Below are 55,544 nucleotides of genomic sequence, written 5' to 3'. Positions count from 1 at the left end.
CAGTCCGAGGTGGGAGGAGGCCAGGAAAGCCGGCCCGGCGGTTCCGAGCAGCCACAGGGCCCGGCCGCCAGTGGCCCTGCGCAGCAACAGCCACCCGGCGAGGATGACGACCCCCGCGGCGAGGGTCGCGCCGAAGGTCTCGGGCAGCCAGCTGGGTTCGACGAACGGCAGCGCGTCGACTCCAGCGAACGTGAGGGCACCGACCACGGCCGCGACCAGGAGGGCGGCGAGGAGTTCGCCGCCCCGGCGGGCGAGCAGACGGACGTCGGTCATGCGTCGGTTTCCGGGCGGCGCGCGGTCACGGCCAGGCCGGTGACGTGGACCGCGACCCCGATGCCGGGGCCGGCGAGGAGCGCGATCGCGGCGCGCACGTCGAGTGGTCCGGGCACGGCGACGAGGAGGGCCGCCGCGGCGACGACCGCGACCCACCACCCGGCGTTGTAGAGGAGGTGGCGGTCGAAGGCCAGCGCCGCGTTGCCTGTCACCATCAGGGCGGCGGTGCCCACCGACGCGGCGGTCAGGGCGGCCAGCACCGCACCGGGCAGTTCGAAGTCGCCGCCGAACAACACGCGGATCAGCCACGGGCCGACCAGCCACGCGGCCCCTGCTCCCACGATTCCCACCGCCGTCACCAGGCCGAGGGGGGCGGCCAGCGACCGCGGTCCGCGGGCGCGGCGCTGGACGAAGTAGACGATGATCGCGCTCTGGAAACTGGTGAGCGGCACGAGCAACGGCGCGCGGGTCAGGGTGATGGCGAGGATCACCGCGCCGACGAGTGGGGCCGGATCGTCCGCGCGGACGGTGGCGGTGACGAACAGCGGGAACCCGGTCACCAAGGCCGAGGTGCCGGCGGAGGCGAGCATGGCTGCCCCGGTGTTGCGCCAGAAGCGCCGGCGGCCGGCGTCGACGGCGGAGGCCAGCGCGTCGCGGGTGGCGGGGGACAGGGCGATGAGCAGCGCCCACGTGACGGCGCCTGCGACCGTGGCCACGGCGAATCCGAGACCGGCGTCGCCGAGCCACCACGCGACGCCCGCCACGGCCAGGCGCAGCGCCGCGTCGACGGTGAGCAGGACCGCGTACAGGCCCCAGCGTTCGGTTCCCGACAGGGCGCCCGCGGTGGCGGCCTGGAGGGTGAAGCCGAGGATGCCGAACGCCATGATGGCGACGCCGACGCCGGAGAACGTGGGCAGGCCCAGCGCGGGCCAGGCCGGTGCGCTCACGGCCACCGCGGCCGCAAGGACCAGGCCCAGCGTGAGCCCGGCCGACAGCAACCGGACGGCCGACCGCGGCGGCCGCGCGCCGACCGTGCCGGTCCCACCCCCGCGGGCCGAGCGGACGGCGCGGGTGACCTCCTGCATCAGCCCGTTGGCGACGCCGCCGAGGGCGAAGAACGCTCCCCAGTAGGTGGCGAACAACGGATAGTCTGCCGGGCCGAGTGCGCGGCCGGCCACCAGCATCACCAGGTACCCGGAGGCCGCGGCGAACACGGTCGCCAGCGTCAGTGCCCGCATCCCGCCCGCGGCCGACCGGCCGGTGGTGGGTGTCGGTTCAGTGGCTGCCGGTGGCGTCATCGGGCATACCGAGGGTCGGCGGCAGGGGCTCGGAGAACAGCCAGGCGTTCCACAGCGGCCGCAGGTCGACGGGGGAGTGGTCGGCGGCCAGGTGGAGGAAGTCGTCGGTGGTGACGGTCCTGCCGGAGTACGTCGCGACCCACGCGCGGAGGAGATCGAAGAAGCGGTCGTCGCCGATCGTCAGGCGCAGCGCGTGCAGGGTCAGGGCGCCGCGCTTGTAGACACGGTCGTCGAACATGTCCTCGGGTCCGGGGTCCGACAGGAGGAGGTCCTGCGGGGAGTTCTGCAGCTTGGAGTAGTAGCGCAGTGCGTGACTGCCGGCGTCGGCGCCGCCGGAGAATTCGGTCCACAGCCACTCGGCGTAGCAGGCGAACCCCTCGTGCAGCCAGATGTGCTTCCACTCGGCGATGGTGACGGCGTTGCCGAACCACTGGTGGGCCAGCTCGTGGGCGATGAGTCGCTCGTCCGAGTCCGGCCGGCCCGCGGCCTCACACGTGTTGCGTCCGAACGTCGACATGCCCATCGCCTCGAGCGGGATCTCGAGTTCGTCGTCGGTCACCACGACTTTGTAGCTGTCGAACGGGTACGGGCCGAAGAGATCGGAGAACACGGTGATCATCTCGAGTTGCCGGGCGAAGGCCTGCCGGAATCCCCGCTTGAGGTCGGCGGGGACGAAGGCGTGGAACGGCACCGGCCCGTCGGTGGACTCGAGGTGGTCGTACTGACCGAGGTTGACGGTGACCAGGTAAGGGGAGGTGGGGTGCGGGAGGTCGAAGTCCCATGCGGTCGTGCTGCCACTGCGCTTCTTGCCGACCAGCGTGCCGGTGACGACGGCGCGGTACGGCGAGTCGGTGGTGAGCCTGATGCGGAACGGGGCCTTCGCCGAGGGGTGGTCGTCGCAGGGGAACCAGCTGGCGGCGCCGTTGGGCTGGCCCGCGACCAGGACTCCGTCGGTCAGTTCCTCCCAGCCCACCTCGCCCCACGGCCCACGGATCGGCTTCGGGTTGCCGGAGTAGCGGATGGTCAGGGTGAACGCTGATCCGACGGCGAGCGGTTCGGCGGGGGTGATCGAGAGCTTGCCGCGGGGCCGGGTGAAGCGGGTGACGCGGCCCCCGTCGAGGAGCACCTTGGACACGGTCAGGTGTGGGGAGAGGTCGAGCCGGATCGTCTCCAGCGGCTCGGTGGCGGTCGCGGTGATCACCGCCTCGCCACGGAGGTTGTTGGGGCTCACCTTGTAGCTCAGGTCCAGCTCGTAGCGCGTGACGCGATATCCGTGGTTGCCCGCGCCGGGCAGGTAGGGGTCGACCGGATCGGCGCCCGACGGCGTGCGTGGGGACGCGATCCTGGCGACGAGGTCTGACTTCACTGCCTTCAATTCCATGACCTGCGCGAGTCTAGAGGACCCGCGTCCGGCGACGCCCTTCTCGACGCGAGACGTGGCCGATCCCGAGAAAGTAGTTGCCAAACTGGAAAGTACTTGCTTACTATCAAGACCACTCCGCGGCGGAAACTCCCCCGGGGCACCGACGGAAGGCAGACCCATGGACCCGCAGAACTCCAGCACCGGCGAGGTCGATCGAGCGGAGGCCGCCCGCATGCTCGCCGAGGCCGAGGGTCGCCCACCGGTCAGCTCCCGGCACGACGCCCGCCTGTTCGCGGCGTTCGCCGCGGCCATCTCGCTTCTGATGGGGATCGGGACAGTCGCGATCATGTTCTCCAACTGGGCGCTCGTGCCGTACGTGCTGTTGCTCTTCGTGGCGATCTTCTGGCAGCGACGCGCGATCAAGGCGGGCCCCCGCGGATCGGGACGGACCTACACGTGGGGCGTCGCGGGATCGGGCGTGATGATCCTCGTCGTCGTCACCGGCCTGAACGTCATCCGCACCACGATCGGGCTCACCGCCTGGTGGTACCTCCTCGGGGTTCTGTTGGTCGCCCTGCCCGGCCTGGTGGCCGCCGCGATCATCGACCGGCGGGGATCCGAGCGGTGAGCGGAGAGAAGATGGGCGGCGAGACGACGGGCGGTCATATGACGGGCGACGAGACGACGACGAGCACCCCGGCTGCATCGGGGGGCTCCGCCCCGGGGGCGGGCGGCGGATCGGGAGGGCACGCCCGCCACCGGTTGGACGAGGTCATCCACGCGCCCGTCCGCTTCTCCATCGTCGCGGCCCTGGCTGGCGTCGACTACGCGGATTTCGCCACCATCCGCGACGCGGTCGAGGTCACCGACTCGACACTGTCCAAGCAGGCATCGGTGCTGGAGAAGGCCGGATACGTCAAGGTCAGCAAGGGGTACGTCGGCAAGCGACCGCGGACGTGGTTGTCGCTCACCCGCGACGGACGCAAGGCCTACGCGTCCCACCTGGCGGCGCTGCGGGCCATCGCCGGCGGCTGACCCGCCCACCGGCTCAGCCCCGCCAGGGTGCGATCGGATTGCCCTGCCAGCGGGTGCCGGGCGGGATGCGGTCGCCGCGCATCACCAGTGAGGCCGGGCCGACGGTTGAGCCGTCACCGATCGACGACGCCGGCAGCGCGACGCAGTGGCACCCCAGCGTGGCGCCGGCCTCGATCGTCACCCGGTCGATCTGCATGATGCGGTCGTGGAACAGGTGGGTCTGGACCACGCACCCGCGGTTGATGGTGGCGCCGTCCCCGAGGGTGATCAGGTCCGCCTCGGGCAGCCAGTACGACTCGCACCACACGCCACGGCCGATCCGTGAGCCCAGCAGGCGCAGCATCGCGTTCATCACCGGGGTGCCCGACGCGGGCCGGGCCATCCACGGCGCGGCGAGCAACTCGATGAACGAGTCGGCGACTTCGTTGCGCCACACGAACGACGACCACAGCGGCTGCTCGCCCGCGCGGATCCGGCCCACGAGGATCCACTTGGCCAGGGCGGCGACCACCAGGGCGACCAGGCCCGCGTAGGCGAGCGTCAGCCCGGAGGTCAGTGCCGCCACGCCGAAGCCCCACTCCAGGTGGATCTCCTGCATCACCACCAGGACGCTCACCAGCAGCAGGAACGACATCCAGACGGGGACCAGTCGCAGGGTCTCCCACGCCGCCCGGGCGACCTTGAGGCGTCGCGGCGGCTGGTAGGTGCGGACGTCGTCGGTGTCGGCGACGGCGCGAGGGAGTTTCTGCGGCGGCGACCCCAGCCACGAGGTGCCCTTCTTGGCCTTCTGCGGGGCGGACGAGAGCACGGCGACCAGGCCGCGCGCGGGCACCTTCCGCCCGGCGGAGGCGATCCCGGAGTTGCCGAGGAAGGCGCGCTTGCCGACCTGGGCGTGCTCCAGACGCATCCATCCGGAGCCCAGTTCGTACGGCGCGACCATGGTGTCGTCGGCGAGGAACGCCCCGTCGCGGACGGTGGTGAGCGCGGGGATGAGCAGCACGGTCGAGGCCTCGACGTCCTTGCCGATCCTGGCTCCCAGCATGCGCAGCCAGACCGGGGTGAGCATGGAGGCGTAGAGCGGGTAGAGCCAGTTCCGGGCGGCGTCCATGAGGCGTTCGCTGCACCAGGCCTGCCAGGCGATCCGCGAGTGGACCGGGTGGAAGCCGGGGTCCAGGCCGATCGACAGCAGCCTCACCGCCCCGAGGGTGGCCGCGGCGAAGAGTGCGAGCGCGAGGAGGGTGGCGGGGACCGACCACAGTGCGGCGAGTAGGACCATCTCGCTCGGGCTGCCCGCGCCGCGGGCTCCCCAGGCCACCAGCGCGAGGCCGGCGAGCAGGGCCGCCAGCGGCATCGCACCGAGCGCGACGGCGGAGAACTGGTAGACCAGGCTCCAGAGCCGGTTGTGGGGCGCGGGCTCGGCCGGCCAACTCGATCCACGCTTGCCGCGCTTGAGCGCGGGCGAGCCTGCGTAGCGCTTACCGGCCTTGACCGTGCCGACCACCGCGGACCCGATCTCCACGTGGGCCCCGCGGCCCACCACCGCGCCGGGCAGCAGGGTGGACCGGGCGCCCACCACCGCGTTCTCGCCGATCTCCACGGAGCCCACGTGCACGAGGTCGCCGTCGATCCAGTACCCGGCCAGGTCCACCTCGGGTTCGATCGAGGCCCCGTCGCCCACCCGGAGCAGGCCGGTGACCGGTGGGAGGGTGTGCATGTCCACACCGTGTCCGATCTGCGCCCCCAGCAACCGGGCGAAGGGGGTGAGCCACCCGGCACCCTCGAGGTTGGCGGCCCCGGAGACCTCGACCAACCGCTCGGCGGCCCAGATCCGCAGGTGCACCGACCCCGCCCGTGGGTACGTCCCCGGCGCCACGCCGGCGGTGAGCACCCGGCACAGGCCGGCGGTGACCAGCATGCGGCCGGCGGGCAGCAGGAGCAGAGCCACCATGATCCCGAGCACCCACCACGACACCGGCCGCGCCCAGGGCAGCCCGAGGCCGACGGCGACGTTGTTGGCGATACCCACCCAGGTGAGCCACTGCAAGCCGGTCAGGGTGAGCAGCGGGATCGTGGCGAGCATCTGCAGGAGCTGCGCGCCGCGGCCGACGGGTCGGACGTGTCGCGGTTCGACCTCGGCCTCGGGCTCGAGCTCGTCCAGGAACCCGGCGAAGTCGCCCAGGCGTGAGCGGTCGTAGATGTCGCCGACGGTTACCGCGGGGAAGCGCTCCCGGACGCGGGCCACCACGTGCGCGGCGGCGAGCGAGCCGCCCCCGAGGGCGAAGAAGTCCTCGTCGACCCCGGAGACGTCGGCTCCGAGGGCGGCCGACCACAGTTCGGCGACCCACGCCTCGATACCGTCGAGTTCGGACTCGGCGGCCGACGTCTGGGCCAGCGGCCACGGCAGGGCGGCGCGGTCGACCTTGCCGGAGGTGCGGGTCGGCAGCTCGTCGACCAGGGCCAGGCGCGGGACCACGCCGGCGGGCAGGTGCTCGCGCAGGCGCCCGGCCGCGTCGGCGAGGTCGAAGCGGCCGGGGTCCTCGGCGACGAGGTAGGCCACGAGCACGGGCTGGCCGGCGTCGGTCTTCTTCACCGCGGCGGCGCCGGCGCTGACCCCGGGCAGGGCGGACACGGCGGTGTCGACCTCCCCCAGCTCGAGGCGGCGGCCGCCGATCTTGACCTGGTCGTCGACGCGGCCGTTGAAGTACAGGCCGTCGGCCTCGAGTCGGACCACGTCGCCGGAGCGGTACGCGCGCTCCCAGCCCAGGGTCTGCATGGGCGCGTACTTCTCGGCGTCCTTCTCGGGGTCCAGGTACCGCGCCAGGCCGACCCCGCCGATCACCAGCTCGCCGGACTCCCCGTAGCCCACCGGATCGCCCGCCGCATCGACCACCGCGAGGTCCCAGCCGTCCAGCGGCAGCCCGATCGACACCTCACCGACGCCGTCCAGCCGGACCGCGCAGGCGACGACGGTCGCCTCGGTGGGGCCGTAGGTGTTCCACACCTCGCGACCGTCACCGACCAGGCGTTCGGCCAGTTCCGGAGGGCAGGCCTCGCCGCCGAGGATCACCATCCGGATACCGGCGAGCATCGAATCGGGCCACATCGAGGCGAGGGTCGGCACCGTGGAGATGACGGTGATCCGCCGATCCCGCAACCACGGGCCGAGGTCGAGGCCCGACTTGACGACCGAGCGCGGCGCGGGCACGAGGCATGCCCCGTGGGCCCAGGCGAGCCACATCTCCTCGCAGGAGGCGTCGAACGCCACGGACAGCCCCGCCAGCACGCGGTCGCCGGGGCCCAGCGGCGCGCCGGTGAGGAAGAGCCGGGACTCGGCGTCGACGAACGCCGCCGCGCTGCGGTGCGTCACGGCCACACCCTTGGGCAGGCCCGTGGTCCCGGAGGTGAAGATGATCCAGCAGTCGTCGTCCACCGTCGGGCCGCGGTGTCGCGAGGGTGAGGTGGTCCGGTCGGGGTCGGTGACGAGCATGCCGTCGGCGGTGTAGACGGCCGCGACCTGCGCCTGACCGAACACCAGCTCGGCGCGCTCGGCGGGGTCGTCCACGTCGACGGGAACGTACGCGGCGCCGGCGGCGAGGGTGCTGAGGATGGCCAGGTAGAGGTCCGCCGAGCCCGAGGGCATGTGGATGCCGACCCGGTCGCCGGCGACGACGCCCTGGTCGTGCATCCATCGGGCGGAGGCGTGGATCGTCCGCGCCACCTCGTCGTAGGTCAGGACCCGGGTGCCGTCGTCGATGCACGGCGCGTCCGGGTGGCGGGTCGCCGCGGCGTCGAACACGTCGAGGAGTGTCCGGGGTTCCGCGGCGTGTGAACTGCGAAGATACTGCGCGGGAATGGTGGCCACCCGCGGATCGTATCCCGCGTAGGTGAACTGCCCGCCGCGGTCACCCGGGGCTGGTTAAGTGAGGCGGATGACAGAGAACCTCAGCAACAAGACCATCGTGATCGTGGGAGCGGGTCCGGGATTCGGCCGCACGCTCGCCCTGCAGGCCGCCGCACAGGGGGCGACGGTGGTCGTCGCCGCCCGCACGGAGTCGCGGGTCGTCGAGATCGCCGAGGAGGTCCGGGCGGGCGGAGGGAACGCGATCGCGGCGGCCGTGGACGCCACCGACCCGGAGTCGGTGCGCGCACTGCGGGAGACGGTGGAGGGTCACACCGATGCGGTGCACGGTCTGGTCTACAGCGCGTTCGCGGTGCCCAGCATGAAGCCGCTCGCGCAGACCGACCACGACCAGATCTCCCGCGGGATCGATCTGTCGGTGCTCGGCGCCCTGCGCACCACGCAGGAGTTCACCGCGCTGCTCGAGGCCGGCGCCGCTCCCGCCACCGGCACCGCAGCCGCCGCCGCCGACTCCGCCGCCGACTCCGCCACAGACCCGGCCCCCGCCAGCGCGTCCGTCGTCATGATGGCCTCCGCGGTGATCCACCACTCCCGCGAGCGCTACGCGGGTTACAAGATCGCCAAGACCGCCCTCGTCGCGCTGGGCCATTCTCTGGCCACCGAGCTCGGCTCGCGGGGCATCCGCGTCAACACCGTGGCGCCCGGGTACATCTACGGCGAGACCCTCAAGGCGTACTTCGAGCACCTGGCCACCAAGTACGGCGGCACGGTCGACGACGTCTACGCCCACACCGCCGAGAAGATGGATCTGCGGCGCCTGCCCTCCGAGCGCGAGATCGTCGACCCGGTGCTGTTCCTGCTCTCCGACGCCGCCTCCGCGGTCACGGGCCAGACCCTCACGGTGGACTGCGGCGAGTTCCACACCTGAACCGGGCGGACCGCACCCCGACGCCGGATCAGGGTCTCAGAATCGGGTCTTTCCCCGATGTGGAGCGGGTGCTCGGGGAGGAGAGTGGAGGTCACCGGGGAGAGGTCCCCGATCCCCCTTTCCCGACGACGACGAGGTGTGACGTCATGACCTATTCCCCAGATTCCGGGCCCAAGCGACTGATGCGGTCGGAGGACCGCTGGATCGGCGGCGTGTGCGGTGGGCTCGCCGACTACTTCGGGCTGGACCCGGCGTTGGTCCGCCTCCTGTTCGTTGCCTCGATCCTGCTGCCGGGTCCGCAGCTGCTCATCTACGTGATCCTGTGGTTCGTCATGCCCGATTCCCGTGCCTCGCGAGTCCGCGCCTGAGGGGCCCGTGGCAGGCTGGGGCCATGAGCACTCCAGACACCTCAGCCGCTCCCGGCGAGTACGCCTCCGTCCGTATCGAGAAGGGTGCCCGTCACCCGCACGTCGCCCAGGTGACGCTGATCGGCCCGGGGCGCAACAACGCGATGGGCCCGGACTTCTGGGCCGAGATGCCCCGCGTGATGGCCGAGCTCGACGCCGACCCCGGGGTCCGCGCCGTCGTGCTCGCCGGCGAGGGCCGCAACTTCACGTACGGCCTGGACCTGATGGCGATGATGCCGCAGTTCATGGAGTTCCTGCCCGAGGACACGACCCCGGACGCCTCGCGTAACGAGCGCATCCTGGACTTCGTGGAGAACATGCGCCGCGCCGTCGACGCCGTCGCGTCGGCCAGGACGCCCACCGTCGCCGCGATCCAGGGCCGCTGCATCGGCGGCGGCATGGACCTCATCTCGGCCTGCGACGTCCGCCACGGTTCGGCGGACTCGAGCTACTCGGTCCGCGAGGTCAAGGTGGGCATCGTCGCCGACATGGGCTCGCTCGGGCGCCTGCCGTACATCATCGGCTCCGGGCTGACCCGCGAGCTGGCGCTGACCGGGCGCGACATCGACGCGGAGACCGCGCTGCGCTACGGCCTGGTCACGCACGTCGCCGACGACGCCGCCGGGGTGCTGGACTCGGCCCACGCCACGGCCGCCGAGATCGCGGACAACCCGCCACTGGTGGTCCGCGGTACCCGCGAGGTCCTCAACCGGGCGATCGAGGGGCCGATCTACGAGTCCAACCGTTACGTCGCGACGTGGAACGCCGGCTTCCTGGCCTCGGCGGACATGATGGAGGCCATCGGCTCGACGCTGGAGAAGCGCGAGGCGCGGTACACCGGCCGCTGACCGCGCCCCACAGAGGAGCGCCCCACAAAGGAGCGCCCCACAGAGGAGCCAGCCCCGCCGAGAAGAGTGTTTCGCACATCGCTACTCGGGCGACACGAGCGAAATGCTCTTCTCGGCGTCCCGGCACGGCACGGCACGGCACGGCACGGCACGGCACGGCACGGCACGGCACGGCACGGCCCGGCACGGCCCGGCACGCGTCCGGTGCCGGGCCAGACGGCGTCAGCCGCGGAAGGGCTCGGCCTTCTCCTCGGGGTGCTCGGTGAAGTTCTCGAGGCCCTCGGCGATGAGCTTCTCGCCATGGGCCTTGTCCCGCCACTCGCCCGGGGTGACGTGCTTGCCCGGCTCGAGGTCCTTGTAGTGCAGGAAGAAGTGCTCGATCGCCTTGAGCTCGAAGTCCGGGACATCGTCGACGTCCTGGATGTGCTCCCAGCGCGGATCCAGGGCGGGGACGCACAGCAGCTTGTCGTCGCCACCGGCCTCGTCGGACATGGTGTAGACGCCCACGACGCGCGACTTGACGATCACGCCGGGGAAGACGGACTCGTCGAGCAGGACCAGGGCGTCACAGGGGTCACCGTCGTCGGCGAGGGTCTTGTCGATGTAGCCGTAGTCGGCCGGGTAGCCCATCGAGGTGAAGAGGAAACGGTCGAGATAGATCTTGCCGGTCTCGTGGTGGATCTCGTACTTGTTACGCGAACCCTTGGGGATCTCGATGGTCACTTCGACGGTCACGGGCTACCTCACAAATCGTCATTCTCCGGACCCGGGACGGCTCTCCCGGACAATCCGGGCCGATTCTAGTAGGCGGCCCCGGCGCCGGGGGTGGCCGCCGTCACGCGGGCCGCTAGCGTGGGTCCGACGCACGGCAGGCGAGGGTAGCGTCGGCAGCCGCCGGTGGCGACCGGTGGCGGTGACAGTGGAGGCGACAGCGTCCGGGAGGGTGGGCACGAGTGACCGAGCGCGGAGTGTGGCGCGGGCGTGGGCTCGTGTGGCGGGCGGGGGTCGTGTTCGTCGTCGTCGTACTCCTGGTCGCCGGGCTCGTCGCGGCGGCGCTGTTCACCGACGTGGAGGACGACGTCCGCGCGGTCGTCGGCGCCCCCGCGCAGACCACGGCGGAGCTGAACCCCGGACTGCACGCGGCGGACGACTCGGCGCCCCTGCCGGACCCCGCCGCCCTCGAGGAGATCCTCGGCCCCCTCGCGGCGTCCCCGGCGGTCGGCGACCTCACCGCCAGCGTGGTCGACGACGCGACCGGACAGGTCCTGTGGGAGCGCCGCCCTCGCGACGCCAAGGTCCCCGCGTCCACGACCAAGCTGCTCACCGCGGTCGCCGCGCTGAGCAGACTGCCCGGCGACACCCGCGTCGACACGGTCCTCGCCCGCGGCGCCGAACCGGACACGCTCGTCGTGGTCCCCGGCGGCGACCCCACCATGTCCGGCGGCGCCGAGCCCGGTCCGCTCTTCCCCGGCGCGGCCACGCTCACACAGGCCGCCGACGTCGTCCGCGACGCCGGGCTCGCCCCGGCGCGCATCGTCGTGGACCCGGGCCCGTACACCGGGCCGCGGCTGGGCCCCGGCTGGCCCCCGTCGGAGATCCCGGCCGGCAACATCGCGCCCATCGAGGCGTGGATGCTCGACTCCGGCCGCCTCGATCCGGCCGACGAGTACTCGCCCCGCACGACCGAACCCGCCCTCGCGGCCGGGAGGGCCCTGGCCCGCGAACTGGGCGTGGACCCGGAGCGCGTGCGGGTCGCCTCCGACCCGGTGGAGACGACCGATGAGCTGGGCAGGGTGTCGTCGGCGGAGCTCACCGATCGCCTCCGCTCGATGCTCGTGCACTCCGACAACGTGCTGGCCGAGGCGATCTGCCGCGAGGTGGCGCTGGACCGCGACCCGGACGATCCGGTCGACTTCGCCGCCGGGACCGCCGCCGTGCTCGACACGCTCACCGACCGTGGCCTCGACATGTCCGGGGTGCGCCTGGACGACTGCTCCGGCATGAGCAACGGCAACCGCATCTCGGCGGCCGTGCTCACCGACGTCCTGCGCACCGCCTCCGCACCCGACGCGACCCGCGAGATGCGCGACCTGCTCGACACCCTGCCCGTGGCCGCCGGGTCGGGGACGCTGGTCGACCGGTTCACCGGCCCCGCCGCCGCCGGCGCCGGCTGGGTGCGCGCCAAGACCGGCACCCTCGCCGGGACGAGCACCCTGGCGGGCTCGGTGACCAGCACCGACGGCCGCACCATGAGCTTCGCCCTGCTGTCCTCCGGCACCGACCCCGCCGTCGCGCGCCCGGTCCTCGACCGGATCGCCGCCGAGATCAGCGCCTGTGGCTGCCGCTGACCCCGCTCGCCGGCACCCCGCCCGGACCGGTGGGGACCGGCCCGGCCCGGCCTGGACCGGCCCGGCCTGGACCGTGCGCGCGGCGCTGCGGGCGTTCCGCCGCGCCCACCCCGAGCTCGGTGACGAGGTGTGCGTCGGACTGTCCGGGGGAGCGGACTCGCTGGCGCTGACCGCCGCGGCCGCCGTCGAGTTCGTCGCCGTGACCGCCCTCGTGGTGGACCACGGTCTGCAGGAGGGGTCGGATCAGGTGGCCCGGGACGCGGCCGCCGCGGCCCGCGGGCTCGGCGCAGAGGCGGAGGTCCTCGTCGTCGTCGTGGATCAGAGGGGTTCCGGCCCCGAGGCCGCCGCCCGCGCGGCGCGCTACACCGCGCTCGACACCGCGCGCCGCGGACGGCCCGTGCTGCTCGCCCACACCCTCGACGACCAGGCCGAGACCGTCCTGCTGGGGCTGGGCCGCGGCTCCGGCGCCCGCTCGCTGCGCGGGATGGCGCCGTGGGACGCACCGTGGGGGCGCCCGCTGCTGGGGGTCCGCGCCGCCGACACCCGCGCCGCGTGCCGCGACCTCGGCCTGGGGTTCTGGGAGGACCCGCACAACACCGACCCGGCGTTCACCCGGGTGCGCCTGCGGCACGAGGTCCTGCCGCTGCTCGAGGACGTGCTGGGTGGCGGTGTCGCGGAGGGGTTGGCGCGCACCGCGTCACTGCTGGGGGTCGACGACGACGAGCTGGAGCGTCTCGCGGCGGCCGTGCCCGTCGGCGACGACGGCGCCCTGGAGGTGAGCCGGCTGGAACCCCTGTCGACGGCCGTGCTGACCCGGGTCCTGCGCCGCTGGCTGCTGGCGCGGGGAGTCACCTCACCCGCGTACGCGCACCTGACGGCGGTGGCCGCGCTCGTCACCGACTGGCGCGGGCAGGGCGGGGTGGCGGTCGGTGGCACCGGGCCCGCGGGCGCGGGTGGGGCGGGGCCCTCGGCCAGGTTGGTCGCCCGGCGCCGACGTGGAAAGGTGGTCCTGGAGAACGACCGGGCGAGCGGAGCGGGGACGTAGATGACCACGGACAAGTACGCGGACGAGATCGAATCGGTCCTGCTCGACGAGGAGTCGATCCGCGAGCGGATCGCCGAGATGGCCGCCACCGTCGGCGAGCGCTACGCGGACGTCGAGAAGGAGGTCGTGCTGGTCGCCGTCCTCAAGGGCGCCGCGATCTTCGTCTCCGACTTCGCCCGGGCCCTGCCCATCCCGTCCGAGATGGAGTTCATGGCCGTCAGCTCGTACGGCTCCTCCACCAGTTCCTCCGGTGTGGTGCGGATCCTCAAGGACCTCGACCGCGACATCGCCGACCGTGACGTGATCATCGTCGAGGACATCATCGACTCCGGGCTGACCCTGTCCTGGCTCATGCGCAACCTGCGCACCCGCAACCCGCGGTCGCTGGAGATCGTCACCCTGCTGCGCAAGCCCGACGCGGTGAAGGCGGACCTGGACATCCTGGAGATCGGGTTCGACATCCCCAACGAGTTCGTGGTGGGTTACGGCCTGGACTTCGCCGAGCGCTACCGCGATCTGCCGTACATCGGCAGGCTGCACCCGCGCATGTACTCCTGACGCGACGACTGCTGGACACGTATCTGTCTGATTCGTGATCCAGATCACGTTCAGCGGTTAGTCTGGCAGCATGTTTCCAGGAACCTTCGCCGCCACCACTCCCGACAAACCCGCGGCCATCCGCCCGGCGACGGGTGAGCAGATCACGTACGCCGAGCTCGAGGCCCGTTCCGCGCAGCTCGCGCATCTCCTGACCGACGACTGGGGGCTGCGTCCCGGTGACACGATCGCCGTGATCTCGGACAACACTCTGGAGATGCTGGAGATCTACTGGGCCGCCCTGCGCTGCGGCCTGTACATCGCGGCCATCAATCACCACCTCACGGCGGACGAGTCGTCGTACATCATCGGCGACTGCGGGGCCCGGGCGCTGTTCGTCTCCGCGCCGGTCGCCGACCACGTCGACGTCTCCCCGGATGCTCATCCGGGCGTGGAGCACCGCGTGGTGTTCGGCGGTGCGCTGGAGGGGTTCGAGGACTACCGGGCGCTGCTCGAGGACAAGTCGACCGAGCCGCCCGCCGACCAACCCCGAGGCCACGACTTCCTCTACTCCTCCGGTACGACCGGCCGGCCGAAGGGTGTGCGCGTCGACCCGCCGGAGGGGCAGATCGACGAGGTTCCGGACAGTTACACGCCGGTGTTCAGCTTCCTGTACGCCTTCGACGCCGACAGCATCTACCTGTGCCCGGCGCCGCTGTACCACGCGGCCCCGCTGCGGTTCTGCGGCGTGGTCAACTCCGTCGGCGGGACCGTGATCCTCATGGACCGCTTCGACGCCGAGGAGGCGCTGCGACTCATCCAGGAGTACCGGGTGACGCACTCCCAGTGGGTGCCGACGATGTTCGTGCGCATGCTCAAGCTGCCGGAGGAGACGCGGGCGCGCTACGACGTGTCCAGCATGACCCACGCGATCCACGCCGCCGCGCCGTGCCCGCCCGAGGTCAAGCGGCGGATGATCGAGTGGTGGGGCCCGGTGATCCACGAGTACTATTCGGCCACCGAGGGCATGGGAATCACGTTCATCAACTCACAGGAGGCGCTCGAACGTCCCGGGTCGGTGGGCCGCGACGGGCTCAAGGGCATCGCGCACATCTGCGACGAGGAGGGCAACGAGGTGCCCACCGGCGAGATCGGCACCATCTACTGGCAGCAGGACGAGGGCACCTTCTCGTACCACGGCGACCCGGAGAAGACGGCGTCCGTCTTCCACCCCGAACACCCCAACTGGTCCACTTTCGGCGACGTGGGCTACCTGGACGAGGACCGCTTCCTCTACCTCACGGACCGCAAGGCGTTCACCATCATCTCGGGCGGGGTGAACATCTACCCGCAGGAGATCGAGAACGCTCTGGTCCTGCACCCGGCGGTCGAGGACGTCGCCGTGATCGGGATCCCGGACGAGGAGATGGGGGAGAGGGTCCACGCCGTGGTGGTGCCGGCCGCCGACCGCGCGGGCGAGCCCGGTCTCGCCGACGAGATCCTCGGCGCCCTACGCGGGAAGATCTCCGACTTCAAGATCCCACGAGGCCTGGACTTCGTGGACGAACTGCCCCGCACCCCCACCGGCAAACTGGTCAAGCGTCGGATCGTGCAGCAGTACACGAGCGCCTAGCGAGGGGTATGGACCGCACCTCCGAATTCGAGAGTGAACGCCCCCGGCTCGTCCGGATCGCCGCGCGCGTGCTCGGCGACCCGGCGGAGGCCGAGGACGTGGTGCAGCAGGCGTGGCTCCGGCTGGCGCGGGCCGACACGCGGGCGGTCGACTCACTCCCGGCCTGGCTCACCACCGTGGTGACCCGCCTCTGCCTGGACCGGCTCAAGGCCGTCGTCCCGCCCCCGACGGAGCCCGTCGACAGGCCGGCGCCGGAGCCGGGCCCGTCCGAGGAGGTGCTCCTCGCGGATTCCATGGGCGCGGCGCTGCACGTCGTGCTCGACCGACTCGCCCCGGCCGAGCGGGTGGTGTTCGTGCTGCACGACTCGTTCTCGGTCGACTTCGCCACGATCGCCGACGTGCTGGACTGCTCACCGGCCGCGGCCCGCAAACAGGCGTCGAGGGCGCGCGCGAAGCTCGCGGGAGCGGGTCCCGGCGCCCGGAAGGCGGACTGGGTCGTCGTCGACGCCTTCCTCGACGCCGCGCGCAACGGCGAGTTCACCCGGCTGCTCGGTCTCCTCGCGCCGGACGTGGTGGTGGTCGGTGATCCGATCGCCGTCAGTCTCGGTACCCCGGTCGGCATCGAGGGCCGCGACGCGGTGGCGGAGTTCTTCGACGGGGCAGCCGCCGCGGCGTTGCCGGTGTTCGTCCACGGGCGGCCGGGCGCGGCGTGGTTCGATCGCGGCGTGGCCCGGGTGGCGTTCGACTTCCGGATCGCCGGCGGCGTGGTCAGGCGCATCGACTTCCGTGCGGACCCGGACGTGCTCGCCGCGATCCGCCGCCGCAGCGACGGCGAGCCGAGATGAGCGGGGCGGTCACAGTTCCGGCCGCCCGCTCGTCATCAGGGTGAGGCGACGCGCTCCGGCGTCGCCCGGACAGGGAGGATCGACCCCATGAAGACCATGACCTGCAAGGACCTGGGTGGCCCCTGCGATCTGCCGCACCGCGGTGACACCGCGGACGACGTGATCAACGCCCAGGACGCCCACCTCAAGGAGCGCGTCGGGGCCGGCGACGACGCCCACGTGCCGGCGCGCGAGGACATGAAGACCCGGTGGCGGCGGCCGCGGCAGTCACTCGGGTGGTACCGGGACGTCAAGAAGAGGTTCGCCGACCTGCCGGAGGACTGACGCCACGCGGCCCGCCGACCCGCCCCTGCCGGCCGGTGTCAGCGACCGCCGCTCTCGATCACCGCCGCCAGCGCGAGCAGCGTCGCCTCCGAACCGGGCCGCCCGACGAGCTGGACCGAGGTGGGCAGGACCCGGCCGAGGGGGGTGTGGGTGGTGCCGCACGGGACGGACACGGCGGGCCAACCGAGCACGTTGGCCAGCGGGGTGAACGGGGAGAACCTCATCGACGCCCACAATGACCGGCCCCAGGAGCGTCGGTGCCAGTCGGTCGCCTCGGGTGGCACGTCCGCCAGCGACGGGGTGAGCCACACGTCGATCCCCGCCGAGTCCATCGCCCGTTCGACCTCCGCGCGGAGCGTCTCCACGCCACGGTTCCAGCGGGTGTCCCCGTCTCCCGCGCCGCCGCGACGGAAGACCGTCCGGCCGAGCAGTGCGTGGTGCCGGGTGCGTCGCTCCATCGCGGACAGGGGCAGGTTCTCGTCCTCCGCCGCCCGTGCGACGCCGGTGGTCCAGCGCGCAAGATAGAGCACGGGGTCGGTGGGGGAGGGCAGGGTGGTGTCGACGACGACGAGGTCGGCCCCCCGCAGCACCTCCGCGGCCTCCCGGGCCGCGCGCGTCCAGGGCGCGTGGATGCGCACCAGATCGCGGCCCAGCCGGATCGGGCTGGCCACGGACATGCCGATACGCGTCCCGCCGGGGACGGGTCCGACGTCCGCGAGTTCCGGACGACCGGCCATCACCGACAGGGCCAGCGCGACGTCGCCGACGGTCCTGGCCAGCGGACCGGATTCGGCCAGGCCGCCCCAGTTGTCGCCGGCCAGGCGGGTGGGGACGACACCGGGCCCCGGCTTGATGGTGACGATCCCGCACGCCGCGGCGGGGATGCGCAGGGACCCCATCCCGTCGTCGCCCACCGCGAGCGGGACCATGCCCGAGGCCACCGCCGCCGCGGACCCCCCGGAGGACCCGCCGGCGGACAGGGCGAGGTCGCGCGGGTTGCGGGTGATCCCGTGGGCGTCGGAGTCGGTCATCCCCCAGGCGCACAGCTGGGGCGCCGCGGTGATGCCCACCGGCACCGCGCCCGCGGCCAGCAGGGGGGCGACGACCGGGTTGTCCAGGGTGACGGTGCTCTTGACGGCCAGCGATACCCCGGCCAGGGGCAGTGCCGCACGGTCGGCCGGGCTCGCGGCGTCGACGGCGGCCCCGGCCGCGCGGCCGTCCGCCCGCAGCAGGGAGGTGAAGGCGTGCAGCGAGGGGTCGAGGTCGCCCACCCGGTCGAAAGCCGCGTCGAGGGTGGCCAGCGCGCCGACGGCACCGGTGCGTACGGCCTCGGCGGTCTCGGCGGCGGAGAGGGGGTCGGTGGTCACGGCCATGATCGTACGACCCCGGCGGTGTCCGCCCATGGCGATCATCACGGTGGGAGGCCCCGCTCGGCGGGTAGCCTGGGGCGATACCGACGAAGTCGGATGCACGACCGGGCCCGTCGACCGGCTGGGCCGTCCTTCCACACGAGGACCGAATGGAACGCAAGAGCAATACCGTCTTCCGCAACGTCGCGATCGCGGGCGTGATCATCCTGGCGATCGTCGGCTTCTCGTTCTTCACAGGAGATGACCGTGACTACGCCGAGGTCGACACGTCGGTGGCGTTGGCGCAGGTCGACGCGGGGAACGTGAAAGAGGCGCTGATCGAGGACCGGGAGCAGCAGCTCCGGCTCACGCTCGAGACCCCGATCGCCCCGGAGGACGGAGCGGACGAGACCGACAAGCTCCTCGCCAAGTACCCGGAGCGGGCGGCGGACCAGGTCTTCGACCGGGTGGCCGCGGCGGAGCCGGAGAAGTACGACACCGCGGTCAACCAGCAGGGTTTCCTGTCGCAGATGCTCTCGTTCCTGCTGCCGATGCTCATCCTGTTCGGGTTGCTGTTCTACTTCATGTCCCGCATGCAGGGCGGCAAGGGCGGACTGTTCGGCGTGGGCAAGTCGCGCGCCGTGGAGTTCACCAAGGACATGCCCCAGACCACGTTCACCGACGTCGCGGGCGAGGACGAGGCGGTCGAGGAACTCAACGAGATCAAGGACTTCCTCCAGAACCCGGCGCGCTACGAGCGTCTCGGCGCCAAGATCCCGCGCGGTGTGCTGCTCTACGGCCCGCCCGGAACGGGCAAGACCCTGCTGGCCCGCGCGGTCGCGGGTGAGGCCGGGGTGCCGTTCTACTCGATCTCGGGTTCGGATTTCGTCGAGATGTTCGTCGGTGTCGGCGCCTCGCGGGTGCGCGACCTGTTCGAGAAGGCCAAGCAGAACGCGCCCTGCATCGTGTTCGTCGACGAGATCGACGCGGTGGGTCGGCACCGTGGCTCGGGCACCGGCGGCGGCCACGACGAGCGTGAGCAGACGCTCAACCAGCTGCTGGTCGAGATGGACGGGTTCAGCGACCGCGAGACCGTCATCATGATCGCCGCGACCAACCGTCCGGACGTCCTCGACCCGGCGTTGCTACGGCCGGGGCGTTTCGACCGCCAGGTCCCGGTGACCAATCCCGACCTCAAGGGTCGCGAGGCGATCCTCGCCGTCCACTCCGCGGGCAAGCCGCTGGCCGAGAACGTCAACATGACCTCGCTTGCCAGGCGCACGATCGGGATGTCGGGCGCGGACCTGGCCAACGTGCTCAACGAGGGCGCCCTGCTCGCGGCCCGGCTGGGTCGCGACGAGATCGACATCGACATCCTCGAGGAGGCCACCGACCGGGTGGTGGGCGGACCCCGCCGCAAGCACCGTGTGATCAGCGAGCACGAGAAGAAGGTCACCGCGTACCACGAGTCCGGCCACGCGCTGGCGGCGTGGGCGATGGAGGACCTCGAGCCCGTCCACAAGGTCACCATCCTCGCGCGTGGGCGCACCGGTGGTCACGCACTGGTGGTCCCCGAGGACGACAAGTCCTTGATGACCCGGGCGGACATGATCGCCCGCGTCGTCATGGCGATGGGTGGCCGCGCTGCCGAGGAGTACGTCTTCGGCGAGCCCACCTCGGGCGCCAGCTCGGATATCGAGCAGGCCACCCGGATCGCGCGGACGATGGTCGCCGAGTACGGCATGAGCGCGAAGCTCGGTGCGGTGAAGTACGGCGGCGAGGGCGGGGACCCGTTCCTCGGCCGCGGCGGTTCCGCGGCGGGGGAGTACTCGCCCGAGGTCGCCAAGATCATCGACGACGAGGTGCGCCGCATCATCGACTCCGCCCACACCGAGGCCTGGCAGGTCCTCGAGTCCAACCGCGACATCCTCGACGCGGTCGCGGGCGAGCTCCTCGAGAAGGAGACCCTGCGGCAGGACGACCTCGAGAGGCTGTTCGCCGACGTGGTCAAGCGGCCGCGGATCACCGAGTTCGACGACTTCGGTGGACGCATCCCGTCGGCCCGTCCGCCCATCAAGACCCCGGGGGAACTGGCCAGGGAGCGTGGCGAGCCGTGGCCCCCGCCGGTGACCGATCCGTTCGCCATGCCGGTCCTCCCGGCCGGCCGCGACGCCGAGGACGACCGTGATCCGGGCGAGGCGGACGGCCCCGGCGACCACGGGGGTGACCGCAACGGCGTGGGCGCCCCTGTGGGGATGCCCGGTGGCGGTTCGGGCCGCGGCGCGACCGCCGGCGGCGGGCAACGTCCGACCGGTATCCCGGCCTACGGCACGCCGCCGCCCCCGGGCTGGTCGGCGCCGGGCTGGCCCCCGCGTCAGCCCGCGCACCACGGTGACCGGGGGCCGAGCGGGGCCGAGACCACCCGCCTGCCGGCCGTGCCCGAGGGCCTGCAGAGGAACGACGGCTCCGGGAGCACCAACGGAACCGGGGGCACGGACGGATCCGGGAGCGCTGACGGTCCGGAACGGGCCGGTCGGAGCGAGGGGCCGTCCGAGGCCCCGACCCGGGCGTGGTCGGCGGTGGGCGACGGCGGTGACGGCGACGAGTCCGGCGGGTCGATCCCGGGCGTCGTGGACCGCGGTTCGCACCGCCGTGAGGACAAGGACGCCGACTGGCGTGCGCCGTGGGAACGTGAGGACTGACCGCACGGTCGACTCCGTGCGAGAAGAGGAATGAATGACGACGCCTGACCACATACCCGCCGCCGATGCCCGGTCGCTCCCCACGGGGCGGGTCTTCGATGCCGAGCGCGCCGAGGCCGCGGTCCGCGAGCTGTTGATCGCCGTGGGCGAGGACCCGGAGCGCGAGGGGCTGCAGGACACACCCGCGCGGGTGGCCAGGGCCTACCGCGAGGTCTTCTCCGGGCTGTACACAGACCCGTCGGAGGTGCTGTCCAGGACCTTCGACGAGGACCACCGCGAGCTCGTGTTGGTGCGGGACATCCCCATCTACTCGACCTGCGAACACCACCTGGTGCCCTTCCACGGCGTCGCCCACATCGGCTACATCCCGGGACAGTCCGGGGCGGTCACCGGTCTGAGCAAGCTCGCCAGACTGGTGGATCTCTACGCCAAGCGGCCCCAGGTCCAGGAACGGCTCACCAGTCAGGTCGCCGACGCGCTGGTCGACAGGCTCGCGCCCTCGGGCGTGCTCGTGGTGATCGAGTGCGAGCACCTGTGCATGTCGATGCGGGGGATCCGGAAGGCGGGGGCGGTCACCACCACCTCGGCCGTCCGCGGCAACATGCGGACCAACGCTTCCACCAGGGCGGAGGCGCTCGGCCTCCTGCGCGGGACGTGAGCGCGCCCGGTCTGCTGCCCCGCCCGGACCGGTGCGCGGTGATGGGCGTCCTCAACGTCACGGCCGATTCCTTCTCCGACGGTGGGCGCCACCTCGCGCATCACGATGCCGTCGCGCACGCCCGACGCATGGTCTCCGACGGCGCCGACCTCATCGACATCGGTGGGGAGTCCACCCGGCCCGGCGCCCTCCGCGTCGAGGAGTCGGACGAGGAGCAGCGGGTCGTCCCGCTGGTTCGTGCGGTGTCCGGCCTCGCGCCGGTCTCGGTTGACACGATGCGCGCCGGGGTGGCGTCGCGTGCCCTCGAGGAGGGCGCCGCGATCGTCAACGACGTCTCGGGCGGGCTCGCCGACCCCGACATGTTGAGGGTCGTGGCCGAGCACCGAGCGTCCGTCATCCTCATGCACTGGGTGTCTCCGGACGAGTACCGCGCCGGCGCGGGAGGCCGATCCGACTACGGCGGGGACGTCGTGGGTGCGGTGCGCGACCACCTGGCCCGCCGCGCCGACGCCGCGATCGCCGCGGGGGTCGACGCCGCCGGCATCGTGCTCGACCCGGGCCTCGGCTTCGCCAAGGACGCCGACGACAACTGGGCGCTGCTGCACGGGCTGGACCGACTGATCGAGCTGGGGTTCCCGGTACTCGTCGCCGCGTCCCGCAAACGGTTCCTCGGGTCGCTGCTGCCCGGATCGGACGCCCGACCGCGCGAGGTGGCGGGCCGCGATCCGGCGACGGCCGCGATCACGTCGCTCTCCGCCGCCGCCGGCGCGTGGGCGGTCCGGGTCCATGACGTGGGCCCCAGTGCGGACGCGGTGAGGGTGGCCGCCGCGTGGGCGGCCGGACGGGCGGGGGTGAACTGATGGCGGATCGCAGCGAACTCGACCGGATCGAACTGCGGGGCCTGAAGGTGCGCGGCACGCACGGGGTCTTCGAGCACGAGAAGCGGGACGGCCAGGACTTCCTGGTCGACCTCGTCCTGTGGACCGACTTCACGGCCGCCGCCGCGTCCGACGACCTGGCCGACACCGTCGACTACGGGGCGCTGGCCCTGTTCGCCCGTGATGTGGTGGCCGGACCATCGCTCGACCTCATCGAGACCGTCGCCTCGAGGATCGCCGACGGGATCATGGAGATGGCCCCTGGTGCGGACGCGGTGGAGGTGACCCTGCACAAGCCCCAGGCGCCGATCCCGGCGGAGTTCGCCGACGTCGCCGTCGTGGCCCACCGCTCGCGCGCGGGCGGGAGCGCCGCGGGGGGAGCGCGGTGAGCTGCCGGGCGGTGCTGTCGATCGGCGGCAACCAGGGGGACGCTCTCTCGCTGCTGCGGGGGGTCGTCGACGCCGCGGCCGCGGACGGCATCCTGCGCGCGGTCTCGTCGGTGTACGCCACCCCGCCGTGGGGCGGCGTCGAGCAGGACGACTTCCTCAACGCCGTCCTCGTCGTCGACCATCCCGGTTCCCCGACCGACGTCCTCGAGTGGGGTTTCGCCCGCGAGAGGGCCGCAGGCCGGACCCGCGAGGTGCGCTGGGGTCCGCGCACCCTCGACGTGGACGTGGTGACCGCCGAGCTGGGCGGTGAGCCGGTGGCGTCCGACGACCCGAGGCTCACGCTGCCGCACCCCCGCGCGGCCGAGCGGGCCTTCGTGATGGTCCCGTGGCTGGAGATCGACCCGGCCGCCCGGCTGGACGGGGTGCCGGTCCGGGAGTGTCTCGACGCGCTCGATCCCGGGGACGTCGCCGCGGTGCGCCGGCTGCCCGATCCGTTGGCGCCCCGCGGCCCGGGGGGAGTGACATGACGCGTGTCGCGAAGTCCACCCTCGTCCTGGTGGCGCTCGTCGCGGCGGTGGCCGCCTACGTTCTCACCGGGTCCTACCTCGGCGCTGTGACCCCGATCGGCTTCGGCTGGGTGACCCTCGTGGCGATCGCGGTGGTCGACGTGCTGCTGTCCCTGCGGATCCGCGCCGCGATCTCCGACGGCGGCGTCGGGCAGGACCGCAGCCAGATGCACCCGCTCACCATCGCCCGCAGCGCCGCTCTCGGACAGGCCTCCGCCGTGCTCGGCGCAGCGGGCGCCGGGGCAGGGGCCGGGCTGACGCTGTACTTCCTGTCACGGCTCGGCGACCTCGCGGTGGCGGGCGCGGAGCTGCCCGCATCAGTCGCTGTCCTGGTGTCCGGCGCGGTGTTGGTGGCGGCGGGACTCTTCCTCGAATCGGCGTGTGAGACGCCCCCCGACGACGACGAGAACGGCGGCCTCGCCGACCCCGCCTGAGGGGCCCGAGCCGGACCGGTCCTCTCATGCCCGCCCCCGTTACTGCAGACACGCGCTGGTTACCCGTGTGACCCGTGATTCTCCGCGTATCATGCGGGGCATGAGTTCCGACGGCGCGATGGACAAGCCCCGGTCAGCTCGCCCCGGGCGAGGCGACGATCGTGGACTGGCGAACATCGCCCTGGGGGTGCTGCTCCTCCTGGCGATCATCGCCACGGTCGTGATGGTTTTCTCCGACAACCCGGTCTGGATGCGCATCGGGACACTCTCCGCACTGTGGGCCGCGTTCATCGGCGCGTTCCTCGTCGCCCGGTACCGGCGGCAGGCCGCCACCGAGGCCGCCCGGGTCCGCGACCTGCACACCGTCTACGAACTGCAGCTCGAGAGGGAGATCTCCGCCCGCCGGGAGCACGAGCTCGTCGTGGAGCGGGACCTGCGGGCCTCGGTGCGCGCCGAGACCAGTGACTCGATCGTCGCACTGAGGCAAGAGATCGCGGCGCTGCGCGAGCAGCTCGGCGCACTGGGCGTCAGTCTCCCCGAGGACCGCTTCGCGGTCGGTGGGCTCGGTCCCGCCGGGCAGCTGGGTGCGGGATCGTCGCTGCCGTCCGTCCCGTCCGAGCGGGTGGCGCCCCGTCGGCGTGCCCCGGGATCGGACTCCGGCCCGGTCGCGGGTCCCCGTTCCGCTTCCGGCGCGACGCGGTCCCCCGCATCATCGGCCTCCGGCGTCGGTCCGGACGTCACCCCGAGCACCGAGCGCACCGAGCGACTGACCCCGGTCTCCGATCGGGAGTCCCGGTCCGACACGCCGGCGGGGGACCCCCGTCGCCCGGCGGTGCGCCCCACGTCCGGCGCGCGCGATGCGCGTTCCGCTGCCGGCAGCAGCGCCGGCAGCAGCTCCGGCTTCGGCTCCGGCGCCACCTCGCGACCGCAGGCACGGCCCGAGCCCGCCAGCTCGCCCGAGCCCGCGCGTACGCCCGCGAATACGAGCACGAGCACGAGCTCCCGGCCCGCGGCGTCGGCCGTCGAGGGCGCCACGTCGGACAAGACCGCCGCGTCGGGATCCCCGGTGGCGTCCGGGGGCGCGGCCGCGTCCGGCTCCTCGGAGAAGGCAGGCAAGCACGAGTCGTCCCCCTCCGAGAAGGCCGGCACACACGAGTCGCCCGCCACGGCCGGCGAGACGGCCACGCAGCCGCGGTCGCAGTCGACGCAGGCCCCGGCCACCGAGTCGGCTTCGCCGAGTCGCCACGGCGAGGGCTCGGGTCTGTCGGTGGCAGAACTCATGGCGCGGCTGGGGGAGGGGTCCGAATCCACATCGGGCCGCCGCCGCCGTCGCGCGGAGGACTGAGCCGCGCCGACGGTGGCGCCGCCCCTCGCATCGGTTGTGTGAAGTACGACACTTGATGCTGCTCGTGGCCGCAGCCGCGACTACTCTCGCCTGCGAGATGTCCGGGACCCACCATCAGTGAGTGGGCCTGGAACGGATCGAGCACTGGAGCACCCTGAGATGTCCGACCACGGCGTCACCGGAACACCCCCTGCCCGCCTGTCCATCGGCCTCGTGTCCGCGGGTCGCGTGGGCACCGCTGTGGGCGCCGCGCTCGAGCGGCGGGGACACGTCGTCTCCGCCCTCGTCGCACGCTCGTCGCAGTCGCGGGACCTCGCTGCCCGCCGCCTCCCCGAGGCCCGCATCACCGATCCCGCCGGCGCGGCGGCGGCGGGCGAACTCCTCATCCTCGCGGTGCCGGACTCGGCCCTGCCCGGGGTCGTGGCCGAGCTCGCCGACGTGAACGCCTTCCGTCCGGGCCACATCGTCGTCCACGTGGCCGGCGCAGTGGGCGCGGAAGTCCTGCGCCCCGCCGCCGACGCCGGTGCCGTGGTCGTCGCCGCGCACCCGGCCATGACCTTCACCGGGGGAGCGGCCGATATCGACCGCATGGAGGGGTGCTCGTGGGCGCTCACCTCCCCGGACGAGATCGGACTGGTCGTCGGCCAGATGCTGGTCATGGAGACCGGTGGCCTGCCCGTCACCGTCGCCGAATCCCATCGGGCCCTCTACCACGCGGCCCTCGCGCACGGCGCCAACCACCTCGTCACCCTCGTCAACGACGCCGCCGAGGCGCTCGCCGCGTCGTTCGCCGTCCTGCCCGGGGGCGGAGTCGAGGGCGATCCCGACGGCATGCTCGGGCAGGACGCGGAGGCGCTCGCGCGCCGCACCCTGGAGCCGCTCCTGCGGGCCGCCCTCGACAACGTCCTGGCCTCCGGGGACTCGGCCCTGACCGGTCCGGTGATGCGCGGTGACGCCGTCACGGTCTCCCGCCACCTCGATGCCCTCGAGGACGTCGACGGGGGAATCGCCGCCGGCTACCGGGCGCTCGCGTTGCGCACCGCCGACCGCGTCGGGGCCGGAGCCGACGTGACCGACCTCTTGGCCCCCGACCTCACGGAGCAGCTTCGATGACCCCCGCCACCTTCGCGGTCCGGACCGCGGTCCCCGGTCGCCCGAACACCGGATACAACCGGGGTGAGCTGACCATCCACCACGACCCGTCCTCGCTGCGCGCGGTCACCGAGTCGCTGCGCAAGGTCGGCAAGCAGATCACGTTCGTCCCCACCATGGGCGCCCTCCACGAGGGGCATCTCGCGCTGGTCGAGGCGGCCCGCCGCACGCCGGGGTCGGTCGTGGTGGTGTCGATCTTCGTCAACCCGCTGCAGTTCGGGCCCGGCGAGGACCTCGATGCCTACCCACGCACCCTCGACGAGGACGTGGCCCGGCTCGCCGACGCCGGCGTGGAACTCGTCTTCGCGCCCAGCGCGGCCACAATGTACCCGGACGGCCCCCGCACGACGGTGCAGCCCGGCCCGACCGGTGAGATCCTCGACGGGGCCGCGCGACCCGGCCACTTCGCCGGGATGCTCACCGTGGTGAACAAGTTGTTCAACATCGTCTCCCCCCACCAGGCGTTCTTCGGGGAGAAGGACTACCAGCAGTTGGTGCTCATCCGCCAGATGGTGGCGGACCTGGACATGGACGTGCGTGTGGTCGGCGTCCCGACCATCCGGGAGTCGGACGGGCTGGCGATGAGCTCCCGCAACCGCTACCTGTCCGCCGAGGAGCGGGAACTGGCCACCGTCCTCAACGCCGCCCTCGTGGCGGGGACGTTCGCCGCGAAGGGCGGGCGCCGGGCCGTCGTCGACGCCGCCCGCGCGGTCCTGGACGAGCGGCCGCAGATCACGATCGACTACCTCGAGCTGCGCGCCGGGGACCTCGGGGAACCGCCGGAGGAGGGTCCCGGCAGGCTCCTCGTCGCGGCCCGCATCGGGACCACCAGACTCATCGACAACGTCGGCGTGGCGATCGGCACCGGCTTCGTCGCCGCCGCCGAGGCCACCGTCGCCGCCCAACAGGCCGAGATGGCCCGAGACCTCGAGGAAGGCCAGTAGATGCAGCGCACCATGCTCCACTCCAAGATCCACCGTGCCACCGTCACCCAGGCTGACCTGCACTACGTCGGCTCCTGCACGATCGACGCCGACCTCATGGATGCCGCCGACCTGCTCGAGGGCCAGCAGATCGACATCGTCGACATCGACAACGGCGCCCGCCTGACCACCTACGCCATCACCGGCGAGCGCGGCTCCGGCGTGATCAGCATCAACGGCGCCGCCGCCCACCTCGTGCACCCCGGCGACCTGGTCATCATCATCGCCTACGCCCAGATGTCCGACGCCGAGGCGCGGGCCTACTCCCCCCGCGTGGTGTTCGTCGACGGCGACAACCGCATGCTCACCGAGGGCACCGACCCCGCGGACGTGCCCGAGGGTTCGGGTCTGAAGAACCCCCGCGTGCCGGAGCCCGCCGCCGTCTAGGCAGCGCGGACAGAAGATGCTGCTCACCGTCGACGTCGGCAACACCCACATCCGGCTCGGCATCTTCCCCCCGGGCGGCGGGCCGCTCGTGCGCACCTGGAGTATGCGCACGTCACCGGCGGTGACCTCGGACGAACTCGCCCTGACCATCCGCGGCCTGCTGGGGGACTGCGCGCAGCAGCTCACCGGAATCTCCGCGATGTCCGTGGTCCCGTCTGTCACCGGGGAACTGCGCCGGATGGCCGCCGACTACTGGCCGGGACTTCCGGCCGTCGTCGTCGCGCCCGGGGTGAAGACCGGGGTGCCGCTCAAGGTCGACAACCCGCGGGAGGTGGGCTCGGACCGCGTGGTCAACGCGTTGGCCGCCCACACGCTGTTCGAGGGGCCCGTCGTCGTCGTCGACGTCGACACGGCGACCACCGTCGACGCCGTCTCCGCCCGCGGCGAGCTGCTCGGTGGGGCGATCGCGCCCGGCATCGACATCTCCGTCGACGCCCTCGCCGAGCGCGCCGCCGCCCTGCGCAAGATCGAGGTCGTGCGGCCGAAGGGAGCCCTGGGCAAGAACACCGTCGCGGCACTTCAGGCCGGCATCGTGATCGGGTTCGCCGGCCAGATCGACGCACTCGTGGACCGGCTGCGCACCGACGTCCCCGAGCTCGCCGACGCCTCCGTCGTCCTCACGGGGCTGCGCGCGGACGTCGTGGCGGAGGAATCCCGGACCATCACCGACGTCGAGCCCGAACTGGCGCTGGAGGGTCTGCGGTTGGTGTTCGAGCGCAATTCCTGAGCTGAGCAGCTCGCCGAGGTTCTCCCTCACACGCAGGGGCTCCCGCGCATGGACTCCCGCTCGCGCCCCTGTCCGCCGGAAACGCAGCCGCCCGCAGCGATGGCGTCTGGCCTGCACCGCGGGGCGCGCGAGACGCCGTCGAGAGAGGCGACTGTCGGGGGCGAGCAGGCGGACGAGCGGATGCCGGGGCCGTGGCTCAGGCCCGCCCGGCCGCCGGACGCGGGAGGGTGGCCGGGCCCGGGGCTCCGGGCTCAGGCCGCCGAGCGGTAGCTGGTCATGGAGACCGAACCCCAGGCGTAGCCCCTGGTGAACGCGTCGAGCGTCTCGCTGGAGCCCGCCGCCATTCCCGCCGTGTACAGCAGCGGCAGGAAGTGGTCCGCCGTGGGCACGGCCAGCCGGGCGTCCGGGTGCTCGGTCAGCGCGAGGGCGTCCTCGGGGCGCGTGGTGAGCAGTTCCCGTGCGTGGTCGTCGAACCGGTGGGCCCAGTCGGTGCCCGCGTCGCCGAGCGACGGGTCCACCGCCGCGAGGTTGTGCACCACGTTGCCGCTGGCCAGCACGAGGACGCCCGAATCCCGCAGGGCGGCCAGCCGGGTGCCCAGGTCGAAGTGGTAACCCGCCGGCTTGGACGCGTCCACCGACAACTGCGCCACCGGCACGTCGGCGTCGGGGAACACGTGCGTGAGGACGGACCACGTCCCGTGGTCGAGGCCCCAGGAGTCCTGGTCGGCGCCGACCCAGGTGGGCTTGACGGCCTCGGCCACCTCGGCCGCGAGCTCCGGGGCGCCCGCGGCGGGGTACTCGAACTCGTTGAGCTCGCGGGGGAAGCCGTAGAAGTCGTGGATGGTGCGCGGCGCCGACATCGCGGTGACCGCCGTGGCGCCTACGTACCAGTGCGCCGACACGGCCAGTACGGCCCGCGGCCGCTCGGGCAGGGATGCGCCGAGGGCGGCCCACTGGCGGGTCCACTCGTTCTCCTCGAGGGCGTTGAGGGGAACGCCGTGGCCGATGAAGACGGCGGGTTGACGGGCGGTCGAGGGGGGCGAGGCGGTCATGGTTCTCCTTCTCTCACATACATGATGCATCAACTACCCGGCCGGGCGCCAGTGTCGACCGCCACGCCGGCCCCGTGCGCCGGCCCCGTGCGCCCACCCCGTGCGCCGGCCCCGCGCGCGCGGGCGGCCCTTGCGGTAGATAGACCGGTCTGTCTACTATGGCCGCATGACAACGCGACGAATGCCCCCAGCCGGTCCGGTGGCCTCCGCGCGCGTCCAGCACAGGTGTCCCCGACCGGCAGGCCCCCGCCACGCCCCAGCCGCCTTCACCTCTTCCGGGAGCACCGGCATGACCACCAGCTTCAGCACCACCTCCGCCACTGCGGGAACCCCCGCCACGGCGACGTCGTCCAGCACGGGCGTCTCGACCACCCTCGCCGCCGGCGACTACCCCGCGGCGGTCCGTGCGGGCGCCCTCGTCGTCGACATCCGGTCCCGGGCCCAGCGTGAGCGCCAGGGGGTGCTCGCGGGCGCCGTCGCCGTGGAGGCCCGGCCCGTCGTCGATCTGCTCGACCCCCGATCGGCCGCGCCGCTCTCCGCCGTCACCGACGGCAGGGCGGTCGTCCTCGTCAGCGACGACGGCCTCGACGCCGAACTGTTCGCCCTGGAGCTCCATTCGCGTGGCGTCCGCGGTGTCCGCGCGGTGGACGGCGGCCACGACGCACTCCGGGCCGCCCGGGCGCTGGCCCTGCTCTCCGGGGCCGACCACCTGCTGCGGGAGCGCTCGGCCATTTCGGCACACTGAGCTTGGTCGACCGGGGGCGTCGGCACGCCGGCGCCGGTACGGTCGCACCATGACGGACATCTCCGCAGACCTGCTGGCCGAGATCCTCGACGAGGTCCGGGAGGACGTCTCCGGCGACGTCGTCCCCCACCTCGGCGACTACGAGCACCCCCACCCCGACGCCCTCGCGCTGGCGGTCTGCGACCTGGACGGCCACGTCGTCTCGGCCGGCGATGACGAGACGCTCTTCGACCTGCAGTCCGCCTCCAAACCGTTCGTCTACGCGCTCGCGCTGGACCAGAAGGGCGTCGACGTGGTCGCGAAGCGGATCGGGGTGGAACCCTCCGGGGACCCGTTCAACGAGATCTCCCTCGAGGCCGGCACCGGCCGCGCCCCCAACGCCCTCGTCAACGCCGGCGCGCTGGCCGCGCACGCGCTGGTGGGGGAGGAGGACGACGACGAGGACACCCGTTTCGAACAGATCCGCGTGATGTTCTCCCGCCTCGTGGGCCGGGAGGTCGAGGTCGACCAGCAGATCATCGACATCGAGTCCCGGAGCGCCCACCGGAACCAGGCGCTCGCGCATCTGCTGGCGGAGGAGGGCACCCTGGCCGACGACCCCCACCAGGTGGTGTCCGGGTACGGCCGGCAGTGCGCGATCCGGGTGGACACCCGCGAGCTGGCGCACATGGCCGCGATGTTCGCGGGCGGCGGGCGGCTGCCGGGTGACGGCGAGCAGGTCCTGGGTCGACGGGCGGTGCGCTACGCCAACAGTGTGATGTTCACGTGCGGCATGTACGACGCGGCCGGGGACTGGGTCTACCAGGTGGGTCTGCCCGCCAAGAGCGGCGTCTCGGGGTGCCTGTTCGCGGTGGTGCCCGGCCGGCTCGGGGTGGCCGCGTACTCGCCCCGGTTGGACGAGCACGGCAACAGTGTGCGCGCCGCCGCCGCGATCGAGGCGCTGTCCGACCGACTGGAGCTGCACGTCCTCGACATGGCCTGAGGCCGACGGGTCGCAGCCCACGGGTTCGGTCCCCGGGCCGGTCACGACTATCCTCGACAGTCGTGACCGATTCGACTCCCGCCGCGCCCGGGGCCGCCACCGGTGAGCCCGCCGACGACACCCCTGAGCAGCTGCGCATCCGCCGCGACAAGCGGCAGCGCATCCTCGACTCCGGGGCGCAGGCCTACCCGGTGGAGGTCCCCCGTACCCACGGGCTCGCCGAGATCACCTCGGACCCCCGCTTCCTCGCGCTGGAGCCGGGTGAGGAGACCGACGCCCGAGTCTCGGTGGCGGGCCGGGTCCTGTTCATCCGCAACACGGGCAAGCTGTGCTTCGTGCGCCTGCAGGACGGTCTCGACCCGTCGGCGGACCTGTCCGCCCCGGCGGCGGAGGGGGAGGTGGGACCGCTCACCCCGCAGCTGCAGGTGATGCTCTCGCTGGCAGCCGTCGGCCAGGAGCGTCTCGACGCGTGGAAGCAGGACGTCGACCTCGGTGACCATGTCTCGGTGACCGGCCGGGTGGTCCGGTCCAAGCGCGGTGAGCTGTCCGTCATGGCCGATTCCTGGGTGCTGGCGGCCAAGTCGCTGCGCCCGCTGCCGGTGGCGCACAAGGAGCTGAGCGAGGACACCCGCGTCCGCCAGCGCTACACCGACCTGATCATGCGGGACGCCGCCCGCCGCAATGCCATCACCCGCATCAAGGTGGTCCGCGCCCTGCGTGACGCCCTGGAGAAGCGCGGCTTCCTCGAGGTGGAGACGCCGATGCTGCAGACGCTGCACGGCGGCGCGGCGGCACGGCCGTTCATCACGCATTCCAACGCGCTCGATCTGGACCTCTACCTGCGCATCGCCCCCGAGCTGTTCCTCAAGCGGTGCGTGGTGGGCGGGATCGAGCGGGTCTTCGAGATCAACCGCAACTTCCGCAACGAGGGCGTGGACTCCTCGCACAGTCCCGAGTTCGCGATGCTCGAGACCTATCAGGCCTACGGCGACTACGACACCTCGGCCACGATGATCCGCGAGGTCATCCAGGAGGTCGCGCACGCGGTGTTCGGCTCCACGACGGTCACGCTCGCCGACGGCACCGAGTACGACCTCGGCGGGCAGTGGCGCGAGATGCGGATGTACCCGTCCCTCAACGAGGCGCTGCGCGCCAAGCACCCCGGGGTGGTGGGGGACGACGACGAGGACCCCGTCACGGTCGACTCGACGGTCGACGAGCTCACCGAACTGGCGGGGAAGGTCGGTCTCGAGGTCCCCAGTGGCCAGGGGTGGCTGCACGGCAAGCTCGTCGAGGAGCTCTGGGAGCACCTGTGCGGCGATCAGCTCGACGGACCGGTCTTCGTGCGGGACTTCCCCGTGGAGACCTCGCCGTTGACCCGCGATCACCGCACCGACCGCGGGGTCACGGAGAAGTGGGACCTGTACGTCCGCGGATTCGAGCTGGCGACCGGCTACTCGGAGCTCGTCGATCCCGTCATCCAGCGTCAGCGCTTCGAGGACCAGGCACGGCTCGCGGCGGCGGGTGACGACGAGGCGATGGTGCTCGACGAGGAGTTCCTCGCCGCGATGGAGCAGGGCATGCCGCCGACCACCGGGCTCGGGATGGGGATCGACCGACTGCTCATGGCGTTGACCGGCCTGGGCATCCGCGAGACCATCCTGTTCCCGATGGTCAAGCCGCTGCCGCGCGACTGACGGCGGCGGCCGGGTGGGGCTGCGGCCCGGCCGGCGCTCGGGTCGCCGGTCAAGGCGCCCCCGCGCCGGCCGCCCGCCGGCCCCACGCGGACTCGACCATGTCGCGCAGCGCGCGGACGTCGATCCGGTCGAGCCTGGTCACGTAGAGGCAGCCCTTTCCGCTCTTGTGGGGGCCGAGTCGGGCCAGTTGCTCCTCCTCGTCCGGCCCGCCCAGGAGCCCGTAGAGGGATGTCGCCGACGACCTCGGGCTGAAGCCCACCACGAAGGTGTCGCCCTCCCGGCCGCTGTCGTAGACGGAGTGGCTGTGTCCGTATCCGACGATCGAACCGGCCCACATCGAGGCCGGCTCCCCGGTGATCTCGTCGAACATCGCGAGCAGTCGCAGGCCGTCGTCGACGCGCCGAGCGGTGGGAAGGCCCTCGATCCATTGCCTCGGCGGCGCCCCGGTGGGTAGTAGCGCGGTGTTGTCGTTGCGGCCGGTGGCCGCGGGCCGGGACACGGGGGCGGAGAAGGCGAGCCCGGCGGCGGTCAGCGCCTCGCGCAGGACGCCGAGCTGGGACGGTCCCACCCCGTGGAGCGCGAGGACGTCTTTCTCCGGGGTGCCGTCGAGGTGCCGCAGGTCGGTGATTCCCGCGGTGGCCAGGGCGCGCGTCGCCGGGGCCGAGAGCCGTGGCAGCGGCAGCGGGGGACCTGTCATGCCCACGACGCTAGACCGACACGCACGGCCGGGCCAGGCTCAGGTGCACAACGATCGCCCCGCCCCGTGGTCAGAATGCGACGATCTCGTCTCCGACCCTCAGTTGCTCGAAGAAGTGTGCGGCCGCCTGCTGGCCCAGGTGGACGCACCCGTGGGACGGTTCGTCCAGCCGACCCTGGTGGAATGCCATGCCGTCCACGGTGAAGTAGGTCGAGTACGGCATCGGGGAGTCGAAGACCCGGCTGTGGTCGTGGCGCACGTGCCGCAGGATCCGGTGCGCGCCCCGCGCGGTCTCGTAGCCGGGCATGCCGGTGGTCACGGGGACGGGACCGTAGGTGATCTCCCCGTCGTCGACCATCCAGGCCCGCTTGCCGTCGACGTCGACGCACGCCCGGGCGGTCGGTGGGCACCGGGATGGCGCGGGTTCGCCGACGGTGTCCGGGGCGCCGGGACCGTTCCCGAGCAGGGTCTGACGCGTCAGTTCGTCCACCTCTCCGGCCTCGACGGGGCCGCCGGCCAGCACGTCGCGGGCGACGAGGTCCACGTCGGTCAGGTGGGCCGGCCGCCCCTGTTCCTCCAGGACCCGGTGGGCGACCGAGCGGACCATCTGCTCGTCGACGGCCACCGGCTGCGGGGGCGCATCGGTCACGATCCGGGTGTCCGTCTCCGTGACACCGGCGGCGTCGGCGGGCGGGGTGGCCGAGGGCGACACCCCGGACGCGGTCCCGGCGGCGGAGGCGCCGAGCAGCGCGGCGGCGCCGAGTGCCAGCAGGCGAACCCGGCCGGTGGTACTACTCCGAGAGGCCATGCCGCGACCCTATCCATTCCCCGCCCGCGGGTCAGCCGGCCCGCGAACTCCCGGGCCCCGCTCGGCACCCTCCCGCCGCGGGTCCGTCCGTGGGGACGAGACCGGAACGTGATTGCGAGTCGCACGTCCGGGCGATCCGGGTGGGCGATAATCCGGGGATGGACACACTCTTATCGCGCGCGGGAGCGGTGGTGGCCGCCGCGCTGATCGCCGTCGGAGGGGCGGCCCCGGTGGCGTCCGCGCAGTTACCGGTCGGCCTCCCGGCAGAGGTGCAGCAGGTGGTGGACCAGGCACAGGCGGGCTCGGCGCAGGCGGAGGAGCAGGTGCGGACCTCGGTGGGCGGCTCGCTCGCCGCCGCCGGCATCGCCCCGCCACCCGGCCTCGCCCCGTCCCAGGCCCGCTCACCGCAGCCCGCCCCGCCTCCGCCTCCGGACCCGACCCCGCAGAGCCCGTGCCCGCGTACCGCGGCTGCGTGTGTGGACCTGGACGGGAACCGGGCGTGGCTGCAGTCCGGGGAGCGTCTGAGCTACGGGCCGGTGCGGATGTCCCACGGCATGGCCGGTTGGGAGACCCCCAGGGGGACCTATCAGGTCACGCGAAAGGTGCGGCACGAGGTGAGCCGGTTGTTCGACAACGCGCCCATGCCCTACGCGGTGTACTTCGTCGGGGGGATCGCGTTCCACGAGGGCGACCCCACGGTCGAGTCGCACGGCTGCATCCGCCTGGACCAGCCCGCGGCCGCCACCTTCTTCGATCGGCTGCAGGTCGGCGACACGGTGGTGGTCTTCTAGATCACCCGTACTAGATCACCCGCGCGTCCATCGTCCGGTGGCCCGAACCGGGGTCGGGGTGGACGTACTCGGCGGTGAAGGCGGCCCACGCCGACACCGCCGCCACCGTGACGAAGCCCAGGGCCGCCACGTAGGGCCCGAAGGTGACCGACGCGTCCGCCGGCAGGCCGGACAGCATGGGTTCCGCCTCCCCCGTGGAGGCGATGAGGATCCACACGAACGCGAGGTGTCCGACCAGGGCGCCCGCCGCCACCACCGCGGCGGCCAGTGCGAACGCGCCCAGTCGCGTCACCGCGGTCGCCGCCACCAACAGGAGCATTCCCACCAGGCCCAGGTAGAGCACGGGTGCCACGCTGCGGACGTCGATGAGGTCGGTGATCCCCAGCGCGGTGATCTGCTCGCCCCGCCCGGTGCTCAACCAGGGCAGGTAGAGGCTGAGCAGGGCGACGGCCAGGCCTCCGACCTCCACCAGTGCGCAGAGTCGACTCCGTCCGCGGGATATGACCTTGGTCCGGGTGGGGGTCCTCGTGGGGAGGGGGATCCGGTGGGGTGGGGGAGGTGTGTACGCGGCCATGAGGATCGCCTTTCGGCGACGCCGGGCCGCCTGTGTGGTCCTGACCTGATGATATGCCCGAACCGTCAGTGCATCCACCCGATGCGGCGGGCCCGCGTCGGCCGGTGTCGCTCAGTCGCGGAGGTGTCGCCCCGCCTCGACGTCCGGGAAGAGGTAGTCGGCGGCGCGGGCCGCCCATACGGACCCGGCGAACACGAGGACGAACCCCAGCGCGGCCACGTAGGGGCCGAACGTCACGGATGCGTCGGACGGCAGCCCCGCCAGGATCGGGTCCGCGCTGCCGGTGGAGGAGCCGAGCGTCCACACGAATGCGAGGTGGGCGGCGAGCACGGCCAGCGCCACGATCGCGCTCGCGTAGGCGAAGGCGCCGAGTCGGGTCACCGTGGTCACCGCCACCAGGAAGGACATCAGGACCAGCCCGAGGAAGAGGACCGGAGCGACGCCGCGGACGTCGATGATCTCGGTGATGCCGATCGCCGTGATCTGTCCGCCCCCGTCGGTGGAGAGCCACGGGAGGTAGAGGCTGAGCAGTGCCGCTCCGAGGCCCGCCACCGCGATGAGGGCACCGATCCGGTTCCGCACGTGCGGGATGAGCCCGTCGCGGGAGGGGGACGTCTCGGAGCGGTCCTCGCGGTGGGGCGCGCGAGGCGTGTACGCGGTCATGTCGATCACCCTTCCGGCACGAATGTGCGCTTGTGGTTTACGTCACATCTTAGTCCTGGGTCGCCCGGGGATCCACCGCCGATCACCACCGCCGGTCATCGCCGGCGGTTCGTCCGGCGTGTCGGCTCGGCGGACATGGGATCCTCCGGCCACGGGTGTCTGGGGTACCGCCCCCGCATCTCCGCGCGCACCCCGGGATAGGCCTCGCGCCAGAAGAACGCCAGGTCCCGTGTCACCGCGAGCGGCCGGCCGGCGGGCGAGAGCAGGTGGACGGTCACGGGCACCCGGCCGTCGCAGACGCGGGGGGAGGTGGTCCAGCCGAAGCACTCCTGCAACTTCACCGCCAGCACCGGCGGGTCATCGGAGCCGACCTCGGGGTAATCGACGCGGTACGACGACGAGGAGGGCACCTGCAGGCGGTCGGGCACCAGCTCATCGAACCGACCGGCCTCGGGCCAGGGCAGCAGTCGGCGCAGCGCCGGGCCGAGGTCTCGTCCCGCCAGCCGGGAACCGTGGGCGAGGGCGTCGATCTCTGGGCCGAGCCAGTCGTCCAGCCGCTCCGCCAGCCCGTCGGCGGACACGTCCGGCCACGGCGGGCCGAGCTCCCGGTGCGCGAGCCCGAGACGGCGCCACAGCCGGACCGCGTCGTCGTCGGGACCCAGCGCGGCGAGTCCGCCGGCCCGGACCGCCGCCGCCACCGCCCGCCCGGCGGCCGCGGGCGAGGTCCGGACCGGTGTGGAGGAGAGCTCGATCGCGCCGAGCCGCCGGATGCGCCGCCCCGCCACCGAACCACGGTCGAAGACGGCCGTCTCGTCGTCGTCGAGGAGGTGTGACGCCGCACGTTCCGCAGCCGGTCGGTCCACGGCGGCGCCCGCGCGGATCACCGCGCCGGCCTCTCCCGCCGCACGCCCGGAGGCACGCCCGACCTCGGCGACCGCGAGCCACTCGTGGCCCGCCAGTGCGGAACCCGGCGGCACCACCGCGCCGGTCCCGGAGGCGAAGGTGTACTGGTCGCCGCGTCGGCGCGCGACGCGGTCCGGGTGGGCGAGCGCCACGACCGTCCCGACGGCGTCCGCCAGCGGGATCCCTCCTCCCGGCTGGCCGCTCCTGCCGTTCCCGCGCCCGCCGTTCCCGCCCCGGCCGTCGGCCCGGCTGGCACCGCGGTCGCCCCGCACGATCCGCTCGAGGCGGCGGACCTCCCGCTCCCACGACGAGGCGTCCGGCGCGCGTCCCGACCGCAGTGCCCGCAGGTCCGCGACCAGGTCACCGCCGGGCGAGCGCCGACCCGAGGCCAGCATCGCGACCACCTCGGCGGCCGTCGTCGCCCCGACGAGCCCCGCGCCGTCGAGCAGCGCCCGGGCGTGACGCGGATCGGCCGGCACCCGTGCCAGGTCGCGCCCGCGGTCGGTCACGCGGCCGTCGTCGTCGACCCCGCCCAGGCCGTGCAGCACCGCCTCGGCGCGGGCGATCTCCCCCGACGGCGGCGGATCGGGCAGCGCCAGCCCCTCGCCGCGGGGAGCACCCCAGCAGGCCACATCGAGCGCGAACGTCGTCAGGTCGGACGTCGCGATCGCCGGGGTGCGGTGGTCGGGCAGGTGCGAGTACTCCTGCTCCGTCAGGCAGCGCACCGCCACGCCGGGGCCGAGCCGGGCGGCCCGTCCGGAGCGCTGGACGCACGAGTCCCGCGACGCCGAGACCGTCACCAGCCCGGTCATGTCCCGCGCGGTGTCCCGGCGCGGTTCGCGGCTGAGGCACGCGTCCACCACCAGTCGTACCCCGGGCACCGTCAGCGAGGACTCCGCCAGGTCGGTCGACACCACGATCCGCGGCAGCACCGCGTCGCCCGGCCCGGTCCGTCTCCCGGAACCCGAGACCGCCCGGTCCTGCGCAGCGGCGTCCAGCCCGCCGTGCAGCGGCAGGACCTCGACCGCGTCGCCCGACCTCCCCGACAGCGCGCGCACGACCCGCTCGATCTCGCGCACACCCGGCAGGAACACCAGTGCGTCGACGCCACTCGCGGCGACCTCGCGCGCCGTCACCGCGGCCACATGGTCCAGGAAGGCGTCGGTGACCCCGCGGGCGTCCAGGCGGGCCGCCGGCGGCGGGGCGTACCGGATCTCCAGTGGGTGCAGTTCCGCAGGGACGTCGACGACCGGCGCCGCGGTGTCCCCGGCCGCGGTCCCGCCGCCGAGCAGCCGGGCGAAGCGCCCTGCCTCCACCGTCGCGGACATCGCCACCACCGGCAGATCGTCGCGCAGCTGCCGCACCTCACACAGCAGTGCGAAGGCCAGGTCGGACTCGACGTCGCGTTCGTGGACCTCGTCGAGCACCACGGCCCCGACACCGGGCAGGTCGGGATCGGCGAGCAGTCGGCGCACCAGCACCCCCGGCGTCACGAACTCGACGAGGGTGTCCCTGCCGACACGCGAGTCCCCACGGACCGTGTAGCCCGCCACGTCACCGGTCCCGGTCCCCGTGAGCGCGGCCAGCCGCCGGGCGGCCGAACGGGCGGCGACCCGTCGGGGCTGGGTGACGACGACCCGCCCCGACACCGCGTCGGCGACCGCGGGCGGGACGAGTGTCGTCTTGCCGGTGCCGGGTGGTGCCTGGACCACCGCGGTGCCCGACGTGGCGAGGGCGTCCCGCAGGGCGGGCAGGGCCCGGGCGAACGGCAGCCCGCGGCCGATGCGGTCGAGATCGAACGCGCTCACGGCGCCCGGCCGCCGATCGCGTAGCTCATGGCGACGACCCTAGTGGCCGGGGATCCGGCCCGTTGCGGGGCGTTCGCTGACGGCGTACACGATCGTGCAATCGATCCCCGACCTGCCACGTTGAACACTGGTGACGGGCCTCGTGCTGCTCCTGCGGTGCAGAGCGTCAGAACCGGCCACTACAGTGGTGAAAAACCGAGGAATGTGAGGTAGCACGATGTTCGAACGGTTTACCGACCGCGCGCGTCGCGTCGTCGTCCTGGCCCAGGAAGAGGCCAGGATGCTCAACCACAATTACATCGGCACCGAGCACATCCTGCTGGGTCTCATCCATGAGGGCGAGGGAGTGGCCGCCAAGGCCCTCGAGTCCCTCGGGATCTCGCTGGAAGCGGTGCGGAGTCAGGTCGAGGAGATCATCGGCCAGGGCCAGCAGGCGCCCAGCGGGCACATCCCGTTCACGCCGCGGGCCAAGAAGGTCCTGGAGCTGAGCCTGCGCGAGGCGCTGCAGCTCGGCCACAACTACATCGGCACAGAGCACATCCTGCTCGGCCTCATCCGTGAGGGCGAGGGCGTCGCCGCCCAGGTGCTGGTCAAGCTCGGCGCGGACCTCACACGGGTGCGCCAGCAGGTCATCCAGCTGCTGTCCGGGTACCAGGGCAAGGAGGCCGAGGCCTCGGGCACGCCCGCCGGCTCCGGTGGCCGCGAGGCCGGGACCCCGTCGTCGTCGACGGTCCTGGACCAGTTCGGTCGCAACCTCACCCAGGCCGCCATGGAGGGCAAGCTCGACCCGGTCGTCGGTCGCGCCAAGGAGGTGGAGCGCATCATGCAGGTGCTCTCCCGGCGCACCAAGAACAACCCGGTGCTCATCGGTGAGCCCGGCGTGGGCAAGACCGCCGTCGTCGAGGGCCTGGCGCAGGCTATCGTCAACAACGAGGTCCCCGAGACCCTCAAGGACAAGCAGCTGTACTCGCTTGACCTGGGCTCGCTCGTGGCCGGGTCCCGTTACCGCGGTGACTTCGAGGAACGCCTGAAGAAGGTCCTCAAGGAGATCAACCAGCGCGGCGACATCATCCTGTTCATCGACGAGATCCACACCCTCGTCGGGGCCGGTGCCGCCGAGGGCGCGATCGACGCGGCGTCGATCCTCAAGCCCAAGCTGGCCCGCGGTGAGCTGCAGACCATCGGTGCCACCACGCTCGAGGAGTACCGCAAGCACATCGAGAAGGACGCGGCGCTCGAGCGTCGTTTCCAGCCGGTGCAGGTGCCCGAGCCGAGCGTCGAGCTGTCCATCGAGATCCTCAAGGGGCTCCGGGACCGCTACGAGGCCCACCACCGGGTCACCATCACCGATTCGGCCCTGGCCGCGGCGGCCCAGCTGGCGGATCGCTACATCAACGACCGGTTCCTGCCGGACAAGGCCATCGACCTCATCGACGAGGCCGGCGCCCGCATGCGCATCAAGCGGATGACCGCTCCGCCGGACCTGCGCGAGTTCGACGAGAAGATCGCCGACGCGCGCCGTGAGAAGGAGTCCGCGATCGACGCGCAGGACTTCGAGAAGGCCGCCGGACTGCGGGACACGGAGAAGAAGCTCATCGCCGAGCGTGCCGAGCGCGAGAAGCAGTGGCGCGCGGGCGACATGGACGTGGCCGCCGTGGTCGACGAGGAGCAGATCGCCGAGATCCTGGGCAACTGGACCGGTATCCCCGTCTTCAAGCTCACCGAGGAGGAGACCACCCGTCTGCTCCGCATGGAGGACGAGCTGCACAAGCGGATCATCGGCCAGGAGGACGCCATCAAGGCGGTCTCGCGGGCGATCCGCCGCACGCGTGCGGGGCTCAAGGACCCCAAGCGTCCCTCGGGCTCGTTCATCTTCGCCGGCCCGTCCGGTGTCGGTAAGACGGAGCTGTCCAAGGCCCTGGCCAACTTCCTGTTCGGCGAGGACGACGCGCTCATCCAGATCGACATGGGTGAGTACCACGACCGCTTCACCGCCTCGCGGCTCTTCGGCGCGCCCCCCGGGTACGTCGGCTACGAGGAGGGTGGCCAGCTCACGGAGAAGGTGCGGCGCAAGCCGTTCTCGGTGGTCCTGTTCGACGAGATCGAGAAGGCCCACTCCGAGATCTACAACACCCTCCTCCAGGTGCTGGAGGACGGCCGTCTCACCGACGGTCAGGGACGCATGGTGGACTTCAAGAACACCGTGCTGATCTTCACCTCGAACCTCGGGACCAGGGACATCTCCAAGGCCGTCGGGATGGGCTTCCAGTCCTCCGACAACACCGAGGACGCCTACGAGCGGATGAAGCAGAAGGTCAACGACGAGCTGAAGAAGCACTTCCGCCCGGAGTTCCTCAACCGTATCGACGAGATCGTCGTGTTCCACCAGCTCACGCAGGAGCAGATCGTCCAGATGGTCGACCTCATGGTCAGCCGTGTGGGCGTGGCGCTCAAGGCCAAGGACATGACCATCGAGGTCACCGACCGGGCCAAGCAGCTGCTGGCCAAGCGGGGCTTCGACCCGGTCCTGGGTGCGCGGCCGCTGCGTCGCACCATCCAGCGGGAGATCGAGGACACGCTCTCGGAGAAGATCCTCTTCGGCGAGGTCGCGGCCGGCGAGCTGGTCACGGTCGACGTCGAGGGCTGGGACGGTGAGTCCGACAAGACCGAGGACGCGAAGTTCACCTTCTCGGGCGCCCCGCGTCCCGACGCCCCCGCGGACCGCGAGGGCGAGGAGATCACGGCGAGTGTCGCGCCCACCGGCGAGGCCGGCCCGGGTGACTCGCTGCCGCCGACCTCCGGTGGCTTCGGTGGCGGCTCCACCGGCGGGCCCTCGGGTTCCGGCGGCGGGGCGGCTCCCGCCACCACCTGATCCGGTGCCGGTCCGCCCCGAGCGGCTGACGCAGAGCCCGAGCGGCTGACGCAGAGAACGACCCCCGCCACGAGGCGGGGGTCGTTCTCGTTCTCCCCGCTCGGGAACGGGGCGGCTGTGTCAGGCGGAGGGGGTCAGGCGGAGGGTGTCAGGCGGAGGGTGTCAGGCGGAGGGCTTGACGTCCATCACGACGTCGAACTCCAGCAGGTTCGCGCCCTCGGCGACGGGCTTGCCGTGCTCGCCGGCGTGGGCGGCCCGGGCGTCCCCGTCGCGCCACGCGGCAAAGGACTCCTCGTCCTCCCAGGTGGTCACCACGAAGTAGCGGGTCTCGCCGCCGGTGGGGCGCAGCAGCTGGAAACCGAGGAATCCGGGCGAGTTCTCGACGGTGTGCGCCCGCTCGGAGAAGCGGCGCTCGAGCTCGGCGCCGGCCTGCGGCGGGACGTTCAGGGCATTGATCTTCACGACGGCCATGGGCCGAGCCTACCCAGGCGGGCCTACGCGGGAAGTGAGTAGTGCTCGCCGACGCGGACGACGAGCCCGTCGCCGAGCAGCGAGTCCAGTGCCCGGTCGCGCTGGGTCGCGTCGGGCCACACCGCGTCCAGGGCGCTGCGGGCGGCGGTACCGTCGCCGTCGCGCAGGACGTCCAGCAGCAGCCCCCGCACCTGCCGGTCGGTGCCGGCGAACGTCTGCACCTTGCGCCGCGGGCCGTCCCACTCGGGTCGGCCCGCGGCCAGCCACGCGCAGGTGGGGGCGAGGGGGCAGTCGTCGCAGCGGGGGGCCCGGGCCGTGCACACCAGCGCACCGAGCTCCATGACGGCCACGGAGAACGCCACGGCTCGCTCGCGGTCGTCCGGCAGCAGCGCCTCGACGGCGGCCAGGTCGCGTCGCGTCGACGGGGGCCCCGCCTCCGCGACGCCGCGCACGGCGCGTGCGACGACCCGGCGGACGTTGGTGTCGACCACGGGGACTCGCCGCCCGTAGGCGAAGCAGGCGACCGCGCGCGCGGTGTAGTCGCCGACGCCCGGCAGCGCGAGCAACTGGTCGACGTCGTGGGGGACCCGGCCGTCGTGGAGGTCGACGACGGCGAGGGCGCACTCGCGGAGCCGCAACGCGCGGCGTGGATAGCCGAGTTTGCCCCACATGCGGATCACGTCGGCCGGGGCGGCGGCGGCGAGTTCGGCGGGGCCGGGCCAGCGGTCGAGCCAGGCCCGCCAGACGGGCTCGACCCGGGCAACGGGGGTCTGCTGGCTCATGACCTCGCAGAGCAGGATCTCCCATGCGCCGACCCCGTCACCGCGCCACGGCAGCGGGCGGCCGACGCGGTCGAACCAGGAGAGGAGCGCGGGTGTGTCGAGGGAGGTCAACGTCCGTCTTTCGGGGTCGGCGGTGCACAATATGAGCCATGCCTCATACCAACCCGATCAGCGCATGGGCCTCGCTCCGCGACGGCAACCACCGCTTCGTCGATTGCGAGATGCGTCATCCCAGCCAGAATACCCAGCGACGTGAGCAGCTCGTCGCCGCGCAGCACCCCAAGGCGGTCCTGTTCGGGTGCTCGGACTCCCGGGTGGCGGCCGAGATCATCTTCGATCAGGGGCTCGGTGACCTGTTCGTCATCCGCACGGCCGGTCACATCATCGACACCGCCGTGCTGGGGTCGATCGAGTACGCCGTCCACGTGCTGGACACGCCGCTGATCGTGGTCCTCGGGCACGACAGCTGCGGCGCGGTCAAGGCGACCGTGGACGCGCTCGCGACCGGTGAGATCCCGCCGGGCTTCCTGCGCGACGTGGTGGAGAAGGTGTCGCCGTCGATCCTCAACGGGCGTCGCGAGGGGCTCAGCAGTATCGACGACTTCGAGGCGCGCCACGTGCTCGAGACGGGTGAGCTGCTCGAGCAGCGTTCCAAGATCATCAGCGAGCGGATCGACAACGGCGAACTCGCGATCGTCGGCGTGACCTACAAGCTCTCCGACGGCCGCGCCTACCTGCGCAGCGTCCTGGGCGAGGTCGAGGACGTCCCCCACGGCCCCGGTGAGGAGATGGTCGCCATCTGACGCCCTCCGGCGGCCCGGCGGCCCGGCGGCCACCCGGTCTGAGGGACACGCCGCGCCGACGGGCAGGTGGGGCACCCGCGCGGCTCTAGAGTTGGACCCGTGCAGGAACCCCAGGGCCCCCTACCGCGCGAAGTCTATGTGCGTCGCCGCGTCGCCGCGGTCGTCGTCGCCGTCATCGCCGTGGTCGTGGTGGTGCTCGCGCTGTTCCTCGCCTCCCGCGACAGCGGGACCGACACCCAGGAGACCGCCGCGGGCGGGGAGAACGGCACGACCGGGGCCGTCGAGACCTCGGAGACGTCCACCTCCGCGACCACCGAGCGGGACGACGACGGAGGCGCCTCGCGGGGCCGGTGCGCGGACGAGGATCTCCGTCTGGACGTGTGGCCGGCCGAGCCCAACGTGCCCGTGGGCTCCGACGTGCGCTTCTTCGTCAACATCGTCAACGTCTCGGACACCACGTGCGACCGGGACCTGTCGGAGGCGCCGCTGTCGTTCGAGGTCTACCGGCTCGACGACAACTCCAAGGTGTGGTCGAGCATCGACTGCACCACGCCGCGCGAGGAGGACCAGGTCGAGCTGCGCCCCGATGAGCCGGAGCCGCGTCAGATCGACTGGACCGGCCGGCGGTCCGCCGAGGGCGCGTGTTCCGAGTCGGACCGGACGCCAGTCGAGGTCGGCGCCTACCAGGTGTACGCACTGGTCGGGAACGTCTTCAGCCCGGCCTCCACCTTCAACGTGGTCGAGGCCCCCGAGTCCTGACCGGGTCCTGACCGGGCCCGCGCCGAGCGATGGGGCGCCGCGGTGGTCGTCAGCCGGTGCCCAGGCCGGTGAGGCGCTGCCGGACGTGGCGGGCCCACAGCGCGCCGACGCCCTCGACGTCGGCGAAGTCCGACTGCTCGGCCGCCAGCAGTGCGGGCACCGATCCGAAACGTTCGACCAGCGCCGTGATCTGCACCGGCCGCAGGCGAGGGATGTGCGCGAGCATGCGGTGTCCGCGGGCGGTGACGTGCTCGTCCAGGTCCTCGGGCTCGGCCGGTAGCCCCAGGCAGCGGGCGACGGGCGCGGGCAGGAGCAGGTCGGCGTCGGTCAACGCGGCCAGTCGCTCGAGCCCGGCGGTGACCTGCTCCGGTGTCGGTATCGGGCGTGCATCGCCGTCGACGGCCTCCACGCGGAGGTGGTCCGCGACCAGGCCCCACAGTTCATCGGGGGTGTCGGAGAGCAGCTCCTCGAGCTGCAGGGTTGTCTGGCGCCCGTATTCGCCCATCTCCACCGTGAGCTCGGCGAGTTCGGCGCCCAGGCGTTCGAGCCTGAGCAGGCGCTGGGCCATGGTCACGACGTCGCGCACCGAGGCGTAGTCGCCCATCTCCGCCCGGTCGAGCCGGGCGCGGGCACGGGCGGTGCGGGCGCCGTGCCGCTCCATCGTGGCGACCGTCTGGTCGGCCCGGGCCAGCAGGACCACCGGGTCGGCCAGCACCCGGGCCAGTCCGCCGGCGTAGACGGTCACCGTGGTCATCGACGCCGACACGGCCACCGTGGGGACGCCGGTGTGCAGCGCCGTGCGCTCGGCGGCGCGATGACGGGTGCCCGTCTCGACGGCCGGCAGTGACGGGTCGGGGACCAGGTGGACGTTGGCGCGGGTGATCCGGGAGCCATCGGTGGACAGCACCACGGCGCCGTCCATCTTGCTCAGTTCCCGCAGTCGGGCGGGCGCGAACTCGACGTCGAGGTCGACGCCGCCGTCGCAGATGGTCCGGACGGCGGGATCGTCACCGAGCACCACGAGCCCCCCGGTGCCGCTACGGCGGATCCGGTCGAGTGCGTCACGCAGCGGGGTGCCCGGGGCGAGTCGCCGCAGGACGGCCCGCATGTCGGGGTCGACCGGTGAACCGTCGGCCGAGCGGGCGGAGAGGGCGGACGTGTCAGTGCTCCTCGGACTCGCCGGCGTACTCCGTCGGACGGGTGTACTCGCCGGCCTCGACGAGCTCGCCCACGACGGCGGCCTCGGTCTCGATCCGGTCGCCGTTGGAGAAGCTCACGGTGGCGGGCACGGAGACCCCGACGTCGAGGTCGTCGGCCGAGGGGAGGGTCGCGGTGGTCTGCTCGACGCAGACGCCCTCCGGTGCGGGGGCGGGCTCTGCGCCTTCGGTCGCGTCGACGACGATCGTGCAGCCACGCTGCAGCGGCCGGGTCTCGCCGAGCTGGACCGGGGTGCCGTCGATCTCGACCTGATCGAGGGAGACGGCCTCGCCGAGGCCGTAGCCGGTGAACGAGGCGACGAATCCGACGCGGGCCTCGCCACCGTTCTCGGGGACGACCACCTGCAGGTCGTTGACGTGCAGGTCGCCCGCGGAACCCCGTCCACCGTCGACCGCAGCGACCTGGTTGGCGGTCTGGGAGACCTGGCCGGCGCTGCAGGCCGACGCCCCGAGGGCGGCGCCCACGGCCAGGACTACGAGCGCGGTGCGGCGCAGGCCGGTGTTCGGTGAAGTCACGTCAGGCTCCTCGGGGATGGTCGTCTCTCAGGCCGGTCTCATCGTAGTCCACGGCCCGTCCAGACCGGCGTCAGAGTGGCCCCCTCACACCCGTGGGATTCCCTCGTCAGCCTGTACACGTTGCTGACCTGCGCAAACGGAAAACGCCTGCACTGAGGGCGTGCTAAGATAGGGCGGTCGAAAGGGGAAAGCCACTCATGGAGTTCAAGGTCGGCGACACCGTCGTCTACCCGCATCACGGCGCCGCCACCATCCAGGCGATCGAGATGCGGACGGTCAAGGGCACCGAGAAGGAATACCTCGTCCTCAAGGTTTCACAGGGCGACCTCACGGTGAAGGTACCGGCCGAGAACGCCGAGTACGTGGGCGTTCGCGACGTGGTGGACCAGGCGGGCCTGGACAAGGTCTTCGAGGTCCTGCGCACCGAGCACGCGGAGGAGCCCACCAACTGGTCGCGTCGTTACAAGGCCAACGGCGAGAAACTCGCCTCCGGTGACGTCAACAAGGTCGCCGAGGTCGTGCGCGACCTCTGGCGCCGCGATCTCGATCGTGGCCTGTCCGCGGGCGAGAAGCGCATGCTCGCCAAGGCGCGCCAGGTGCTCGTCGGCGAGCTCGCGCTCGCCGAGCGCTCGGACGAGGAACGCGCTGACGCCCTCCTCGGTGAGGTCCTCGGCTCCGCCGCACCGGCGTGACGCGACCGTCGGAGTGATCGGACACGGTCCGGACGGCCACCCCGCCCCCACGGGCAGGGTGGCCGCCGTCGTTCCCGCGGCCGGTTCCGGGCTCCGGCTCGGCGCGGGACTGCCCAAGGCCTTCGTCGAACTCCACGGCCGGACGATGCTGGAGCGGGCCGTCGCCGGCCTGCTGGACTCGGGGGCCGTCGACGATGTGGTGGTGGTGGTCCCGTCGGACCGCGTCCGGGAAGCCGAGTCGATGCTCGCCCGACTCCGGAACGATGACCACCTCGTCGTCGTCGCCACCGGCGGCGCGGAGCGCACCGACTCCGTGCGCAACGGGCTCGCGGCGCTGACCGCCACCCACGGTGATGCCGGCGCGGCGGTGTACGACGTCCTGCTGGTGCACGACGCGGCGCGGTGCCTCACCCCTGCCGCACCGACGCGGCGCGTCGTCGAGGCCGTGCGCTCCGGCGAGGTCGCCGTGGTTCCGGTGCTCCCGGTCGTCGACACCGTCAAACAGGTCGACGACGACGGCTACGTCGTGGGCACCCCCGACCGTTCCGGGCTGCGCGCCGTCCAGACACCCCAGGGGTTCGCCCCCGACGTCCTGCTCGCCGCCTATGACGCGGCCGGGGACATCGCCACCGACGACGCCGGCCTGGTCGAACGGATCGGGCAACGGGTCGCGACCGTCGAGGGAGACGCGCTCGCGTTCAAGATCACCACCGCCACCGACCATGCCCGCGCGCTGACGGAACTCGCCGGATCCCGTCCCGGCTCGGCGCCCCCCGTCCCCGCGGGCCGAATCCAGGAGGACCCGTGACCGGACCCGTCATCCCCCGCGTGGGGATCGGCACCGACGCCCACCGCGTGGAGCCCGGAAAGCGCTGCATGATGGCGTGTCTGCACTTCCCCGAGGACAACGGGTGCGAGGGGCACTCCGACGGGGACGTGGTCGCCCACTCCCTGGTCGACGCCCTGCTCTCGGCGGCGGGCCTCGGCGACCTCGGCGCGCTGGTGGGCACCGGACGACCCGAGTACGACGACGTCTCGGGCGAGCGCCTGCTGCGGGAAGCGGTGGCCGAGCTGGACGAGCACGGGTGGGTGATCGGCAACGCCGCCGTGCAGATGGTGGGCAACCGGCCCAAGATGGGGCCGCGCCGTACCGAGGCCGAGCAGCGATTGTCCGAGATCATCGGCGCCCCGGTCTCCGTCTCCGCCACCACCACCGACGGCATGGGCTTCACCGGCCGCGGTGAGGGGGTCTCCGCCGTGGCCACGGCACTGGTGTACCGGGCCTGACGGCCCGACACCGGTAGACTCGGCACCCGTGACGCTCCATCTGTACGACACCGCCGCCCGCTCCCTGAGGGAGTTCACCCCCGTCCGGGAAGGGCACGCGTCCGTCTACCTCTGTGGAGCCACCCCCCAGTCGGTCCCGCACATCGGCCACGTCCGCTCCGGCGTCGCGTTCGACATCCTGCGCCGCTGGCTCCTCGGATGCGGCTACGACGTGGCGTTCGTGCGCAACGTCACCGACATCGACGACAAGATCCTCACCAAGGCCGCCGAGAACGGGCGCCCGTGGTGGGAATGGGCGGCCACCCACGAGCGCGAGTTCACCCGCGCCTACGACGCGCTCGGCGTGCTGCCGCCGTCCACCGAGCCACGCGCGACCGGGCACGTGACCCAGATGATCGACTACATGGAGAGGCTCATCGAGCGGGGTTTCGCGTATCCGGCCGAGGGCAGCGTCTACTTCGACGTCGCCGCCTGGTCGGCCGCGCCCGAGGGCGACTACGGGCACCTGTCCGGACACCGACTCGACGAGGTCGACCAGGGCGAGTCCGCCGACCTGCGCGGTAAGCGCGACACGCGGGACTTCGCCCTGTGGAAGGCCGCCAAGCCCGGCGAGCCCGCCTGGCCCACCCCGTGGGGCGACGGCAGGCCCGGGTGGCACCTCGAGTGCTCGGCCATGGCCACCTGGTACCTCGGTCACACCTTCGACATCCACGGCGGTGGGCTGGACCTGCAGTTCCCGCACCACGAGAACGAGGCGGCCCAGTCCCACGCCGCCGGCGACGGGTTCGCCCGCTTCTGGCTGCACAACGGCTGGGTGACGATGGCCGGCGAGAAGATGAGCAAGTCACTGGGCAACGTGCTCAGCGTGCCCAACATCCTCACCGCCGTCCGCCCCGTGGAACTGCGCTATTACCTCGGAAGTGCGCATTACCGGTCGATGCTGGAATACTCTCCCGAGGCACTGCAGGAGGCGGCCGCGGCCTATCGCCGGATCGAGGCGCTCGTGCACCGGGTGAACGAGGCCATCGGGTCGGGAACGGCACCGGGGGGCGACGTCCCGGTCGGCGAGTGGACCGACGCGTTCGCCGCCGCGATGGACGACGATCTCGGGGTCCCCGCCGCGCTGGCGGAGATCCACGGCCGGGTCCGCGCCGGCAACACCGCGTTGTCGTCGGGGGATCTCGACGCGGCGCTCGCGGCGGCGTCGTCCGTCCGGGCGATGGCCGCGGTGCTGGGCGTCGACCCGCTGGACCCGCAGTGGACCTCCGCCGGGGGTGGGGAGGACGCGGCGTTGACAGCACTCGATCTCCTTGTGCGCGCAGAACTCGAGGCCCGCGCCGACGCGCGGGCGAACAAGGACTTCGCCACCGCCGACGCCATCCGTGACCGACTGGTCGCGGCGGGTATCGAGGTGGCCGACACCGCGGACGGCCAGAAGTGGTCGCTCGCCAACCGGAAGGACTGACATGGCGGGCAATTCGAGCCGGCGCGGAGCGATCCGCAAATCCGGCACCAAGAAGGGACAGGTCGTCGGCTCCGGCGGCCAGCGCCGTCGCGGGCTCGAGGCGCGCGGCGCCACCCCCAAGGCCGAGGACCGGACCTACCACCCGGCGCACCGCAAGGCCAAGGCCGCGTCGCGCAAGTCGGACGGTGCCCAGCAGCGCCGCCAGTACGCCCAGAAGAAGGCCGACGGGCCCGAACTCGTGGTGGGCCGCAACCCGGTCGTGGAGTGCCTGCGCGCCGGAGTCCCGGCGACGGCGTTGTTCGTGGCGGTGGGGGCCGACAACGACGAGCGGCTCACCGAGGCCGTGCGGTTCGCCGCCGACAAGGGGATCTCGATCCTCGAGGTGCCCCGCCACGATCTCGACCGGATGACCTCCAATGGCATGCACCAGGGGATCGGTCTCCAGGTACCACCCTACGAGTACGCCGACCCGGACGACCTCATCCAGAGCGCCATGCACTCCTCGAAGCCGGCCCTGCTGGTGGCACTGGACAACATCACCGACACGCGCAACCTCGGCGCCGTCATCCGCTCGGTCGCGGCCTTCGGTGGGCACGGCGTGCTGATCCCCGAGCGGCGCAGCGCGTCCATCACCGCGGTGGCCTGGCGCACCTCGGCCGGCGCCGCGGCCCGCCTACCCGTGGCCAAGGCGACCAACCTCAACCGGACGCTGCTCGACTGGGCCAAGCAGGGCGCGCAGCTCGTCGGCCTGGACGCCGGGGGCGACGTCTCGCTGGACGACTACGACGGCACCGGCCCCACGGTCATCGTCGTGGGCTCCGAGGGCAAGGGCCTGTCCCGCCTCGTCCGCGAGAACTGCGACTCGATCCTGTCCATCCCGATCGCGTCCGAGGTCGAGAGCCTCAACGCCTCGGTGGCGGCGGGCGTGGTGCTCTCGGAGTTCGCGCGGCAGCGGCGCGTCAAGCGCTGACCCGCCGAGGCGGGTCAGGCCCGCCCGGACCGCTGGCCCGCTGGTCCGCTGGTCCGCCCGGCCCGCCAGCGCGCTGGTCCGCGGCATCCGCTACCGCGCCTGGCGTCTCGCACACGCGCCTGAACGTTCGCTCGCCGGCATGGCGTCTGGCCTGCCCCGATGCGCGCGCGAGACGCCATGCCGACGAGCGGCTGTGGGCTGGCCGAGCAGGCGCGTGAGCGAGACGCCAGGCGCGGGAGCGGCTGTAGATGCGGGCGCAGGTCGGGCGCAGGGACCGTCCCGCGGAGGGTGTCAGGCCCGCGGCCGGCGCGGGGAGCGGCACCGGTCGAACGCCGACCGGGCGTGCTCCCAGGACTCCACCCCGTAGTACAGGTGGCCGGCGATCATGTAGAGCGCGGCGAACCGCTGGTAGGTCCACGCCCGGTCGAGGAAGGTCTCGTCGGCCCGCCCGGTGTAGTGGGCCAGCACGTCCTCGACGAAGCGCGGGCCGTATTCGTACAGCTCGGCGAAGTCGACGGCCGGGTCGCCCAGGCACATGTCGGTGAAGTCGATGAGGCCGAGCCTGCCGGGTCCGCCGAGCCTGCCGGGTCCGCCGAGCCTGCCGGGCCCACTGACCCCACCGGCCCTGCCGAGCCCGCCGGCCGCTTGCCCGGCCGCCTGACCGCGGTCCCAGTACAGGTGTCGGACGTAGACGTCGTTGTGCAGCAGCACCCGCGGTAGGAGGGTGGACTGCAGCGCCCCGACCTCGTCGCAGATCTCCCTGGCCGTGGCCATCTCGGCGTCGGTGAACACCGCCGGCAGGTTGTTGTGCACGATCCCGCGGACGAAGTCCAGGTTCTCCGGCTGGTAGGAGTGGGGCACCCGGTCGATCGGGGGCGCCGAGGTGTCCTGGATGTGCAGCGCGGCCAGCAGCGCGCCGAGTTGGGCGGCGAGTGTCGTTCTCTCGGTGGCGGGCAGGCTGTCGAACAGCTCCGGGGTGAGGCGCTGCCCGCGCACCAGCGGGTACCCGGCGAAGCGGCCGTGCGCGGGTACGTGAGAGTAGTGGGGGAGGGCGGCGTCGACGCGTCCCGCCAGGTGATCGAGGACCGCGATCTCGGTCGGCAGCTGCGCGAGGGCCTGGTCGTCGGCGGGGAACCGGAACACCAGTTCGCGGTGGCCGTGCGCATCCGCCCCGGAGCACCCGCGGCAGATCATCACGACGTGGTCCCAGCCCTCGTCGATCCGCTCGGCGGAGTCCCAGGTCAGGGTGGGGTAGGTGGCCCGGATGGCCTCGAGTTCGGCGGCATCGTCGTGCCCTCCGGCAGCACCGTCCGGCCCAGCACCGTCCGCCCCGGCACCCCCGGCACCCCCGGCACCCCCGGTCATCGCCGCACCGCCGCGAGACCGCGGCACGCCAGGTAGATGACGAACGAGATGGTGGTGACGAACACCGAGACCGGCACGCCCGGCGCGAGGGAGAGCAGCATCCCCCCGACGGCCGCGATCTCGGCGAACAGGATCGTCAGCCCGATCGCCCGCAACGGGCTGGAGGTGACGGCGGCTGCGGCGGCGGCGGGCGTGATGAGCAGGGACAGGACCAACAGTGCGCCGACGACCTGCACGGCCTGCGCGGCGGCCAGCCCCACGAGCACGGCGAAGACCATGTTGATGGCCCGCACCGGGACGCCCCGCGCCTCGGCGACCTCGGGGTCGGCCGACGAGAACACCAGTGGCCGGTACAGCACGATCAGCGCGCCCACGATGATGGCCGCGACCACCGCCATCTGCACCAGCCCGTGCTCGGACACTCCCACGATCTGCCCGGTGAGCAGGGAGAAGCTCGTCCCCGAGCGGCCGGGGTAGAGATGGATGAACAACACGGCCAGGCCGAGTCCGAACGCCATGACCACGCCGATCGAACTGTCGCGCTGGGACGCCCGGGAGCCCATCAGACCGAACATCAGTGCAGCGATCACCGACCCCAGGACGGCGCCCAGCCCCAGGTTGAGCCCGAACAGCAGCGCGGCGGCTGCGCCGGTGAGGGCGAGCTCGCTGGCGCCGTGCACGGAGAACGACATCTGCCGCATCACGATGAACGGCCCGATCGCACCGGAGAGCAGGCCGAGCAGTGCGATCGCGGCAAGGCCGTAGAGCACGAAGTCCTGCTCCAGCAGGTACGCGGTGGTCTCGGTGTCGGCGATGGACCCGAGGATCTCGAGCAGTCGGTCCATCAGTGCGCTCCATGTCCGTGGTCGTGGCCGCCTGCGGCGTCGTCATCGTGGTGGTGGTGCCCGCTCGACCAGGGTTCTGCGACGAGGTGCTGGGTGTCGCCCACCACGATGATCTGTCCGCGCACGCGCAGGACCTCGACGGGGGAGGAGTACAGCTCGGACATGACCTCGGTGGTGAAGACCTCGTCCGGGGTGCCGATGCGGTGCCGGCCGTCGACCAGGTAGACGATCCGGTCGACCATCGGCAGCACCGGGTTGATCTCGTGGGTGACGAACACGACCGCGGTGTCGTGCTCGCGGCGTCGGTGGTCGAGTACGGAGGCGACGGTGCGTTGACCGGTGAGGTCGAGGCTGAGCAGCGGTTCGTCACAGAGCATGACGCACGGGTCGCACGCGATGGCCTGGGCGACCCGCACGCGTTGTTGCTCGCCGCCGGACATCCGGCCGAGTGGCTTGTCGGCGAGCTTTCCGGCCGCGAGCCTGGTGAGGGCGTCGTCGACGATGCGCCGCTTTCCGGCGCGCCGTGACGGCCAACCGGGGCCCCAGCGGGTGCCGTCGATCCCGAGGGACACGAGGTCGCGTCCGCGCAGGGTGATGCCGGGGTCGAAGGCGCGCTGTTGCGGTACGTAGCCGAGGTGGGTGCCGCGGTCGCCGGGGGCGCGACCGTCGACGAGGACGGTGCCGGAGTCGGGCCGGTGTTCGCCGAGCAGCACCTTGAGCAGGGTGGTCTTGCCGGCGCCGTTGGGTCCGAGGACGGCCACGAACTCGCCGGGGGCGATCTCCAGGTCGAGGTCGCGGATGAGGGTGCGGCCGCCGCGGGAGACCGTCACGCCCTGCAGCGCGACGACCGGTCCGGGGCCGGGGGCGCCGCGGGCGTGGCCCGACCCGGGTTCAGTGGCCACCGTCGCCCACCGGGGTCGCGTCGGCCAGTGCGCCGGAGAGGTCGTCGACGATCCCCGTCATCCAGCCGATGTAGTCGGCGCCCTCGGGGAGGGTCTCGGTGAGGTCGACGACGACGAGGTCGGCGTCCTCGGCCGCGTCGCGGACGCGGGCGGTCACGGAGGTCTCGGTCTGGGTGTTGAAGGCCAGGAACGCGACCCGTCGCTCGGCCAGCAGGTCGAGCATGGCGGCGAGGTCGGCGGCGGACGGGTCGGTGTCGTCCTCGACGGAGGCGAGGAACCCGCGCGGCGTCAGGTCGGTCAGGTGCGCGGCCTCGAACAGGTGCGCGCCGACCCGCTCGGTCTGGGCGTAGGGGAAGTGGCCGCGGTCGTGGATCTCGTCGAGCCGCGCCTCGAGCGGGGTCAGGGCGTCGGCGAAGGCGCGGGCGTTGTCGCGGTACTGCTCGGCGTTGCCGGAGTCGATCGCGGCGAGTTCCTCGGCCACCCGCTCGGCCACGGCGGCGGCGGTGGGCAGGCTGAACCACACGTGCTCGTTGGCACCGTCCTCGTGTGCGTGCCCGCTGTGGTCGCCGGCGGGCCCCTCGTCGGCGTGAGCGTCCTCGTCGTGGCCGTCCTCGCCGTGGCCCTCGTCACCGTGATCGTCCTCGGCCACGGAGGCACCGGTGACCCGCTCGAACTCGTCGACCCCCCGCACGACGGGCACATCCCCGGCGTTGTCCAGCGCCATGTCCACGAACGCGTCGTAACCGGCGCCGTTGTAGACGACCAGGTCGGCGCCCGCGACCGCGGCGGCATCGGCAGGGCTGGCCTCGTAGGAGTGCGGGTCGGCGGCCGGGTCGGAGATCACCGACTCCACCGAGGCGTTGTCGCCGGCGACCTGCTCGGCGATGTCCGCGTAGACGGTCGTCGAGGCGACGACGGTCGGCCCGTCGTCGCCCGTGCCGGCGTCGCCGTCGGTGCCGCAGGCGGTGAGCACGCCCCCGCCCAGGAGGGCGGCCGCGGCGAGGGCCAGCGCGCGGGGCGTGCGGGCGGGGGAGGTGCGGGCGGGTGAGGAGGACGACATCGCGTGGACCACTCTCGTAGTAATGGGAACCGTTGTCGTTAAGTGTAGATCCGCGACGCGGCGAGCGTGTACATCCGGGGGTGTCAGCCCCGCAGATCGGCGAGAGTGTCGAGCAGCTCCACGACGGCGGGGATGTCCGCGACGCGGTGCGCGGCCGCCGTCTCGCCCTCGCCGACCTTGACGCCGACGTCCTGCGGTCGCAGGCGCGCGAAGCCGCGCTCATCGGTGACGTCGTCGCCGATGAACAGCGCCACCTCCGCTCCGGTTTGCTCGACCATCGTCTCGATGGCCGCGCCCTTGCTCGCCTCCCGCACGGCGATCTCCACGACGTTCTTGCCCTCGGTGACGAACACCCCGTCGAGTGCGGCCGGCCCGGCCATCGCCTCGGCCTGCGCGCGGTCCCGCTCCGCGGGATCGGCCACCGGGCGGACGTGCAGGACGGCGG

The 55,544-nt window shown here is 72.5% G+C and carries 55 protein-coding genes (2 of these 55 only partly in view); 34 read left to right on the top strand and 21 right to left on the bottom strand.

Going from position 1 to position 55,544, the window contains the following annotated elements:
- The 3 genes in view from Q2K20_RS13425 to Q2K20_RS13415 are tightly spaced (each overlapping or abutting the next) and all read right to left on the bottom strand, a layout consistent with a single transcriptional unit that may run on beyond the window.
- Nucleotides 1-273, bottom strand: partial view of an arabinofuranosyltransferase gene (locus Q2K20_RS13425; RefSeq protein ID WP_119192900.1) — the start only. It extends 1,704 nt beyond the left edge of the window; the window shows 273 of its 1,977 coding nt (coding positions 1-273); it begins with the start codon at nt 271-273; its stop codon lies beyond the left edge, outside the window.
- Nucleotides 270-1,571: a polysaccharide biosynthesis protein gene (locus Q2K20_RS13420; RefSeq protein ID WP_096906121.1), complete on the bottom strand. Its 1,302-nt coding sequence runs from the start codon at nt 1,569-1,571 to the stop codon at nt 270-272. Before Q2K20_RS13420 ends, Q2K20_RS13425 begins: the two co-directional genes overlap by 4 nt.
- Nucleotides 1,549-2,952: a M1 family metallopeptidase gene (locus Q2K20_RS13415; RefSeq protein ID WP_167492377.1), complete on the bottom strand. Its 1,404-nt coding sequence runs from the start codon at nt 2,950-2,952 to the stop codon at nt 1,549-1,551. The genes Q2K20_RS13420 and Q2K20_RS13415 overlap by 23 nt, the downstream gene beginning before the upstream one ends.
- A 160-nt stretch (nt 2,953-3,112) precedes the next feature.
- Between Q2K20_RS13415 and Q2K20_RS13410 the strand changes: the two genes are divergently transcribed.
- Both Q2K20_RS13410 and Q2K20_RS13405 read left to right on the top strand, forming a co-directional pair.
- A complete protein-coding gene (locus tag Q2K20_RS13410; protein WP_119192898.1) occupies nt 3,113-3,562 on the top strand; it encodes a hypothetical protein in 450 nt (149 codons plus the stop codon).
- On the top strand, nt 3,559-3,969 hold the full coding sequence (locus Q2K20_RS13405; protein WP_227022180.1) for a winged helix-turn-helix domain-containing protein: 411 nt from the start codon (nt 3,559-3,561) through the stop codon (nt 3,967-3,969). Before Q2K20_RS13410 ends, Q2K20_RS13405 begins: the two co-directional genes overlap by 4 nt.
- A 13-nt stretch (nt 3,970-3,982) precedes the next feature.
- Here the strand turns inward: Q2K20_RS13405 and Q2K20_RS13400 are convergent, their stop codons facing one another.
- Nucleotides 3,983-7,831, bottom strand: coding sequence for a Pls/PosA family non-ribosomal peptide synthetase (locus Q2K20_RS13400; protein WP_317176843.1), 3,849 nt, complete (start codon nt 7,829-7,831; stop codon nt 3,983-3,985).
- 67 nt (nt 7,832-7,898) lie between these two features.
- On the opposite strand from Q2K20_RS13400, the gene Q2K20_RS13395 reads away from it, so the two are divergent.
- The 3 genes from Q2K20_RS13395 (at nt 7,899) to Q2K20_RS13385 (ending at nt 10,011) form a co-directional block, all read left to right on the top strand.
- Complete coding sequence (locus Q2K20_RS13395; RefSeq protein WP_119192897.1) at nt 7,899-8,756, top strand: SDR family oxidoreductase; 858 nt, start codon at nt 7,899-7,901, stop codon at nt 8,754-8,756.
- 146 nt (nt 8,757-8,902) lie between these two features.
- Nucleotides 8,903-9,124, top strand: a complete 222-nt coding sequence (locus Q2K20_RS13390) for a PspC domain-containing protein (RefSeq protein ID WP_067711554.1) — start codon at nt 8,903-8,905, stop codon at nt 9,122-9,124.
- 23 nt (nt 9,125-9,147) lie between these two features.
- A complete protein-coding gene (locus tag Q2K20_RS13385; RefSeq protein ID WP_082923654.1) occupies nt 9,148-10,011 on the top strand; it encodes a crotonase/enoyl-CoA hydratase family protein in 864 nt (287 codons plus the stop codon).
- A gap of 222 nt (nt 10,012-10,233) precedes the next feature.
- Here Q2K20_RS13385 and Q2K20_RS13380 read toward each other — a convergent pair whose 3' ends face one another.
- Nucleotides 10,234-10,746 carry an inorganic diphosphatase gene (locus Q2K20_RS13380; protein WP_067711556.1) on the bottom strand — a complete coding sequence of 171 codons (513 nt, stop codon included), beginning with the start codon at nt 10,744-10,746 and terminating at the stop codon, nt 10,234-10,236.
- A 218-nt stretch (nt 10,747-10,964) separates the two neighbouring features.
- Between Q2K20_RS13380 and dacB the strand changes: the two genes are divergently transcribed.
- The 6 genes from dacB (at nt 10,965) to Q2K20_RS13350 (ending at nt 16,743) form a co-directional block, all read left to right on the top strand.
- Entirely contained in the window at nt 10,965-12,359 is a 1,395-nt protein-coding gene (gene dacB, locus Q2K20_RS13375; RefSeq protein WP_240341233.1) for a D-alanyl-D-alanine carboxypeptidase/D-alanyl-D-alanine-endopeptidase, read from the top strand.
- The gene (tilS, locus tag Q2K20_RS13370) at nt 12,346-13,404 is read left to right on the top strand and encodes a tRNA lysidine(34) synthetase TilS (RefSeq protein ID WP_410494202.1); all 1,059 of its coding nucleotides are present in this window, start codon (nt 12,346-12,348) and stop codon (nt 13,402-13,404) included. Before dacB ends, tilS begins: the two co-directional genes overlap by 14 nt.
- Entirely contained in the window at nt 13,405-13,962 is a 558-nt protein-coding gene (gene hpt / locus Q2K20_RS13365) for a hypoxanthine phosphoribosyltransferase (protein WP_067711558.1), read from the top strand. It abuts the gene before it with no gap.
- Between the two features lie 70 nt (nt 13,963-14,032).
- Entirely contained in the window at nt 14,033-15,574 is a 1,542-nt protein-coding gene (locus Q2K20_RS13360; RefSeq protein WP_313313076.1) for an acyl-CoA synthetase, read from the top strand.
- Nucleotides 15,575-15,582: 8 nt separating this feature from the next.
- Nucleotides 15,583-16,419 (top strand): sigma-70 family RNA polymerase sigma factor, encoded by an 837-nt coding sequence (locus tag Q2K20_RS13355; protein WP_268091601.1) that lies wholly within the window; start codon nt 15,583-15,585, stop codon nt 16,417-16,419.
- An 87-nt stretch (nt 16,420-16,506) separates the two neighbouring features.
- Nucleotides 16,507-16,743 (top strand): DUF1059 domain-containing protein, encoded by a 237-nt coding sequence (locus Q2K20_RS13350; protein WP_096906112.1) that lies wholly within the window; start codon nt 16,507-16,509, stop codon nt 16,741-16,743.
- Between the two features lie 38 nt (nt 16,744-16,781).
- Here Q2K20_RS13350 and Q2K20_RS13345 read toward each other — a convergent pair whose 3' ends face one another.
- Nucleotides 16,782-18,116 (bottom strand): amidase, encoded by a 1,335-nt coding sequence (locus tag Q2K20_RS13345; RefSeq protein ID WP_275898229.1) that lies wholly within the window; start codon nt 18,114-18,116, stop codon nt 16,782-16,784.
- 146 nt (nt 18,117-18,262) lie between these two features.
- Here Q2K20_RS13345 and ftsH point away from each other — a divergent pair, with 146 nt between their 5' ends.
- The 11 genes from ftsH to Q2K20_RS13290 all read left to right on the top strand — a co-directional run bounded on the left by ftsH (nt 18,263) and on the right by Q2K20_RS13290 (nt 28,373).
- A complete protein-coding gene (gene ftsH / locus Q2K20_RS13340) occupies nt 18,263-20,794 on the top strand; it encodes an ATP-dependent zinc metalloprotease FtsH (protein WP_313313081.1) in 2,532 nt (843 codons plus the stop codon).
- Between the two features lie 34 nt (nt 20,795-20,828).
- Entirely contained in the window at nt 20,829-21,452 is a 624-nt protein-coding gene (folE, locus tag Q2K20_RS13335; RefSeq protein WP_069389722.1) for a GTP cyclohydrolase I FolE, read from the top strand.
- Between the two features lie 41 nt (nt 21,453-21,493).
- Nucleotides 21,494-22,312 (top strand): dihydropteroate synthase, encoded by an 819-nt coding sequence (gene folP, locus Q2K20_RS13330; protein ID WP_163375706.1) that lies wholly within the window; start codon nt 21,494-21,496, stop codon nt 22,310-22,312.
- Nucleotides 22,312-22,719 carry a dihydroneopterin aldolase gene (gene folB, locus Q2K20_RS13325; RefSeq protein WP_069389588.1) on the top strand — a complete coding sequence of 136 codons (408 nt, stop codon included), beginning with the start codon at nt 22,312-22,314 and terminating at the stop codon, nt 22,717-22,719. Before folP ends, folB begins: the two co-directional genes overlap by 1 nt.
- Nucleotides 22,716-23,246, top strand: a complete 531-nt coding sequence (gene folK, locus Q2K20_RS13320; RefSeq protein ID WP_069389587.1) for a 2-amino-4-hydroxy-6-hydroxymethyldihydropteridine diphosphokinase — start codon at nt 22,716-22,718, stop codon at nt 23,244-23,246. The genes folB and folK overlap by 4 nt, the downstream gene beginning before the upstream one ends.
- Nucleotides 23,243-23,719, top strand: coding sequence for a DUF3180 domain-containing protein (locus tag Q2K20_RS13315; RefSeq protein ID WP_069389586.1), 477 nt, complete (start codon nt 23,243-23,245; stop codon nt 23,717-23,719). Before folK ends, Q2K20_RS13315 begins: the two co-directional genes overlap by 4 nt.
- A 100-nt stretch (nt 23,720-23,819) precedes the next feature.
- Entirely contained in the window at nt 23,820-25,064 is a 1,245-nt protein-coding gene (locus Q2K20_RS13310; protein ID WP_181694357.1) for a DUF6779 domain-containing protein, read from the top strand.
- A 159-nt stretch (nt 25,065-25,223) separates the two neighbouring features.
- Entirely contained in the window at nt 25,224-26,177 is a 954-nt protein-coding gene (locus Q2K20_RS13305; RefSeq protein WP_069388834.1) for a Rossmann-like and DUF2520 domain-containing protein, read from the top strand.
- Nucleotides 26,174-27,160 carry a pantoate--beta-alanine ligase gene (gene panC / locus Q2K20_RS13300; protein WP_069388835.1) on the top strand — a complete coding sequence of 329 codons (987 nt, stop codon included), beginning with the start codon at nt 26,174-26,176 and terminating at the stop codon, nt 27,158-27,160. Before Q2K20_RS13305 ends, panC begins: the two co-directional genes overlap by 4 nt.
- Entirely contained in the window at nt 27,161-27,586 is a 426-nt protein-coding gene (gene panD / locus Q2K20_RS13295) for an aspartate 1-decarboxylase (RefSeq protein ID WP_067711586.1), read from the top strand. It abuts the gene before it with no gap.
- A gap of 16 nt (nt 27,587-27,602) precedes the next feature.
- The gene (locus Q2K20_RS13290) at nt 27,603-28,373 is read left to right on the top strand and encodes a type III pantothenate kinase (RefSeq protein WP_067711588.1); all 771 of its coding nucleotides are present in this window, start codon (nt 27,603-27,605) and stop codon (nt 28,371-28,373) included.
- Nucleotides 28,374-28,624: 251 nt separating this feature from the next.
- Here the strand turns inward: Q2K20_RS13290 and ygiD are convergent, their stop codons facing one another.
- Nucleotides 28,625-29,425 (bottom strand): 4,5-DOPA dioxygenase extradiol, encoded by an 801-nt coding sequence (gene ygiD / locus Q2K20_RS13285; RefSeq protein WP_069388836.1) that lies wholly within the window; start codon nt 29,423-29,425, stop codon nt 28,625-28,627.
- Nucleotides 29,426-29,714: 289 nt separating this feature from the next.
- Here ygiD and Q2K20_RS13280 point away from each other — a divergent pair, with 289 nt between their 5' ends.
- The 3 genes from Q2K20_RS13280 (at nt 29,715) to lysS (ending at nt 32,849) form a co-directional block, all read left to right on the top strand.
- Complete coding sequence (locus Q2K20_RS13280) at nt 29,715-30,170, top strand: rhodanese-like domain-containing protein (RefSeq protein ID WP_120284672.1); 456 nt, start codon at nt 29,715-29,717, stop codon at nt 30,168-30,170.
- Between the two features lie 49 nt (nt 30,171-30,219).
- Nucleotides 30,220-31,152: a glutaminase A gene (glsA, locus tag Q2K20_RS13275; protein WP_069388838.1), complete on the top strand. Its 933-nt coding sequence runs from the start codon at nt 30,220-30,222 to the stop codon at nt 31,150-31,152.
- Nucleotides 31,153-31,214: 62 nt separating this feature from the next.
- Nucleotides 31,215-32,849 carry a lysine--tRNA ligase gene (gene lysS, locus Q2K20_RS13270; protein WP_069388839.1) on the top strand — a complete coding sequence of 545 codons (1,635 nt, stop codon included), beginning with the start codon at nt 31,215-31,217 and terminating at the stop codon, nt 32,847-32,849.
- Nucleotides 32,850-32,898: 49 nt separating this feature from the next.
- Here lysS and Q2K20_RS13265 read toward each other — a convergent pair whose 3' ends face one another.
- Together Q2K20_RS13265 and Q2K20_RS13260 are read right to left on the bottom strand one after the other, a co-directional pair.
- Nucleotides 32,899-33,546, bottom strand: a complete 648-nt coding sequence (locus Q2K20_RS13265) for a hypothetical protein (protein WP_069389742.1) — start codon at nt 33,544-33,546, stop codon at nt 32,899-32,901.
- A gap of 70 nt (nt 33,547-33,616) precedes the next feature.
- Nucleotides 33,617-34,354, bottom strand: a complete 738-nt coding sequence (locus Q2K20_RS13260) for a L,D-transpeptidase (RefSeq protein ID WP_096906101.1) — start codon at nt 34,352-34,354, stop codon at nt 33,617-33,619.
- A gap of 158 nt (nt 34,355-34,512) precedes the next feature.
- On the opposite strand from Q2K20_RS13260, the gene Q2K20_RS13255 reads away from it, so the two are divergent.
- Complete coding sequence (locus tag Q2K20_RS13255; protein WP_143337705.1) at nt 34,513-35,145, top strand: L,D-transpeptidase; 633 nt, start codon at nt 34,513-34,515, stop codon at nt 35,143-35,145.
- A 10-nt stretch (nt 35,146-35,155) separates the two neighbouring features.
- On the opposite strand, the gene Q2K20_RS13250 is transcribed toward Q2K20_RS13255, so the two are convergent.
- From Q2K20_RS13250 to hrpB, 3 genes are all read right to left on the bottom strand, one after another.
- Nucleotides 35,156-35,614, bottom strand: a complete 459-nt coding sequence (locus tag Q2K20_RS13250) for a hypothetical protein (protein WP_240341235.1) — start codon at nt 35,612-35,614, stop codon at nt 35,156-35,158.
- A 216-nt stretch (nt 35,615-35,830) separates the two neighbouring features.
- Nucleotides 35,831-36,382 (bottom strand): hypothetical protein, encoded by a 552-nt coding sequence (locus tag Q2K20_RS13245; RefSeq protein WP_069389613.1) that lies wholly within the window; start codon nt 36,380-36,382, stop codon nt 35,831-35,833.
- A gap of 95 nt (nt 36,383-36,477) precedes the next feature.
- The gene (hrpB, locus tag Q2K20_RS13240; protein WP_269501653.1) at nt 36,478-39,093 is read right to left on the bottom strand and encodes an ATP-dependent helicase HrpB; all 2,616 of its coding nucleotides are present in this window, start codon (nt 39,091-39,093) and stop codon (nt 36,478-36,480) included.
- Between the two features lie 217 nt (nt 39,094-39,310).
- Between hrpB and Q2K20_RS13235 the strand changes: the two genes are divergently transcribed.
- Complete coding sequence (locus Q2K20_RS13235) at nt 39,311-41,965, top strand: ATP-dependent Clp protease ATP-binding subunit (RefSeq protein WP_069389253.1); 2,655 nt, start codon at nt 39,311-39,313, stop codon at nt 41,963-41,965.
- Nucleotides 41,966-42,127: 162 nt separating this feature from the next.
- Here the strand turns inward: Q2K20_RS13235 and Q2K20_RS13230 are convergent, their stop codons facing one another.
- Together Q2K20_RS13230 and Q2K20_RS13225 are read right to left on the bottom strand one after the other, a co-directional pair.
- Nucleotides 42,128-42,436 (bottom strand): antibiotic biosynthesis monooxygenase family protein, encoded by a 309-nt coding sequence (locus Q2K20_RS13230; protein WP_067711618.1) that lies wholly within the window; start codon nt 42,434-42,436, stop codon nt 42,128-42,130.
- A gap of 23 nt (nt 42,437-42,459) precedes the next feature.
- A complete protein-coding gene (locus Q2K20_RS13225; RefSeq protein ID WP_132062731.1) occupies nt 42,460-43,329 on the bottom strand; it encodes an A/G-specific adenine glycosylase in 870 nt (289 codons plus the stop codon).
- 38 nt (nt 43,330-43,367) lie between these two features.
- Here Q2K20_RS13225 and Q2K20_RS13220 point away from each other — a divergent pair, with 38 nt between their 5' ends.
- Both Q2K20_RS13220 and Q2K20_RS13215 read left to right on the top strand, forming a co-directional pair.
- Nucleotides 43,368-44,021 (top strand): carbonic anhydrase, encoded by a 654-nt coding sequence (locus Q2K20_RS13220; protein WP_069390409.1) that lies wholly within the window; start codon nt 43,368-43,370, stop codon nt 44,019-44,021.
- Between the two features lie 99 nt (nt 44,022-44,120).
- Nucleotides 44,121-44,780, top strand: a complete 660-nt coding sequence (locus tag Q2K20_RS13215; RefSeq protein WP_067711627.1) for a hypothetical protein — start codon at nt 44,121-44,123, stop codon at nt 44,778-44,780.
- 49 nt (nt 44,781-44,829) lie between these two features.
- Here the strand turns inward: Q2K20_RS13215 and disA are convergent, their stop codons facing one another.
- Both disA and Q2K20_RS13205 read right to left on the bottom strand, forming a co-directional pair.
- Entirely contained in the window at nt 44,830-45,888 is a 1,059-nt protein-coding gene (disA, locus tag Q2K20_RS13210) for a DNA integrity scanning diadenylate cyclase DisA (protein ID WP_069390410.1), read from the bottom strand.
- Between the two features lie 52 nt (nt 45,889-45,940).
- Nucleotides 45,941-46,513, bottom strand: a complete 573-nt coding sequence (locus tag Q2K20_RS13205) for a hypothetical protein (protein ID WP_067711632.1) — start codon at nt 46,511-46,513, stop codon at nt 45,941-45,943.
- Between the two features lie 197 nt (nt 46,514-46,710).
- Between Q2K20_RS13205 and Q2K20_RS13200 the strand changes: the two genes are divergently transcribed.
- From Q2K20_RS13200 to rlmB, 5 genes are read left to right on the top strand one after another with little or no spacing between them, the layout of a single operon-like run.
- Complete coding sequence (locus Q2K20_RS13200; RefSeq protein WP_067711635.1) at nt 46,711-47,205, top strand: CarD family transcriptional regulator; 495 nt, start codon at nt 46,711-46,713, stop codon at nt 47,203-47,205.
- A gap of 13 nt (nt 47,206-47,218) precedes the next feature.
- On the top strand, nt 47,219-48,013 hold the full coding sequence (gene ispD / locus Q2K20_RS13195; RefSeq protein WP_253696078.1) for a 2-C-methyl-D-erythritol 4-phosphate cytidylyltransferase: 795 nt from the start codon (nt 47,219-47,221) through the stop codon (nt 48,011-48,013).
- Nucleotides 48,010-48,492 (top strand): 2-C-methyl-D-erythritol 2,4-cyclodiphosphate synthase, encoded by a 483-nt coding sequence (ispF, locus tag Q2K20_RS13190; protein ID WP_069390411.1) that lies wholly within the window; start codon nt 48,010-48,012, stop codon nt 48,490-48,492. Before ispD ends, ispF begins: the two co-directional genes overlap by 4 nt.
- A gap of 28 nt (nt 48,493-48,520) precedes the next feature.
- A complete protein-coding gene (cysS, locus tag Q2K20_RS13185; protein ID WP_069390412.1) occupies nt 48,521-49,957 on the top strand; it encodes a cysteine--tRNA ligase in 1,437 nt (478 codons plus the stop codon).
- A gap of 1 nt (nt 49,958) precedes the next feature.
- Nucleotides 49,959-50,927, top strand: a complete 969-nt coding sequence (rlmB, locus tag Q2K20_RS13180) for a 23S rRNA (guanosine(2251)-2'-O)-methyltransferase RlmB (protein WP_069390413.1) — start codon at nt 49,959-49,961, stop codon at nt 50,925-50,927.
- Nucleotides 50,928-51,218: 291 nt separating this feature from the next.
- Here the strand turns inward: rlmB and Q2K20_RS13175 are convergent, their stop codons facing one another.
- The 5 genes from Q2K20_RS13175 to otsB form a co-directional block, all read right to left on the bottom strand.
- Nucleotides 51,219-52,292: a phosphotransferase gene (locus tag Q2K20_RS13175; protein ID WP_269501647.1), complete on the bottom strand. Its 1,074-nt coding sequence runs from the start codon at nt 52,290-52,292 to the stop codon at nt 51,219-51,221.
- Entirely contained in the window at nt 52,289-53,137 is an 849-nt protein-coding gene (locus Q2K20_RS13170) for a metal ABC transporter permease (protein WP_069389483.1), read from the bottom strand. The genes Q2K20_RS13175 and Q2K20_RS13170 overlap by 4 nt, the downstream gene beginning before the upstream one ends.
- Nucleotides 53,137-54,039 (bottom strand): metal ABC transporter ATP-binding protein, encoded by a 903-nt coding sequence (locus Q2K20_RS13165; RefSeq protein WP_096906093.1) that lies wholly within the window; start codon nt 54,037-54,039, stop codon nt 53,137-53,139. The genes Q2K20_RS13170 and Q2K20_RS13165 overlap by 1 nt, the downstream gene beginning before the upstream one ends.
- The gene (locus Q2K20_RS13160; RefSeq protein ID WP_268099268.1) at nt 54,029-55,099 is read right to left on the bottom strand and encodes a metal ABC transporter solute-binding protein, Zn/Mn family; all 1,071 of its coding nucleotides are present in this window, start codon (nt 55,097-55,099) and stop codon (nt 54,029-54,031) included. Before Q2K20_RS13160 ends, Q2K20_RS13165 begins: the two co-directional genes overlap by 11 nt.
- A gap of 83 nt (nt 55,100-55,182) precedes the next feature.
- A protein-coding gene (gene otsB / locus Q2K20_RS13155) for a trehalose-phosphatase (protein WP_132062723.1) crosses the window boundary here: on the bottom strand, nt 55,183-55,544 show its end. It continues 397 nt past the right edge of the window; only the last 362 of its 759 coding nucleotides appear in the window; its start codon lies beyond the right edge, outside the window; the stop codon is at nt 55,183-55,185.

The organism is Dietzia sp. IN118 (assembly GCF_032905965.1).
Taxonomy (GTDB): Bacteria; Actinomycetota; Actinomycetes; order Mycobacteriales; family Mycobacteriaceae; genus Dietzia; species Dietzia kunjamensis.
This window is presented reverse-complemented; position numbering and strand designations above follow the sequence as displayed.

Excerpts from the sequence above, each read along its gene's own strand:
- Q2K20_RS13410 (WP_119192898.1), top strand. The coding sequence starts at position 3,113 with ATGGACCCGCAGAACTCCAGCACCGGCGAGGTCGATCGAGCGGAGGCC.
- Q2K20_RS13245 (WP_069389613.1), bottom strand. The coding sequence starts at position 36,382 with ATGACCGCGTACACGCCTCGCGCGCCCCACCGCGAGGACCGCTCCGAG.
- hpt (WP_067711558.1), top strand. The coding sequence starts at position 13,405 with ATGACCACGGACAAGTACGCGGACGAGATCGAATCGGTCCTGCTCGAC.
- Q2K20_RS13235 (WP_069389253.1), top strand. The coding sequence starts at position 39,311 with ATGTTCGAACGGTTTACCGACCGCGCGCGTCGCGTCGTCGTCCTGGCC.
- Q2K20_RS13315 (WP_069389586.1), top strand. The coding sequence starts at position 23,243 with ATGACGCGTGTCGCGAAGTCCACCCTCGTCCTGGTGGCGCTCGTCGCG.
- Q2K20_RS13160 (WP_268099268.1), bottom strand. The coding sequence starts at position 55,099 with ATGTCGTCCTCCTCACCCGCCCGCACCTCCCCCGCCCGCACGCCCCGC.
- Q2K20_RS13305 (WP_069388834.1), top strand. The coding sequence starts at position 25,224 with ATGTCCGACCACGGCGTCACCGGAACACCCCCTGCCCGCCTGTCCATC.
- ftsH (WP_313313081.1), top strand. The coding sequence starts at position 18,263 with ATGGAACGCAAGAGCAATACCGTCTTCCGCAACGTCGCGATCGCGGGC.
- Q2K20_RS13280 (WP_120284672.1), top strand. The coding sequence starts at position 29,715 with ATGACCACCAGCTTCAGCACCACCTCCGCCACTGCGGGAACCCCCGCC.
- Q2K20_RS13220 (WP_069390409.1), top strand. The coding sequence starts at position 43,368 with ATGCCTCATACCAACCCGATCAGCGCATGGGCCTCGCTCCGCGACGGC.
- Q2K20_RS13420 (WP_096906121.1), bottom strand. The coding sequence starts at position 1,571 with ATGACGCCACCGGCAGCCACTGAACCGACACCCACCACCGGCCGGTCG.
- Q2K20_RS13360 (WP_313313076.1), top strand. The coding sequence starts at position 14,033 with ATGTTTCCAGGAACCTTCGCCGCCACCACTCCCGACAAACCCGCGGCC.
- Q2K20_RS13415 (WP_167492377.1), bottom strand. The coding sequence starts at position 2,952 with ATGGAATTGAAGGCAGTGAAGTCAGACCTCGTCGCCAGGATCGCGTCC.
- Q2K20_RS13350 (WP_096906112.1), top strand. The coding sequence starts at position 16,507 with ATGAAGACCATGACCTGCAAGGACCTGGGTGGCCCCTGCGATCTGCCG.
- Q2K20_RS13290 (WP_067711588.1), top strand. The coding sequence starts at position 27,603 with ATGCTGCTCACCGTCGACGTCGGCAACACCCACATCCGGCTCGGCATC.
- rlmB (WP_069390413.1), top strand. The coding sequence starts at position 49,959 with ATGGCGGGCAATTCGAGCCGGCGCGGAGCGATCCGCAAATCCGGCACC.
- glsA (WP_069388838.1), top strand. The coding sequence starts at position 30,220 with ATGACGGACATCTCCGCAGACCTGCTGGCCGAGATCCTCGACGAGGTC.
- Q2K20_RS13255 (WP_143337705.1), top strand. The coding sequence starts at position 34,513 with ATGGACACACTCTTATCGCGCGCGGGAGCGGTGGTGGCCGCCGCGCTG.
- Q2K20_RS13385 (WP_082923654.1), top strand. The coding sequence starts at position 9,148 with ATGAGCACTCCAGACACCTCAGCCGCTCCCGGCGAGTACGCCTCCGTC.
- folE (WP_069389722.1), top strand. The coding sequence starts at position 20,829 with ATGACGACGCCTGACCACATACCCGCCGCCGATGCCCGGTCGCTCCCC.
- folP (WP_163375706.1), top strand. The coding sequence starts at position 21,494 with ATGGGCGTCCTCAACGTCACGGCCGATTCCTTCTCCGACGGTGGGCGC.
- Q2K20_RS13260 (WP_096906101.1), bottom strand. The coding sequence starts at position 34,354 with ATGGCCTCTCGGAGTAGTACCACCGGCCGGGTTCGCCTGCTGGCACTC.
- ygiD (WP_069388836.1), bottom strand. The coding sequence starts at position 29,425 with ATGACCGCCTCGCCCCCCTCGACCGCCCGTCAACCCGCCGTCTTCATC.
- disA (WP_069390410.1), bottom strand. The coding sequence starts at position 45,888 with ATGCGGGCCGTCCTGCGGCGACTCGCCCCGGGCACCCCGCTGCGTGAC.
- Q2K20_RS13355 (WP_268091601.1), top strand. The coding sequence starts at position 15,583 with ATGGACCGCACCTCCGAATTCGAGAGTGAACGCCCCCGGCTCGTCCGG.
- panD (WP_067711586.1), top strand. The coding sequence starts at position 27,161 with ATGCAGCGCACCATGCTCCACTCCAAGATCCACCGTGCCACCGTCACC.
- Q2K20_RS13175 (WP_269501647.1), bottom strand. The coding sequence starts at position 52,292 with ATGACCGGGGGTGCCGGGGGTGCCGGGGGTGCCGGGGCGGACGGTGCT.
- Q2K20_RS13345 (WP_275898229.1), bottom strand. The coding sequence starts at position 18,116 with ATGGCCGTGACCACCGACCCCCTCTCCGCCGCCGAGACCGCCGAGGCC.
- Q2K20_RS13395 (WP_119192897.1), top strand. The coding sequence starts at position 7,899 with ATGACAGAGAACCTCAGCAACAAGACCATCGTGATCGTGGGAGCGGGT.
- Q2K20_RS13200 (WP_067711635.1), top strand. The coding sequence starts at position 46,711 with ATGGAGTTCAAGGTCGGCGACACCGTCGTCTACCCGCATCACGGCGCC.
- Q2K20_RS13390 (WP_067711554.1), top strand. The coding sequence starts at position 8,903 with ATGACCTATTCCCCAGATTCCGGGCCCAAGCGACTGATGCGGTCGGAG.
- Q2K20_RS13230 (WP_067711618.1), bottom strand. The coding sequence starts at position 42,436 with ATGGCCGTCGTGAAGATCAATGCCCTGAACGTCCCGCCGCAGGCCGGC.
- Q2K20_RS13170 (WP_069389483.1), bottom strand. The coding sequence starts at position 53,137 with ATGGACCGACTGCTCGAGATCCTCGGGTCCATCGCCGACACCGAGACC.
- Q2K20_RS13265 (WP_069389742.1), bottom strand. The coding sequence starts at position 33,546 with ATGACAGGTCCCCCGCTGCCGCTGCCACGGCTCTCGGCCCCGGCGACG.
- Q2K20_RS13310 (WP_181694357.1), top strand. The coding sequence starts at position 23,820 with ATGAGTTCCGACGGCGCGATGGACAAGCCCCGGTCAGCTCGCCCCGGG.
- folB (WP_069389588.1), top strand. The coding sequence starts at position 22,312 with ATGGCGGATCGCAGCGAACTCGACCGGATCGAACTGCGGGGCCTGAAG.
- panC (WP_069388835.1), top strand. The coding sequence starts at position 26,174 with ATGACCCCCGCCACCTTCGCGGTCCGGACCGCGGTCCCCGGTCGCCCG.